The 57,671-nt window shown below is 57.0% G+C and carries 45 protein-coding genes and 1 tRNA gene (2 of these 46 running past the window's edge); 18 read left to right on the top strand and 28 right to left on the bottom strand.

Annotated features, from left to right (window positions below):
* The 9 genes from EP166_RS15235 to EP166_RS15275 form a co-directional block, all read right to left on the bottom strand.
* Window positions 1-1,176: the 5' portion of a hypothetical protein gene (locus EP166_RS15235; RefSeq protein ID WP_127558601.1), read on the bottom strand. Its footprint begins 39 nt before the window's first position; the window shows 1,176 of its 1,215 coding nt (coding positions 1-1,176); the start codon lies at window positions 1,174-1,176; its stop codon lies beyond the left edge, outside the window.
* Window positions 1,177-1,682: 506 nt separating this feature from the next.
* A complete protein-coding gene (locus tag EP166_RS15240; protein WP_127558603.1) occupies window positions 1,683-2,048 on the bottom strand; it encodes a DUF2513 domain-containing protein in 366 nt (121 codons plus the stop codon).
* A gap of 99 nt (window positions 2,049-2,147) precedes the next feature.
* A complete protein-coding gene (locus EP166_RS15245; protein WP_246026311.1) occupies window positions 2,148-2,477 on the bottom strand; it encodes a DUF2489 domain-containing protein in 330 nt (109 codons plus the stop codon).
* A gap of 702 nt (window positions 2,478-3,179) precedes the next feature.
* Entirely contained in the window at window positions 3,180-3,839 is a 660-nt protein-coding gene (locus EP166_RS15250; protein WP_127558607.1) for a fumarylacetoacetate hydrolase family protein, read from the bottom strand.
* 229 nt (window positions 3,840-4,068) lie between these two features.
* On the bottom strand, window positions 4,069-4,584 hold the full coding sequence (locus EP166_RS15255; protein WP_127558609.1) for a hypothetical protein: 516 nt from the start codon (window positions 4,582-4,584) through the stop codon (window positions 4,069-4,071).
* Window positions 4,585-4,871: 287 nt separating this feature from the next.
* Entirely contained in the window at window positions 4,872-6,101 is a 1,230-nt protein-coding gene (gene serA, locus EP166_RS15260) for a phosphoglycerate dehydrogenase (protein ID WP_127558611.1), read from the bottom strand.
* 577 nt (window positions 6,102-6,678) lie between these two features.
* Window positions 6,679-8,508 carry a protein kinase domain-containing protein gene (locus tag EP166_RS15265; protein WP_127558613.1) on the bottom strand — a complete coding sequence of 610 codons (1,830 nt, stop codon included), beginning with the start codon at window positions 8,506-8,508 and terminating at the stop codon, window positions 6,679-6,681.
* 284 nt (window positions 8,509-8,792) lie between these two features.
* A complete protein-coding gene (locus EP166_RS15270; protein WP_127558615.1) occupies window positions 8,793-9,521 on the bottom strand; it encodes a TrmH family RNA methyltransferase in 729 nt (242 codons plus the stop codon).
* Window positions 9,518-11,155: an NAD(P)/FAD-dependent oxidoreductase gene (locus tag EP166_RS15275; RefSeq protein ID WP_127558617.1), complete on the bottom strand. Its 1,638-nt coding sequence runs from the start codon at window positions 11,153-11,155 to the stop codon at window positions 9,518-9,520. The genes EP166_RS15270 and EP166_RS15275 overlap by 4 nt, the downstream gene beginning before the upstream one ends.
* A 315-nt stretch (window positions 11,156-11,470) precedes the next feature.
* On the opposite strand from EP166_RS15275, the gene rlmE reads away from it, so the two are divergent.
* The 8 genes from rlmE (at window position 11,471) to EP166_RS15315 (ending at window position 20,653) form a co-directional block, all read left to right on the top strand.
* Complete coding sequence (gene rlmE, locus EP166_RS15280; protein WP_127558619.1) at window positions 11,471-12,091, top strand: 23S rRNA (uridine(2552)-2'-O)-methyltransferase RlmE; 621 nt, start codon at window positions 11,471-11,473, stop codon at window positions 12,089-12,091.
* Between the two features lie 533 nt (window positions 12,092-12,624).
* Window positions 12,625-14,280 (top strand): energy-dependent translational throttle protein EttA, encoded by a 1,656-nt coding sequence (gene ettA / locus EP166_RS15285; protein ID WP_127558621.1) that lies wholly within the window; start codon window positions 12,625-12,627, stop codon window positions 14,278-14,280.
* 78 nt (window positions 14,281-14,358) lie between these two features.
* A complete protein-coding gene (locus EP166_RS15290) occupies window positions 14,359-16,335 on the top strand; it encodes a putative bifunctional diguanylate cyclase/phosphodiesterase (RefSeq protein WP_127558623.1) in 1,977 nt (658 codons plus the stop codon).
* A 310-nt stretch (window positions 16,336-16,645) separates the two neighbouring features.
* Window positions 16,646-16,730 (top strand) — tRNA-Leu (locus EP166_RS15295).
* Between the two features lie 282 nt (window positions 16,731-17,012).
* Window positions 17,013-18,089 carry a PfkB family carbohydrate kinase gene (locus EP166_RS15300; RefSeq protein ID WP_127558625.1) on the top strand — a complete coding sequence of 359 codons (1,077 nt, stop codon included), beginning with the start codon at window positions 17,013-17,015 and terminating at the stop codon, window positions 18,087-18,089.
* Window positions 18,086-18,997, top strand: coding sequence for a pseudouridine-5'-phosphate glycosidase (locus EP166_RS15305; RefSeq protein WP_127558627.1), 912 nt, complete (start codon window positions 18,086-18,088; stop codon window positions 18,995-18,997). The genes EP166_RS15300 and EP166_RS15305 overlap by 4 nt, the downstream gene beginning before the upstream one ends.
* A 364-nt stretch (window positions 18,998-19,361) precedes the next feature.
* Window positions 19,362-20,054, top strand: coding sequence for a substrate-binding periplasmic protein (locus EP166_RS15310; protein WP_164743964.1), 693 nt, complete (start codon window positions 19,362-19,364; stop codon window positions 20,052-20,054).
* Between the two features lie 23 nt (window positions 20,055-20,077).
* Entirely contained in the window at window positions 20,078-20,653 is a 576-nt protein-coding gene (locus EP166_RS15315) for a DUF7482 domain-containing protein (protein ID WP_127558631.1), read from the top strand.
* On the opposite strand, the gene gcvT is transcribed toward EP166_RS15315, so the two are convergent.
* Both gcvT and EP166_RS15325 read right to left on the bottom strand, forming a co-directional pair.
* A complete protein-coding gene (gcvT, locus tag EP166_RS15320; RefSeq protein ID WP_127558633.1) occupies window positions 20,641-21,768 on the bottom strand; it encodes a glycine cleavage system aminomethyltransferase GcvT in 1,128 nt (375 codons plus the stop codon). The two genes, EP166_RS15315 and gcvT, sit on opposite strands and share 13 nt — an antisense overlap.
* Window positions 21,769-22,299: 531 nt before the next feature.
* Window positions 22,300-22,893: a helix-turn-helix domain-containing protein gene (locus tag EP166_RS15325; RefSeq protein WP_246026321.1), complete on the bottom strand. Its 594-nt coding sequence runs from the start codon at window positions 22,891-22,893 to the stop codon at window positions 22,300-22,302.
* Between the two features lie 340 nt (window positions 22,894-23,233).
* On the opposite strand from EP166_RS15325, the gene gcvH reads away from it, so the two are divergent.
* The 3 genes from gcvH (at window position 23,234) to EP166_RS15340 (ending at window position 27,901) form a co-directional block, all read left to right on the top strand.
* Window positions 23,234-23,629: a glycine cleavage system protein GcvH gene (gene gcvH, locus EP166_RS15330; RefSeq protein WP_127558635.1), complete on the top strand. Its 396-nt coding sequence runs from the start codon at window positions 23,234-23,236 to the stop codon at window positions 23,627-23,629.
* Window positions 23,630-23,843: 214 nt separating this feature from the next.
* The gene (gene gcvP, locus EP166_RS15335) at window positions 23,844-26,723 is read left to right on the top strand and encodes an aminomethyl-transferring glycine dehydrogenase (RefSeq protein WP_246026312.1); all 2,880 of its coding nucleotides are present in this window, start codon (window positions 23,844-23,846) and stop codon (window positions 26,721-26,723) included.
* A gap of 95 nt (window positions 26,724-26,818) precedes the next feature.
* Complete coding sequence (locus tag EP166_RS15340) at window positions 26,819-27,901, top strand: GGDEF domain-containing protein (RefSeq protein ID WP_127558637.1); 1,083 nt, start codon at window positions 26,819-26,821, stop codon at window positions 27,899-27,901.
* 7 nt (window positions 27,902-27,908) lie between these two features.
* Here EP166_RS15340 and EP166_RS15345 read toward each other — a convergent pair whose 3' ends face one another.
* The 11 genes from EP166_RS15345 to EP166_RS15395 form a co-directional block, all read right to left on the bottom strand.
* A complete protein-coding gene (locus EP166_RS15345) occupies window positions 27,909-29,504 on the bottom strand; it encodes a methyl-accepting chemotaxis protein (protein WP_164743965.1) in 1,596 nt (531 codons plus the stop codon).
* A 175-nt stretch (window positions 29,505-29,679) separates the two neighbouring features.
* Entirely contained in the window at window positions 29,680-31,740 is a 2,061-nt protein-coding gene (locus EP166_RS15350) for a putative bifunctional diguanylate cyclase/phosphodiesterase (protein ID WP_127558640.1), read from the bottom strand.
* Between the two features lie 27 nt (window positions 31,741-31,767).
* Entirely contained in the window at window positions 31,768-33,321 is a 1,554-nt protein-coding gene (locus tag EP166_RS15355; RefSeq protein ID WP_127558642.1) for a methyl-accepting chemotaxis protein, read from the bottom strand.
* A 448-nt stretch (window positions 33,322-33,769) separates the two neighbouring features.
* Window positions 33,770-35,104 carry a DEAD/DEAH box helicase gene (locus EP166_RS15360; RefSeq protein ID WP_127558644.1) on the bottom strand — a complete coding sequence of 445 codons (1,335 nt, stop codon included), beginning with the start codon at window positions 35,102-35,104 and terminating at the stop codon, window positions 33,770-33,772.
* Window positions 35,105-35,529: 425 nt separating this feature from the next.
* The gene (locus tag EP166_RS15365) at window positions 35,530-37,188 is read right to left on the bottom strand and encodes a tannase/feruloyl esterase family alpha/beta hydrolase (protein ID WP_127558646.1); all 1,659 of its coding nucleotides are present in this window, start codon (window positions 37,186-37,188) and stop codon (window positions 35,530-35,532) included.
* 44 nt (window positions 37,189-37,232) lie between these two features.
* Window positions 37,233-37,649 carry an acyl-CoA thioesterase gene (locus EP166_RS15370; protein ID WP_127558648.1) on the bottom strand — a complete coding sequence of 139 codons (417 nt, stop codon included), beginning with the start codon at window positions 37,647-37,649 and terminating at the stop codon, window positions 37,233-37,235.
* A 10-nt stretch (window positions 37,650-37,659) separates the two neighbouring features.
* A complete protein-coding gene (locus EP166_RS15375) occupies window positions 37,660-39,504 on the bottom strand; it encodes a feruloyl-CoA synthase (RefSeq protein WP_127558650.1) in 1,845 nt (614 codons plus the stop codon).
* A 469-nt stretch (window positions 39,505-39,973) separates the two neighbouring features.
* Window positions 39,974-41,737, bottom strand: coding sequence for an acyl-CoA dehydrogenase family protein (locus EP166_RS15380; protein ID WP_164743966.1), 1,764 nt, complete (start codon window positions 41,735-41,737; stop codon window positions 39,974-39,976).
* A gap of 4 nt (window positions 41,738-41,741) precedes the next feature.
* Entirely contained in the window at window positions 41,742-42,509 is a 768-nt protein-coding gene (locus tag EP166_RS15385) for a 3-hydroxyacyl-CoA dehydrogenase (RefSeq protein WP_127558654.1), read from the bottom strand.
* Between the two features lie 8 nt (window positions 42,510-42,517).
* A complete protein-coding gene (locus EP166_RS15390; protein WP_127558656.1) occupies window positions 42,518-43,777 on the bottom strand; it encodes a thiolase family protein in 1,260 nt (419 codons plus the stop codon).
* Between the two features lie 2 nt (window positions 43,778-43,779).
* Complete coding sequence (locus EP166_RS15395) at window positions 43,780-44,538, bottom strand: crotonase/enoyl-CoA hydratase family protein (RefSeq protein WP_127558658.1); 759 nt, start codon at window positions 44,536-44,538, stop codon at window positions 43,780-43,782.
* A gap of 373 nt (window positions 44,539-44,911) precedes the next feature.
* Here EP166_RS15395 and EP166_RS15400 point away from each other — a divergent pair, with 373 nt between their 5' ends.
* From EP166_RS15400 to EP166_RS15415, 4 genes are all read left to right on the top strand, one after another.
* Window positions 44,912-46,045 carry a C4-dicarboxylate TRAP transporter substrate-binding protein gene (locus EP166_RS15400; RefSeq protein ID WP_127558660.1) on the top strand — a complete coding sequence of 378 codons (1,134 nt, stop codon included), beginning with the start codon at window positions 44,912-44,914 and terminating at the stop codon, window positions 46,043-46,045.
* 86 nt (window positions 46,046-46,131) lie between these two features.
* Complete coding sequence (locus EP166_RS15405) at window positions 46,132-46,659, top strand: TRAP transporter small permease (RefSeq protein ID WP_246026313.1); 528 nt, start codon at window positions 46,132-46,134, stop codon at window positions 46,657-46,659.
* Between the two features lie 9 nt (window positions 46,660-46,668).
* On the top strand, window positions 46,669-47,967 hold the full coding sequence (locus EP166_RS15410) for a TRAP transporter large permease (protein WP_127558662.1): 1,299 nt from the start codon (window positions 46,669-46,671) through the stop codon (window positions 47,965-47,967).
* A gap of 307 nt (window positions 47,968-48,274) precedes the next feature.
* On the top strand, window positions 48,275-48,613 hold the full coding sequence (locus EP166_RS15415; RefSeq protein ID WP_127558664.1) for a MarR family winged helix-turn-helix transcriptional regulator: 339 nt from the start codon (window positions 48,275-48,277) through the stop codon (window positions 48,611-48,613).
* Here EP166_RS15415 and EP166_RS15420 read toward each other — a convergent pair.
* Window positions 48,570-48,875 (bottom strand): AzlD domain-containing protein, encoded by a 306-nt coding sequence (locus EP166_RS15420; RefSeq protein ID WP_246026322.1) that lies wholly within the window; start codon window positions 48,873-48,875, stop codon window positions 48,570-48,572. The two genes, EP166_RS15415 and EP166_RS15420, sit on opposite strands and share 44 nt — an antisense overlap.
* A 5-nt stretch (window positions 48,876-48,880) precedes the next feature.
* A complete protein-coding gene (locus EP166_RS15425; RefSeq protein WP_220432597.1) occupies window positions 48,881-49,594 on the bottom strand; it encodes an AzlC family ABC transporter permease in 714 nt (237 codons plus the stop codon).
* Between the two features lie 198 nt (window positions 49,595-49,792).
* On the opposite strand from EP166_RS15425, the gene EP166_RS15430 reads away from it, so the two are divergent.
* A complete protein-coding gene (locus EP166_RS15430) occupies window positions 49,793-50,371 on the top strand; it encodes an NnrU family protein (RefSeq protein WP_127558668.1) in 579 nt (192 codons plus the stop codon).
* A gap of 453 nt (window positions 50,372-50,824) precedes the next feature.
* The gene (locus tag EP166_RS15435) at window positions 50,825-52,357 is read left to right on the top strand and encodes a bifunctional GNAT family N-acetyltransferase/carbon-nitrogen hydrolase family protein (RefSeq protein WP_127558873.1); all 1,533 of its coding nucleotides are present in this window, start codon (window positions 50,825-50,827) and stop codon (window positions 52,355-52,357) included.
* Between the two features lie 258 nt (window positions 52,358-52,615).
* Here the strand turns inward: EP166_RS15435 and EP166_RS15440 are convergent, their stop codons facing one another.
* A complete protein-coding gene (locus tag EP166_RS15440) occupies window positions 52,616-53,314 on the bottom strand; it encodes a putative 2OG-Fe(II) oxygenase (protein ID WP_127558670.1) in 699 nt (232 codons plus the stop codon).
* Between the two features lie 165 nt (window positions 53,315-53,479).
* On the opposite strand from EP166_RS15440, the gene nfsA reads away from it, so the two are divergent.
* On the top strand, window positions 53,480-54,214 hold the full coding sequence (nfsA, locus tag EP166_RS15445) for an oxygen-insensitive NADPH nitroreductase (RefSeq protein ID WP_127558672.1): 735 nt from the start codon (window positions 53,480-53,482) through the stop codon (window positions 54,212-54,214).
* A 302-nt stretch (window positions 54,215-54,516) separates the two neighbouring features.
* Here nfsA and EP166_RS15450 read toward each other — a convergent pair whose 3' ends face one another.
* The 3 genes in view from EP166_RS15450 to EP166_RS15460 are tightly spaced (at most 11 nt apart) and all read right to left on the bottom strand, a layout consistent with a single transcriptional unit that may run on beyond the window.
* Window positions 54,517-56,103 (bottom strand): dihydrolipoyllysine-residue acetyltransferase, encoded by a 1,587-nt coding sequence (locus tag EP166_RS15450; RefSeq protein WP_127558674.1) that lies wholly within the window; start codon window positions 56,101-56,103, stop codon window positions 54,517-54,519.
* 11 nt (window positions 56,104-56,114) lie between these two features.
* The gene (locus EP166_RS15455; protein WP_127558676.1) at window positions 56,115-57,092 is read right to left on the bottom strand and encodes an alpha-ketoacid dehydrogenase subunit beta; all 978 of its coding nucleotides are present in this window, start codon (window positions 57,090-57,092) and stop codon (window positions 56,115-56,117) included.
* A protein-coding gene (locus EP166_RS15460; protein ID WP_127558678.1) for a thiamine pyrophosphate-dependent dehydrogenase E1 component subunit alpha crosses the window boundary here: on the bottom strand, window positions 57,089-57,671 show its end. The gene runs 584 nt beyond the window's last position; only the last 583 of its 1,167 coding nucleotides appear in the window; its start codon lies beyond the right edge, outside the window; the stop codon is at window positions 57,089-57,091. Before EP166_RS15460 ends, EP166_RS15455 begins: the two co-directional genes overlap by 4 nt.

Raw genomic sequence — 57,671 nt, forward strand, 5'->3', positions numbered from 1 at the left:
AGCCATATAGCGAACAAGAGGAACAAATTCATGCACTAATTCCTCAGATTCTGTTAAGGGTATATGGCAGTCTTCTCTAGTATATCGATCACTAGAATGAACTAGCGAATTACGAATGTGCTTTATTATCTTTGCACAATTAGATAGAGCGTGACCAGCCTTGGCGTTTACCACCAAATTCTCACCGAATATCGACCTTTTATTTGTATAAATATTCCGTTCAACCTCCTCTTCTACCATTTTTATAAAATCGATTAATTCCTCTTCGTTTACATATTTCTGGAGTACGCTTCTAAGCATTTCCGTTTCATCAGATTGGTCTTTATGAGAGCCAATCGTAAAAATGAGCCTGTCTATATTCTTTTGGTTCGGCCTGAACTCCGGATTATTGATCTGCCCTCTAATTTTATTATAGAGGGATTCGTCAGAAACCTTTAAAAAGTTATATTCCAAAACATGATAAAATGCCAAGAATGCTTGACTAGGAAATTGACTGCTTCGTGCAACCTTATAGTAACGAACTAAGTTCTCATCATAAGCAGCCAAAGGAATGTTAAGGTCATCCTCACTTTCTTCTTCGTGAAAATCTACTTGTATTCTTTTCTTCGGCTTCAGTGGCTCCCAACATTCACCTTTCTCGTAGGCGAGCTTGAATAGGCAGCCAGCAATTGCCTTACTTGCTTTATCAAATAGCAAGCTCTTATCTGTATTCGAGGAGACTTCATATCTTATTGATCGAGGTTGCCATAAGAAATCAATAACGTCTTTAAACGCTCTCAATCCACGTCTTTCAAGCCTTCTTTCAACTATTACCTCAAAAAACCTTTGATATTCGTCCGAGTTCAAAAAAGCTAGACTGAATTTTTTTGTAGCCTGATCGATTATTACTTTTCCACTTCTATTTCCAGAAAACTCATAACTCTTAGTATAATTTAGAGCATTCTGATTCAACCTACCAATTGGACGCTCAAAACTCTTTGGGGACCAAAAAATACGCTCTTCATCGTCGTAATGATGGCGTCGGGAACGATAGAATCCCCTAATCGCACTTTGCCAATCATCGTCAATCGTTATTTTTTTTGAAACTCCCTCATACGATAAGTTCAGCTTATTGTTTTTAAACTCAACATCTAACCCAAACTCATTAAGTCTTTCGACGAACCTGTCCATACTCATAAAAATCTATCTCTTCCCCATAACGCCCGCCACAATGGCGAGCAACGTGTTGTGAGTCCAAGGCACGAAGTGCCTGATATTGCTGGCGATTGTTATTACTCATCATTATTCAGAAACTTTGCAAAAAGCTCGCACATTTCTTGGTTTCTCGAAAAATAATATGAGTTCCCTTTCAATTCTCCCGATGTACATTCAACGGCAGTGCCCACATTTATTTCAGAGTTAACATGACATTCGTAATCACTAACTAAGGTGTCGGGTGAAAGCCAGTAATACTCATCTTTATTTGCTACACAAACTCTCTCGGAACCGCTTAACATCCACCATTCGCCTTCTGAAATCTCATCAGCGCTAGTTCGTTGGGAAGCGCATCCAACATATGATGTAAGAACTATTGTTAAAAATATATACTTCATGATGAACCTAGAGTTATAACGTATCCAAGCAGGGGCAGATTTTGCGTTTTGAGCGCAGCGAAGAAAAATATGTCCCACTGCCTTGGTTTGTTAATTACCAATGCCAAGATTATTTTTAACTACGCTGCTAAGTACGCTTGCCCATACCGAGAATGACACATCTCCCACCTTTCCAACTGCGTCCTTGGTTTGAGACCAGATATTTTCGTTCTTAGCATTATCGATAAATTCGTGTCCTGACCAAGTTAGCCGTATCGGAATAGCTTCTGGGCTAGACGAACCCATGCTCGTAGTATCTGCAGCGTGAATTAACCCGGCTTCACTTAAGATGAAGCAATGATATCCAATTTCCTCGTCAGAATAGCCCTCGATCTCCAGGTTGCTTGGGGCATGGCCATGCTCGTGGTCATTCAAAGCGATAAGTATTTTCCGAACGAGATCCATATCACGCTTCATACTCTATCCTCTCGAGGCAATTAACGCCGGCCATAAGCGGCGCCCTGTCAAGGGCGTCCGGTGGAGGGCCCTCGGCCCGGAACAAACTTAATGGCTTGGTTAAGCAATGAACCTTGCCACGATAGATCTACATTCAGACAAGGAGATATCCTTTGCCCATTTGATAGCTTGCTGTATATCAGGCTCATGACGGTCGAGAGCTTCTTGAGACCAGTATTGCCTTGGCGCACCAACCGGCAAATGATCAACTTCTGAGGCTACCCCAGTGAAAGCCAGGAAGTCTTTGTCGTCGTCAGGTAAACCAACCTCAAACCTTAGAGACGATAGCTCAATGGCACCTTCCAAGTAATGAATGGACCCATCAATCATTCCGCTCGCCACTTCTGCGGCGCGCTTACGCTGCTTTTCTACGTATTCTTCGCGGCTCATTTTCATAAGATGCTTAACAGTTTGTTCATCGTCACTTTCGCCGCTGATCCCGCCAAACTTGTCTAAAAACAGACCATGCCAAACCGCTGATACCCCGCAATGAAGCGCTTAAGGCCATCATCCATTTATTAACCCCCCCCATATCAAAACCAGCAAAACCTTCGATTCAGACGACTATCACCGATGTCAGCGTCTCTAGCGACACATATTCCGGACAATTCCCGGGATATGCGTCGATTAAGGAGCATTAAATGCGATGAAGGTCACACCTACAGATTCAGAAAAAAGCCAATTCTGCTTAGGGCTTATCCAGTAAGCATAACGTCACATCAGAGGGAAACTGGCTAAACGGTCAATTCCTACAGGCATGTTTGCCTTGATAAAATGAGGAAAGTGCAGCCATATAGATGCGCTGTAGGCTCGCTACCGCCCGGCCGGTTACAGGGCACACCAAGGCAAAATACGTTGTGTTTTCACCATCTCACTCTGTGACGGGGTTGGCAAGTACTTATTTCCCAAAGGTGTCGGATGTGTCCGCCTTGTGCTTGGGATGGGTTCAATCTTAAGAGGCTAGGCCCCAACCGGGGCCAGATTGCGCGGCAGGTAAGGATGCCTTAGTAGGGCTTGGTGGGGCAAGGATGCCCATGCAGGCCCGGGCGAAAGCCGGTACCGGCTGGGCCTTGGTTTGGCTCAAGGAAGCCCTCACTCAACCAAACTACTCTGCTTCCACTCGGTCCCCTCAATCGCAAACTCCAGCTTATCCCCAGAAGCCAACTTACCCACACCCGCCGGGGTACCGGTCAGCACCACATCACCGGGCTCCAACCGAAAATCTTTCACAATCTCAGCCAGCAAATCCGGAATACTAAACAGCATGTTCTCAACACGCCCATGCTGTTGGGGTTTGCCATTCAGCTCAAGGGTGTAGCCCCAGTCGCTCAGGTTTTCGGGCATTTGGTTTACCGGCAGCCAGGCGCCGAGTGGCAGTGCGCCGTCGAAGGCTTTGGCGCGTTCCCAGGGGTGGCCTTTCTTTTTGAGTTCGTCTTGCTGGGTGCGGTCGGTCAGGTCCAGCGCCAGGGTTACGGCGGTTACCGCGGCCATGGGGTTTTCGGAGTGCTCGGCCGAGAGTTGTGCGCCTATCAGCAGGGCCAGTTCGGTTTCGAAATGCAGGTTGGGCCGCGGCAGGCTGATGCTCTCGCCCAGGGTGACGCATGCGCTGGCGGGTTTTATGAACAGTAAGGGGGATTCAGGGACGGCGTTGCCCAGTTCTTTGGCGTGGTCGGCGTAGTTGCGGCCTACGCACACGGCTTTGCCCATGGGCAGTAGAATCGATTCGCCGGAAACCCATTGGTGTTGATACATAGAGACTGCTCCCGTTCTGCGGTTGCGAATGAAGTTGTCTCTACTTTAGCGGGAAATGGGCCCGGTTACTAACCCGGGCCTGCCCTGCGGCCGAACGGTGCGTCCGGCGCGGGTGCATGGTGCGGCGAGCCGTTTAGCCCTGCTGAGGTTTAGGCGCTAACGGCCAGGGTCTTTGGGTCGAGGCCGCGATGCCTTGCCATACCGGCAAACCCGGTAGATTGAGGACGAATCAGCGAACGGTGGTTTCAATGCCCGCGGCGGCGAACCGGTTGCGAAGCTGCACTTGGGTATCCACTTCAGAATGGGCAATGCCGAGCAGCAGCCACATGGTTCCAGATGAACTCTCTCGGGTGCGAACGACCCGCAGCTCTTCGTTCAGCCACGTCAGTATCACCTGTTTTGCTTCGGTCTTCTGGTCGTCGACAACGTCGCTGAACCAGGTGACCAGCCATTCCAGCGCCATGGCGTGCTGAACCTCCAGGCGGGCACGTTCAATGCTGACGTCGGTTTCAACATCGGCTGACGCGGGGGCGGAGGTTAACCGGGTAATGGGGTAGCCTTCGATCTGCTGGTCGCAGATAAAGGAAGGGGCCGGTGTGCGGGTGGTGTCGGGGAAGACGCAATTGGTCAGTTCCTGTTGCATGCCACGGGACATGCAGGCAGACAGGCCAACTACCAGAATCAAAACCAGGCTGGTTTTTCCCAGAACCCGGGCATTGTTGAAGCGATGGCCTTGAACAGACACGTCGTTGAGTCTCCCTTATTTGAACAATACAGATAACAAAAAACCCGACGCATCGGGTTTATGTCGTACAGCCAGTATGCCAGTTGGGGGGTGAAACGCCAGTCACCTTAATTGCCTGGCGTTCGCGCCGGGCACCGGGTATACCTCTCCGGGGTCGGCGTAGATCCGTCCATGGCGGTCCGACGTCTCGGGCCTAGTTCGCAGCATCCATGCTGCGAACTACCCCGGAGAGGTATACCCGGCACCCGTCGCTTGGCTTGGTGTTAAGCCGGTGTTTCGAATATTTTCTAGAACAGGATGCGCGCGCGCATCGTTCCTTTTACTTCTCTCACTTTGTCGAGCGCTTTCAGAGAGCAATCCTGCGCCACGTCAATGACCACGTAGCCGATCTTATCCCGCGTTTGCAGGTATTGCCCGATGATGTTGATGTCGTTCTCGGAGAAGATCCGGTTAATTTCGGACATTACACCAGGGATGTTCTGGTGGATGTGCAACAGCCGGTGTGCGCTGGGGTGTGCGGGCAGTGCCACTTCCGGGAAGTTGACGGCAGAGGTTGAGGTGCCGTTGTCTGAGTACAGTGCCAGTTTTTCAGCGACTTCGATGCCGATGTTGAACTGGGCTTCCTGGGTAGAACCGCCCACGTGCGGCGTGAGTAAAACGTTGTCGAATTCGCGCAGGGGCGATACAAACTCGTCGTCGTTGCTGCGGGGCTCGACCGGGAAGACGTCGATGGCCGCGCCGAGGAGTTTTTTCTCCCTCAGGGCACCGGCCAGGGCGTCGATGTCGACCACGGTGCCGCGGGCAGCATTGATGAAGACCGAGCCGGGTTTCATGCGGGCGAACTGTTCGGGGCCCATCATCCACTTGGTGGAGGCGGTTTCGGGTACGTGTAGGGTAACGACGTCGCTGGTTTCGAGCAGTTCGTTCATGGAACCGACCTGGTTGGCGTTACCCAGGGGCAGTTTGGTGACGATGTCGTAGAACTGAACGTTCATGCCCAGGCCTTCGGCCAGCACACCCAATTGGGTGCCGATGCTGCCATAGCCGACGATTCCGAGTTTCTTGCCCCGTATTTCGTAGCTGTCGGCCGCGGTTTTCAACCAGCCACCGCGGTGGCAGGCGGCGTTCTTCTCGGGTATACCGCGCAGCAGCAAAATGGCTTCGGCCAGCACCAGTTCGGCCACGGAGCGGGTGTTGGAGAACGGGGCGTTGAACACGGCGACGCCATTTAGGGCGGCGGCGTCGAGGTCTACCTGGTTGGTACCAATGCAGAAGCAGCCGACGGCGACCAGTTTGTCGGCGGCCTCGAAGATTTCGGCGGTGAGCTGGGTGCGGGAGCGAATGCCGATGAAGTGGGCGTCTTTGACCTTTTCGATCAGTTCGGCTTCGGGCAGGGAACCCTTGTGGTATTCGATGTTGGTGTATCCGGCTTTGGTCAGCGTATCCAGGGCGCTTTGGTGCACACCTTCCAGCAACAGGATGCGAATCTTGCTTTTATCCAGCGAATTTTTGCTCATGCTCAGACTCTTGGTACCAATGAAATGGGTGGCGCGCGGATGATACCACAGCGTTTCGGCCTTACGAGGCGCCAATTACGCAATGAACTGTTCTATGTGTGGCAATGGTTGAGATTGTGGCTCCTTGTTGAATTCAACTAGAGCCTAGAGTGCGCGACCAGCACCCTTCATGGTCCTGGAGGGACGCTGCAAGTACTTCCCTGTAAGCTCGACGGCCCTCATCCCTGAGGGCCCACGCCCACCAGGACCATGCAGGGTGCTGGTCGCTTGGGTGTGGTTTCGATTTCATTGTGAACCCGGCGAACTGTGAACTTTTTGACGGTGGCTACTTGGCTGCGAAGGACTGTTGGGTGTGCTCACTAGAGGCCGTTAGACAACAGGGACCAAAACGCCGGGAGCGTTTTGGCATGAGCGTAGCGAGCCCGGAGGGTGAATCCCATGGATGGGATTCATATCTTGTCTCCGAGCCCCCAGGGAGGGGTTCACGGCGTGCCTCTAGTGAGCATACCCGACAGTCCGACCTGGCTACCAGGCAGCGGCAACATGAGGCCGCAGAAGTAAACGCCTGGCAACTAATCTAAGTAACCAACTGGGTGTCCCTGGGGTTGCGGGGAGCATACCGGGCCGGTAACTGGTCGATGTGGTCGAAGGTGCGGGGGTCTTTGTAGGGCAGTTTCATGAAACCGCGCAGGCCGAGGCCCTGGATGTCTTTTACGGCGGCCAGCATTCGGTTTAGGTGGTTGCGGAAGTTTTCTTCCTGGCTGGCGTCGAGCAGGCGGTAGTAGTTGTGGATTTTGAGGTTGCGCGGCAACACTTCGAAGATGATGCAGCCGGTGTGGTGAATGCGGTCGAGGGCTTCGATCTCGTCCATGATGGAAGGGGGCAGGGTCAGGTATTCGTCCGGGTCGCGGCCGTCTTCGAAGTAGGAGTGCATGCGTTCGGTGTCTTCGCCCTGGGGCGCTGGCGTCACCAGGTAGGGGATGCGCAGGCTTTTTGGGGGTATGAAGGCATCGGTTTCACGGCGGCGGTCGAGGTGGAGGGTGTCGCGGGCGTTGTACATCACCGCCTTGAAGGTGCCCTGGCGGTAGACGCCGCGCGCGAGGTTGACCATGTTGTTGACCGACTGGTGGAACGAGCGGCGCAGTTCCGGGTTGTGCAGGCTGAAGGCGGATTCGATGCGAACACCCTCGGCGTGCCATTTCACCGCCAGGCCGCCGACGATGGGGTAACGGCCGAGTCGGCTGACGGCGGCGACGAAGGCTTTTTCGGTTTCGCCCATGCCTTGCAGGTAGTTTTTGTAGTATTTGTCGAGTTGTTCGTCTTCAACATCCATCAGGGTGTCGTCGGGGTTTTCCTGACGCAGGAAGGACTTGCGCGAGCTGTAGACGGCGGTGTCGACTTCGCGGTGGCGCTCGCTAACCCACACCGGAATCATCGGTGCCAGGTCGTCGGCTGGGGCCATGGCGACGATGTGTCGCATGCGGGTCATGTGGCCGAGGAAGTAGTTGCCAGCCAGTTGGCGCTGGCCGGTGTCGTCGTCCATCATCGCCGCCAGCACCCGGGCAAATTCGATCGGCAAGCCGAGCGCCTGGGGTGTGATGACTTTGCGCCCGAAGCGGCAGCCCTGGCCTGAGGCGAGGGCATACAGGGTGGCGGCGGTGCCTTGTTCGTCGAACCGGGGGGATGAGAGGCCGCCGTTCAGTTGTTCGTCGCCAATGAAGTACACATCGCCGAGTTTGGCGTTGGTGTGTTGCAGGTCGGACGACATGAGGTCCATCACGCTGTTGGAGATGAACTGATGGTCGGCATCGAGCTGGGAGAAAACCGATGAGCCCCAGTCGATCAGTTGCACCTGTTCGGTGGCCGGGTCGAAGACGAGGTTGCTGGGTTTGATGTCGCCGTGGACGATGGGTCGCCACTGGCCCTGGGCATCGGTTCGGGTGCGCAGGTAACGCAGCAGGTCGGCTAGCTGGGCGGCGATGTTCAGAATCAGTTGCGGGGGCAGCCGCCCGGCTTTGAGGCCGTAGTCGTCGAGGTCGAGCCCCGGGGCGCGGGTCATCACCAGAATGGCCTGTTTGCCGACGCGCACGAAGTCTTTGACCCGGGGGATTTGCGGGTGGTCGAGCAGGGATTGCAGGTCACTTTCTTCTTCGAGCCGGTCTTGAACGTGCTGGGGCAGGTTGATGCGCGAGAATTTGAACACCAAATCAACCCCGGTGCGGGTTTTGCCACCAAACACGAAGCCGAAGGCGCCCTTCCCGATCAGTTCGATGTCCTGATACCCCAGCCGCTCCAGCTGACGCATGCAGAGCTTGATCCAGGCTTTGAGCTTGGCGGCGTCCTGATGCGAGAGCAAATAGATGCTTTGCTCTTCAGGGATGTAAAAGTGCTTGAGGCTGTGCTCCACCGGCGGGCTCCTGTCAGGTAAACCCAGTTTGGCTAATCATGGCTGGAGTTTCCAGCGCCGTGGTCGTGCCATGAGTCAGTAATTCGCGAGGGTAAGTTGGTTCGGTGGTTGTTTTGACTTTGGTGGCTGTCGGACTATCGGGTACTCCTACTGGAGGCACGCCGTAAATCCTTCCATGGAGGCTCGCTGCCCGCATCCCTGCGGTCAGACGACCTCCAGTAGGAGCACCCGACAGTCCTTCGATCATCTGCGGTTACATTGACGCGAATTTCTGACTCAAGGCACTAATTCTGGTGGCGTACCCGCTCATACACACAAAGATTAACTGCGGATGCAAGATTCAACGATTCTATGGCACCGGAGCCTGGGATGGTGAAAGCCATGGCGTTCAGGTCGGTTAGCGCTTCGCGGGGGACGCCTCGCGCTTCGTTACCGAAGACGTAGCAGTCGGCTGATTTAAAGCTGGGGCTTGTGAGTGGTTCGCCGCTCATATCCAGGCTGGCAATGTTTGAGTAACGCCCGGCCAGACTCTCCAGTGGCACATCCAACTCCATCGGCACATGAAAAATCGCCCCCATGCTGGCGCGCACCACTTTGGGGTTGTAGGGGTCGACGCTGCCGGGGCTGAGCAGGCAGCGGAAACCACCGAACCAGGCCAGGGTACGCAGTATGGTGCCCAGGTTGCCCGGGTCCTGAATTTCGTGGAGGTAGAGGGCGGTGTCGGTTTGGGAGGCGGCAGGCGTAGGCGCAACGGGTACGACGGCGATGATGCCCTGGGGCGTTTTGGTGTCGCTGATCTGCGCCATTTTCTTGCTGCTGATCAGTTGGGTGCGCAGCGGGCTTTGCCAGTTTTCGTACGCTTCCGTGACCAGCAGTTCGGCCTGGCGCAAGGCCGGTTGCTGTTCGGCAGCGCGTTGCAGTTCGAGCACCAGGTGTTCGCCTTCAACCAGGTAGTGACCGAATTGGTTGCGGTATTTTTTCTGGTGCAGTTTTTTGATGTCGTCGAGTTTCACGCCGGCACACCTGTTTCGGCACCCGCATCAGCCAACATGGCCAGTGCGAGGGCTTCGGCGACTTTAATGCCGTCGACCCCGGCCGAAAGAATGCCGCCCGCGTAGCCTGCCCCTTCGCCCGCCGGGTAGAGACCGCGGGTGTTGATGCTTTGCAGGGTGGCGTTGTCGCGCTTGATGCGGATCGGCGATGAGGTGCGGGTTTCGATGCCGGTGAGAATGGCGTCGTCTCGATCAAACCCTCGAATCTGTTTGCCGAAGGCAGGCAGGGCTTCGCGGATCGCGTCGATGGCGTAGGCCGGTAGCGAGGGGGCCAGGTCGCCGAGTTTGATGCCGGGTTGGTAGGAAGGTTCTACCTCGCCCAGGGTATTCGATGGGGTACTGCGAATGAAATCGCCAACCAGTTGGGCCGGGGCGCAATAATCTTTGCCACCCAGTTCGTAGGCTGTGGATTCGAGTTGCTCCTGCAGTTCCACACCGGCGAGCGGGCCACCCGGGAAGTCCTGTTCGGGGCTGATGCCGACGACAATGCCTGAGTTGGCGTTGCGTTCGTTGCGCGAATACTGGCTCATGCCGTTGGTGACCACCCGGCCGGGTTCGGAGGTGGCGGCGACTACAGTGCCGCCCGGGCACATGCAGAAGCTGTAGACGGCGCGACCGTTTTTGGCGTGGTGCACGAGTTTATAGTCGGCGGCACCGAGTTCAGGGTGGCCAGCGTATTTGCCGAGTCGGGCGGTGTCGATCAGCGATTGCGGGTGCTCTATGCGAAAGCCGATGGCGAAAGGTTTGGCTTCGACGTAAACGCCTTGTTTGTGCAGCATGCGGAAAGTATCACGCGCGCTGTGGCCGAGAGCCATGATGACGTAGCGGCTGGCGATGTGTTCGCCGTTTTCCAGGGTGACGCCGGTTGTCCGGCCATTATCCAGCGTCACCTCGGTGACTTTGCTTTCAAACCGAATCTCACCCCCCAGGGCAATGATCTCTTCACGCATTTTGGCAACCACGCCGGTCAGCCGGAAGGTGCCAATGTGGGGTTTGCTGACGAACAGAATTTCTTCCGGCGCGCCGGCCCGCACGAATTCGTGCATGACTTTGCGGCCATAGAATTTCGGGTCTTTAATCTGGCTGTACAATTTGCCATCGGAGAACAGCCCTGCCCCACCCTCGCCAAACTGGACGTTCGATTCCGGCGACAATTCATGCTTGCGCCACAGGGCCCAGGTGTCTTTGGTGCGACGGCGGACGTCTTTACCGCGTTCCAGAACGATGGGTTTGAAACCCATTTGCGCGAGGATCAGGGCGGCGAACAGGCCGCAGGGGCCGAAACCGATGACGACGGGGCGCTCAGTGATACTGTTCGGCGCTCGGGCGACCGGGTAATAGGCGGTATCGGGTGCCGGGCGAACGTGTTGGTCGTCGGTGAAGCGTTCGAGCACTGAGGCTTCGTCGCGCACTTCGAGGTCGACGATGTAGACGAATTTGATTTCCGAGTTCTTCTTGCGCGCATCGTAGCTGCGCTTGAACACGCTGAACGAGAGCAGATCGGCGTCGGTCAGTTTCAGGCGGTCGACTATGGCCGGGCGCATTGCTTCTGGCGGGTGGTCGAGTGGTAAGGCAAGTTCATTCACACGAATCATACGAATTCCTGGTCGGTGACCCCGACATGGTGGAGGTTTGGTGGCTTTGGTCCGCGTTGGCTACCGGTGGTGCTTCTGCGGGGTCGGCGTAGATCCATCCATGGAGCCTAGGCCGAAACATCCATGTTTCGGACTACCCCGCAGAAGCACCACCGGCATCCGACGCTCACACTGTGCAAACGCCGAGACTTAGGTGCCTAATAACGCAGAATTATACGCGTCGGGCTGGGTTGTGTCAGTGCTGTGGTTTTACGCCCTGCCCGGCCACAGCGTACAATGGCGGCTTATTCGATGAATCATCACGGTTAATTGGCTATGGCCCGATCCAAAAGCAGCAGTCGGTGGCTCGAAGAGCATGTAAACGACCCCTTCGTGAAACAGGCGCAGATCGACGGTTACCGCTCGCGTGCGAGCTATAAACTGCTGGAAATCAACACCAAAGACAAACTGATCCACCCGAACATGCTGGTGATGGACCTGGGCTCGGCGCCCGGGGGCTGGTCGCAGGTGTCGGCCAAGCTGGTGGGTCACAAGGGCCGGGTGATCGCGTCGGACATTCTGCCGATGGATTCCATCGCGGGCGTGGAGTTCATTCAGGGTGATTTCACTGAAGAAGCCGTGTTCGATGAGATTATGGCCACGCTGGATGGCACCCTGGCCGATGTGGTCATCTCCGACATGGCACCCAACATCAGCGGTGTGGACGTAGCCGACCAGGCGTCGTCGATGTATCTGGTCGAGCTGGCGCTCGATATGGCGCGGCAGGTACTCAAGCCGAAGGGCAGCTTTGTGGCCAAGGTTTTCCACGGCGAAGGCTACGATGAGTACGTGAAAGACCTGCGAACGTCGTTCGACAAAGTGGTGATTCGCAAACCGGATTCTTCACGGGCCCGATCTCGGGAAGTGTATGTGGTTGGCAAGGGCTTTAAGGGGTAAGTTAGTCACAAGTTCCGGAGTTCGAGGTTGTTTGGTTGCCAATAATCCGTATCAGCCACCGGGCATACCTCTCCGGGGTCGGCGTAAACCCTTCCATGGGGCCTAGATCGCAGCATCCTTGCTGCGAACTTCCCCGGAGAGGTATGCCCGGCACCTGATACTTAACGTGTCGCGAACTCCGAAACTTGAGTTTGAGGTGACAAGCGCCTCCCCAATCAAGCAGCAGACGTAACTTTCTCGCCTAGACTCCTGAATGTCTACCTTAAATATTTTCCTATTCACACGACTACAAATAACCCGACCTTTCCAAAGCGGGGCCTTTTCAATACTCTAGCGACACTCAAAATACTCACGTTGCGGTGTTGGCAACCAGCTAAGTGCCAGGTACCGGGTGTACCTGTCCGGGGAAGTCTGAGGCATGGATGCCGAAGCCTAGCCCCCAGGGACGGGTTTACGGCGACCCCGGACAGGTATACCCGGTGCCTGGCACGAACTCACAGCAACAACCAGAAACGAACCCAAAAGGTGAACCGGTGGCTCAATACGTTTTTACTATGAACCGCGTCGGCAAGGTTGTACCGCCGAAAGAACAGATTTTGAAAGACATCTCTTTGTCTTTTTTCCCGGGGGCGAAGATCGGGGTGCTCGGCCTGAATGGCTCGGGTAAGTCTACCCTGCTGCGTATTATGGCCGGGGTTGATAAGGATTACCTGGGTGAGGCGCGGCCTCAGCCAGACCTGAACATTGGTTATTTACCGCAGGAACCGGAGCTGGACGAGTCGAAGACGGTACGCGAGACCGTTGAAGAGTCGCTGGCGCATTTGAAGGATGCCCAGGTTCAGTTGGAGGCTGTGTATGCCGCCTATGCCGAGCCGGATGCGGACTTTGACAAGCTGGCGGCGGAGCAGCAGAGGCTGGAGAACATTCTGGCGGCGGCCGATGGCCATAACCTGGAAAACCGGCTGGAAATCGCGGCCGATGCGCTGCGTCTGCCGCCCTGGGATGCGCCGGTGAAGAACCTCTCCGGGGGTGAGCGTCGCCGTGTGGCCTTGTGTCGCCTGTTGCTTTCCAGCCCCGACATGCTGCTGCTCGATGAGCCAACCAACCACCTGGATGCCGAGTCGGTAGCCTGGCTGGAGCGCTTTCTGCACGAGTTTACCGGCACCGTGGTGGCCATTACCCACGACCGCTACTTCCTCGACAATGTCGCCGGCTGGATTCTCGAACTGGACCGTGGCCACGGCATTCCGTTCGAAGGCAACTACAGCCAGTGGCTGGAGAACAAGGAAAAGCGGCTGGAGATGGAATCCAAGCAGCAGCAATCTCATGAGAAGGCCGTTAAAGCCGAGCTGGAGTGGGTTCGCCAGAACGCCAAGGGGCGCCAGGCCAAGTCGAAGGCGCGTTTGCGTCAGTTTGAGGAGCTCAGCTCACGTGAGTTCCAGACGCGCAACGAGACCAACGAAATCTACATTCCACCTGGCCCGCGCCTGGGCGATAAGGTGATTGAGGTTGAGGGAGTCTCCAAAACCTACAACGGCAACCTGCTGTATGAAGACCTCAATTTCACCGTGCCACCGGGTGCCATTGTCGGCATTATCGGTGGTAACGGTGCCGGTAAGTCGACCCTGTTCCGGATGATCGCCGGGCAGGAAACGCCGGATTCGGGTGAGATTACCGTTGGCGAAACCGTCGATCTGGCGTTTGTTGGCCAGATGCGCGAGCTGGACGACAGCAAAACGGCCTGGGAAGAAATTTCCGACGGCCAGGATATGATTTCCGTAAACGGCTACGAGATTCCCTCGCGGGCCTACCTCGGCCGCTTCAACTTCAAAGGCAACAGCCAGCAGAAGTATGTGAAGCAGCTGTCGGGCGGTGAGCGTAACCGTTTGTTTTTGGCCAAACTGCTGAAGCAGGGCGGCAACGTGTTGTTGCTTGACGAACCGACCAACGATCTGGACGTTGAAACCCTGCGCGCACTGGAAGAAGCCATTCTGGCCTTCCCGGGTGCGGTAATGGTGATTTCGCACGATCGCTGGTTCCTCGACCGGGTCGCGACCCACATTCTGGCCTTTGAAGGCGATTCCAAAGCGGTGTTCTTTGAAGGCAACTTCACCGAATACGATGCCGATTACCACAAGCGGACCGGTAACCAGGGCCCGAAACGCATCAAATACAAACGCATCAAGTAAGCGTATGTTATAAAAGCCGGGCTCAGTCACGCACCGTGATCTGAGCCTGTCTGTCCCGCCCGCATTACGAGGAAGACCATGAGCTCAAAGACCGGCCCACTGACCGGCCAGAAAACCCCGCTGGCAAAAAAACTCGGCCTTTTGGTCGGCCTTGGCTTCTGTTCCGGTGTGTTACTGGCCATCGCGGTCTGGTTGCTGAGCCTGAACATTCCGATGATCAGCGGCATGATGGGGCTGCTCTGCACCATCGGTAGCCTGGCGTTACTGGTGGCTACGTTTCGGGTGTATGCGGCCATCTCGCTTTCACTGGCGCAGAACGACCAGAAACATCTGCAAAATGCGCTGATTCAGGCCAAAGACATGCTCGACACCAGCAAGCAGCTGCGCGACGACCATGTGCTGCTGCAGAGCGTGTACAACAACCTGACCTTCCCGGTCTGGCTGAAAGACCGCTTTGGGCGTTATCTGGTGGTGAACAACACTCTGACCAACCACTGGTGCGATGGTGTGGATGCCAAAGGAAAAACCGATGCCGATGTGCTGAACGCCCAACTGGCCGACGTCTTTATGGCGTCGGACGAACAGGCGCTGAACACCGGCCGCCACCAGGTGCTGGAACTGAAAATGGACCTGACCGGCCAGCCTTCTCGCTGGTACCGGATTGAGCGCCACCCATTGGTCGGCGAGAACGATGCGATTGTCGGTATTCTGGGCTTTGCCATCGACATTACCGGGTACAAGGTATCGGATGAGCGCTTGCGGGCGGATCAACTGATCGACCCGGTAACCGAATTTGCCAACCAGCAGGGCTTGCGCCATTTTATCGATGAACACGACGAAGAGATCGACGATCTCTGGTGCCTGCATGTCGATATCGATCACTTTAAAGTATTGAACGACAGCATGGGCAACGCTGCGGGTGATCAATTGCTGACGCAGTTGTCACAGCGCCTGAAACACCACAGTGACGAGGAAGACTTCCTGGCCCGCGTCGGTGCCGATGAGTTCGTGCTGTTCTGGTACGGCACCGAGGTGCATTCCGATGATGATCGCGATGAGCGCCTGAAAGACCTGCACCTGCAATTGAATCAGCCGTTTTCCATTGGCGAGAGCAGTTACAGCTTTACTGTCTCGATCGGTGCGGCGCGCGCCCCCGGCCATGGCCTGACGGCGAACGAGCTGCACCAGAACGCGGGCATTGCGCTGTTCAACGCCAAGAAAAAGGGCCGCAACCAGGTGCACTGGTACCACAGCGATTATGAAGACCAGGCTCAGCGCCGGCTGCACAAGGCGCAAATGCTGAAGAACGCGTTGAAACAACAGGACCTGGAAGTTCACCTGCAGCCGCGCATTGATTCGCGCACCGGGGAGATTCTGGCGCTGGAGTGTCTGGCACGCCTGCAGGGTGAAACCGGCGATCTGATTTACCCGGGGCATTTCATCGAGCTGGCCGAGCACAACGGTTCGATTCGGGAACTGGACCGCTGGATGCTGGAACAGGCGCTGTTGCTGATATCCCGCCAATTGAACGAGGGCGCGCACCCGGTGGTGCTGGGTGTGAACCTGAGCGTACAAAGCATTAATGAGGATACGCTGCGCTACCTGACGGCCTGGCATGCTCGCAAGCCGGATGCACTGCGTTATCTGGAAATCGAGATTACCGAACACCACCTTCCGGACCAGAACGATGACTTCCGCCAGCGCCTGGAAGCGCTGGATGCTCTCGGCATTGTGTTGGCACTGGACGACTTTGGTTCCGGCTATGCCAACCTGTCGAAACTGCCGGACTTGCCGTTCCGGATCATCAAGCTCGACCAGAGTTTTATTCGGGACCTGCCCAATTCGGAGAAACAGATGGCGGTGGTTAAGGCGATTGTCGATCTGTGCAATTCGCTGTCGATTACCGTGGTGGCCGAAGGCGTCGAGACCGAGGAAGAACTCAATGCGGTCTCCAAACTGGGCTGCCATTACATTCAGGGCTTCGTCTATTCCAAGCCGCGCGCCCTGGCCGATGCCATCGAATGGTTTGAGCAGCGCCAGATGGCTCGTCAGTAGGCTGTGGCATTGGTCCGCAACGGTTGCCGGGGGTGCCTCTGTGGGGTCGGCGTAGATCCATCCATGGAGCCTAGGCCACATGATATGAATCCCCTCCATGGGATTCACCCTTCGGGCTCGCTTCGCTCATGCTAAAACGCTCCCGGCGTTTTAGTCCATGTTGTGGACTACCCCACAGAGGCACCCCCGACAACCGCCGCTAGTCTCCGTAGCCTGGGTTCGCTGTCACTCAAAACCTTTTCAGCTATTGCGCGGCCGTGACGAATTCATTACCATGCCGCTCCCTGGCTGGGGCTCCCCGGTCAGTTTTGCGGACGTGGTGGAATTGGTAGACACGCCAGATTTAGGTTCTGGTGCCGTAAGGTGTGAGAGTTCGAGTCTCTCCGTCCGCACCATTCGAAGTCAGTTACTCCCTTTCTATTTAATCGCTCAGCGCCTAGCCTGGCTCAGCTGTGCTTTTCGTTTGTCTGTGATATCTGCGGTTCATCGTAAGAGGCCAGTCCCCTGGGCGACAGGAAGCAGAACCAACCACCGCTTCTGACCACTCCATCACTGACTCGGATACTCCCCGTCGCCCACAGAGTGGCCTCCCACAAAACCAACCCTTGCAATCTCCCTAGGCATGAAGGCACAATTCACACTTGTTATTTAATTAACATTTGTTAATCAGGCCGACAATGACCGATATTGAACAGCAACTTCTCGCCGCCATCCGCGCCACCCCTATGGCCACCCAGCAACAACTGGCCGACCAGTTGGGGCTAAGCCGTGAATCGGTGGCCGGGCATATTATGCGGTTGACACGACAGGGGGTGATTCTGGGCAAGGGGTATTTGCTGCCCGATCAGGACCGGATTGTGGTACTTGGGGGCGCCAATGTGGATCTGACCGGCCGCTGCCACTCGGCTTACCGCCCTGGAGATTCCAACCCGGGCAGTCTGTCGCAAAGCGCCGGAGGGGTTGGCCGCAACATTGCCGAGAATCTGGCGCACCTGGGCCACGATGTCACGCTGATCACGCTGCTTGGCAATGACACCAATGGCGATTGGCTGCACCAGCGCATTGCGGCCGCCGGTATTCGCACCGATGGCCTGTTGCGCCACCCCAGCTTGCCAACCAGTACCTACCTGGCGATGAACGATCACCAGGGTCAGCTTATTGGTGCCCTCGCGGATATGGGCATTGCCGAGGCACTGACGCCCGAGATACTGGCGCCGGTGCGCTCGACGCTGGTGGCGGCTGATGCCGTAGTGGTAGAAGCCAATGTACCGGAGGCGACGCTGGCCTGGCTGGCCACCCTGCCGCTGAAAGGCAGGCTCTACGCCGATGCTGTCTCTACGGCCAAGGCGCCTCGCCTGCAGCCCCTATTGCCGCACCTCAAAGTACTTAAGGTTAACCGCTCTGAAGCTTCGGCTTTGCTGGGCGAAGCCAGCTACGAGCCGGAAACACTGGCGCGCCGGTTGCTGGAACGGGGCGTTAACACCGTAGCCCTGAGCCTGGGTCGCGATGGCCTGATGCTTTGTACCGACCAGCAACACCACCGCCAGGGCATTTACCCGACCCACATCGCCAGCGATACCGGTGCCGGCGATGCCCTCGTTGCCGGGCTGATTCACGCCGACCGGGCGCACTGGGAACTGTCACACAAAGCAGCGTTTAGCCTCGGCTGTGCTGGCCTGACGCTGGAATCGAGCGGTGCCAACCACCCGCACCTTACCGAAACAACTGTTAATCAATGGATACTCGACCGATGAATAGCTACCTGGACATCAAACCTGAAGTGGCGGACGCTCTGGCCAATGGCCTGCCCGTTGTTGCACTGGAAAGCACCATAATCTCCCACGGCATGCCTTGGCCGGATAACGCCACGACCGCCAAGGAAGTGGAACAGATTATTCGCGATGCCGGTGCCGTACCAGCCACCATCGCCATCATCAACGGCCGTCTCAAGGCCGGTTTGACCAGTGACGAAATTGATACGCTGGCGAAAGCCGGGCAAAGCGTTGCAAAATGCTCCCGCCGTGATCTGCCTTATGTGGTCGCCCGCGGTGAGCACGGTGCAACGACCGTAGCAGCGACCATGATCATTGCCGATATGGCTGGCATTCGGGTGTTTGCCACCGGCGGCATCGGTGGTGTGCATCGCGGCGCCCAGCAGAGCTTTGACATCTCGGCCGACCTGCAGGAGCTGGCGCATACGTCCGTTGCCGTTGTCTGCGCCGGTGCCAAATCGATTCTCGACCTGGGGCTGACCCGTGAGTACCTGGAAACCCAGGGCGTTCCGGTGCTGGGCTACCAGACCGATTCGCTGCCCGCCTTCTACACCCGCACCAGCGAGCACAGTGTCGATTACCGGCTCGACAGCGACAGCGACATTGCAGCCTTTTTGAACGCCAAATGGGGCATGAAACTGAACGGCGGCGTGGTGATAGCGAACCCGATTCCCGAAGCCTACGCCATGGACCCAGCCAAGATTCAGCAGGCCATTGAACAGGCGCTTGCAGAATCGGTCGAACAGGGCATCAGCGGCAAAGAATCGACGCCCTTCCTGCTGGCTCGTGTAGCCGAACTGACGGGCGGCGACAGCCTGGCCAGCAACATTCAACTGGTGTTCAACAACGCCCGCCTGGCGGCCGGCATTGCGCGTGAGTTAATCGCCTGAGCGATCCCTCTTGCTGAACACCAGGCCTGTTGATGAGCCCCCGCTTTGATCACACGATCAAACCGGGGGCTTTTTTTGTCAATTCCTATCAAACTGCGCCCATATCCCGAATAGCGGTTGCACTAGGCCGCGCGGCTGGCTAGTTTATTGCTACGAACAAAGCCATCATTCATGCGACGCGGTCTTTCACCTCGTCGCTGCTCCAAAGCAGTGCACGGCCCTTTCCGGCGAGCACCCAATGGAGACCAGGGATCGGAATGTGCTGTAGCGGACGGGAAGTCGTTAACTCCAATAAACAGAAAAGGTTAACGTTTCAATGCAGACCCACCCCCTGGTTCGACGGCTCGCCCTAGTGTGCGCCTGTATGCTTCCGGCGACTTTGTTTGCCGAAGACTTTCCACGCATCAACCTCTACACTGAAAATTACGGTACTTTCAATTACAGCCTGACCGGCGCTGCCTACGAACACGATATTGAAGACATTGGCGGCACAGCCACCGAGATTGTCGAGAAGCTATTCAACGAGGCCGGTATCGACTTCAAATTGCGTCTGCGCACCTGGTCGGTTGCCTATGAACGCGCGGTTGAACGCCCCAACTACGGCGTTTTCTCTACCGGGCGCACTGAATCGCGGGAAGACCTGTTCGAATGGGTGGGCCCGGTCGGTCAGTACAGCTGGATTTTACTGGCAAGAGAAGGCAACAACCTGAACATCAATCGCCTGGAAGATATTCGCGGATTGCGCATCGGCGGCTATGAGGGCGATGCAGCGACGACCTTTCTGCAGGAACAGGGCTATGAAGTCTCCACCCTGCCGAACGAGTCACTCAACGCCCAACGCCTGGCCAATGACCTGATTGATGTATGGATCACCTCAGATATCAATGGCTACAAAGTTGCGGAAGAAAGCGGCTACCCGGAAGTCGAGGAAGCCTTTCGCATTCGTACCGTCGATTTATACCTGGCAATGAACCCGGAAACCGACCCACGCGTCATCAATGCCTTGAATTCGGCCTATGATGCACTGATTGCCCGGGGCGAAATCACCTTCGATTGAACGGCTTTCATAAGGGGGAGCGTATGCGTTGTCGTCTGATCCCGCTGGTTCTGATCACTCTGTTGACCGGTTGCAGCGCCTTGCAACCTTCGGGGTCGGCGGTACCGGCGGTTTCCTCACCATCGATTACGCTGCCACTGGTCGCCAGTTGGTACAACGGCAAGGTGTATTATTACGTCACCACCGATGTCTGGCCCAGAACCATGGCCATCGCCAAGGGCGCCAACTTTACGCCCCGCTTTCGCGATGCCATTCCACCCCGACCCAAACCACCCGGGCTGAAGACCATTCTGGAACGGATCTACGCCTTTCCGGACGGTGAGCAAATCAACATCATTCCGTCAGCCCCGGAGCCCATTGGCCCGACCAGCAACAACCGACCCTACAGCCCTGTGTGGCAGATGGTGGAAGTGCGCTGGCTGATGCCAGAACACCAGCAAGAGCTTAAGTCGGAAGCCGAACTGCTCGATGCAGAAGCAGAAGGCTGGGTAGCACTGACGGTGACCGAGGCTATTGTGAACTGCGCGGTGGTCGCCGATGCCGAGGGTAACCGGCTGCCAGGCAGCCAGTTACACGGTTTACCCGCTCAGCCGCGGTAGTAGCGCTGCTCGACAAACGGCATGCGGCTGACGGTCATCGGCAAGCGCTTGCCCCGCACCTCGGCAAACACTTCGGTATCGAGTGCGCTGTAGGCCGTCTCGACGTACCCCATGGCGATCGATGCCTCGGCGCTCGGCCCAAAGGTGCCGCTGGTCACGACGCCAATACGATCGCCTTCGGCACTGAACAGTTCCGTGCCTTCCCGCACCGGTGCCCGGCCCGTTCCGACCAGCCCTACCCGCTTGCGCTGCCAGTCTTTGTTCGCGATCTGCGCCAGAATCACCTCAGCCCCCAGAAAGCCGCCCGGGCGCTCGCCATCGGCACGGCGCGGCTTGCTGATTGCCCAGATCAGGCTGCCTTCGAGCGGTGTGGTGGTGGCATCAATATCGTGCCCATACAAGCAGAGACCACTTTCCAGACGCAGTGAATCCCGCGCGCCCAGGCCGATCAGTTCGACTTCAGGCTCGGCCAGAATGCGCCGGACCAGACGGTCGGCATCGGCCGCCGGAATGGAGATTTCATAGCCGTCTTCACCGGTATAGCCACTGCGCGAGACATAGCACTCCACGCCATCGAGCGTCAGCTGCCAGTTATCCATAAACACCATTCTGGCGACGGCCGGTTCATACCGCGCCAGCACCTCTACCGCTTTCGGCCCCTGCAAAGCGACCAGCGCCCGGTCGTCGAGCCGCTCCAGCGTGACACCGTTGCCCAGCTGGGCCTCCAGGTGAGCAATATCGGCTTCCTTGCAGGCCGCATTCACGACCAGGTACAGACAATCTTCATAGCGGGTGACCATCAGGTCATCCAGAATACCGCCGGTCTCGCTGGTAAAAATGGCATACCGCTGCTTGCCCACAGGCAAATCGACAATGTCGACCGGCACCAGTTTCTCAAGCTCGGCCGCTGCCTGTTCACCATGCAATTTCAACTGACCCATGTGCGAGACATCAAACAACCCGGCAGCAGACCGGGTATGCAGGTGCTCCTGCTTCACCCCAAGCGGGTACTGCACAGGCATGGAATACCCGGCAAACGGCACCATACGGGCACCCATTTCAATATGCAGGTCAGTCAGCGGGGTGGTGTTCAGGGAGTCTGTATTGTCAGTCATTAGTCACCTGTTAGCGTGTAAGCAGACCCGAAGTCTACTCTGAAAAAATGGCGTGACCGGCATAATGCAACAACAAAACCTTGTTTCCAATAAGAAACATGAGGGAATGGTTCAGTTTCGTGCCACGGTTCGGAGTTCGGGTTTGCTTTTGTGCCAGGAGTCCGTGGCAGGCACCGGGTATACCTATCTGGGGTCGGCGTAAACCCATCCATGGGGCCTAGACTTCGGCATCCATGCCTCAGACTTCCCCAGATAGGTATACCCGGTACCCGCCACTCATCTTGGTGCGCGAACTCTTAAACATTTGCTCAACACGTCGAGTCTTGCCCAGTAAGCCTTGAATTCCTTAACCAGACCAGCTTTGGACGGTGGGTATAGGGTTGGCGGGGCGTCGGTCCCCATGGATGGGGACCGCCGAGCTTACACGGACGTACTTGCAGCGACCCGCCAAGCCTATACCCACTGGCCAAAGCGACTTCTGCCACAGGCTTCAATTTAACCACTCTTAAAGCAACCACCAAACCAAACCCGCTAGGCCGTCACCCACAACACCTCGGCATCCTGCTCGCTGGTTGAGACCAGGGCATGCCCCATGGTGCAGTCGTAATAGGCTGAATCGCCTTCGCTGAGGGTGACGGGTTCGTAGAATTCGGTGTAGAACAGGAGGGTGCCTGAGAGGACATAAAGGAATTCTTCGCCTTCGTGGCGGATCCAGTCACTGAACTCGTCGAACGTGCGGGTGTGGACCCGGGTGCGGAACGGCACCATCTTTTTCTGGGTCAGTTGGGTGGCCAACAGTTCGTGTTCGTAGGTGGGCGTTGGGTGGGGTTTGCCCTCGCCTTTGCGGGTGATGTCGCGGCGGCCACCGGCGCTGGCGCCAGTGCGGGGCTGGGCGAACAGTTGGGGGATATCGATGCCCAGGCCGTGAACCAGCTTGTTGACGGCGCTGAACGTCGGTGAAATTTGCTCGTTTTCGATTTTCGACAATGTCGAGCGGGCCAGCCCGGTGCGCTTGCTGGCTTCTTCGAGCGTCAGGTTCTGGCTCAGACGAATGGCGCGTACGCGCTGGCCCAGTTGCAGCGGCTCGAGCGTGGCTTCGGTCGCGCTCTTGCGGGCGACGCGCATGGCCTTGGATTCACCTTCATAGGCGGTACCCTGCTTGAGGAAAAGAGGTTCGTCTGGCATGCGTATCGCGGCTCGCTGGGTGTGGGTGATCACGGGTAATGGCGTCGAGTATCGCACAGGCTTACCGGGCAGGGAACGGCCATTCCCTGATGACCGCCCCTTGTTTCCTATAAGAAATATTTGTTGTTTTCGTGAAAGGCCATTGCTACCCTTTGTGCGTATAGTAACGGCAACCCAGACTACGGTACCCGGGTTCCCAACCAGAACCGGCGCCCGCGCCGGTTTCGTGTTTCTGGGCGTGCCAAACCTGACTTTCAGATCAACTTTTAAGGACACTCCGATGACCGCCATCCCAACCGAACTGCGATACGCGAAAAGCCACGAGTGGGTGCGCGACAACGGCGATGGCACCCTGACCGTGGGCATCACCGACCATGCTCAAACACAGCTCGGTGACGTAGTGTTTGTAGAGTTGCCCGAAGTAGGCCAGGAACTGAGCGCCGGAGGCGAAGTCGCGGTGATTGAATCGGTCAAAGCCGCAAGCGACATCTACAGCCCGGTATCGGGCACTATCACCAGCGTGAACGACCAGTTGGAAGACGCACCCGAGACCATCAACGAAGACTGCTACGAAGCTGGCTGGATTTTCACGCTGACCCCCAGTGATGACACCGAACTGGATGCCCTGCTGACTGCGGATCAATACCAGGCAAGTACGACAGCTTCCGAGGCTTAATCCAGTTTAGTTCGGTTGGGTGCCGTTAGCCCGTTTCAGGTACCGGGTATACCGCTCCAGGGTCGGCGTAAACCCGTCCATGGGGCCTAGACCGCAGCATCCCTGCTGCGGACTACCCTGGATCGGTATACCCGGCACCTGACACTTAGTTCGCTGCCAATTTCAATAACCGTGTTAACAAAACCTTTTGCCAAACAACTTTTGAGGCTCCGCCATGAACGCCAAGTTGCCGCTCACTCAAAAACCCCTCGCCCAACTGGTGGGCGCCAGCTTTACCCAGCGCCATATCGGGCCGGATGCGGCTGAACAGGCTGCCATGCTGACTACTCTGGGGCTGGCCAACGTCAGTGACCTGATCGATCAAACGGTGCCGGGTGCCATTCGCCTGCAACGGCCCCTGGCCGTTGAACCGGGCTTGAGTGAAGTTGAGGCGCTGGCTGAACTGAAGCGGATCGCCAGTCAGAACCAGGTGTTTCGCTCTTACATTGGCCAGGGGTATTACGACACCCAGTTGCCGGCGGTGATTGTGCGTAACGTGCTGGAAAACCCGGCCTGGTACACCGCCTATACGCCTTACCAGCCAGAGATCTCGCAAGGCCGGTTGGAGTCGCTGCTTAACTTTCAGCAAATCATAATGGATTTAACCGGGCTGGATCTGGCCAATGCCTCCCTGCTCGATGAAGCCACGGCCGCTGCCGAAGCGATGACCCTGTGCCAGCGCGCCAACCGTCGTTGCAAGAGCAATGTCTTTTTTGTTGCCGATGATGTGCACCCGCAAACCTTGGCCGTATTGGCAACCCGGGCCGAGCACTTTGGGTTCGAGCTGGTGGTGGCGCCAGCTGAGCAAATTAGCGAACACGCCCCCTTTGGCGCTCTGTTCCAATACCCCGGTACCGATGGCCGGATTGCTGATTTGGGTACCTTGATTTCGAACGCCAAGGCCCAGGGCGCCATGGTTGCCGTTGCCAGCGATTTGCTGGCGCTGATGGTGTTGAAATCGCCGGGTGAACTGGGCGCAGACATTGTGTTGGGGTCAGCCCAGCGCTTTGGTGTGCCGATGGGCTATGGCGGCCCACATGCGGCGTTCTTTGCCGCCCGTGAAGACCTGAAACGCCAGGTGCCGGGCCGGATCATTGGGGTGTCGGTCGACAGCCGCGGCAACACCGCCCTGCGCATGGCCATGCAAACGCGCGAACAGCACATTCGCCGTGAAAAGGCGACGTCTAACATCTGTACGGCTCAGGCGCTGCTGGCCAATCTGGCGGCGTTTTATGCCGTTTATCATGGCCCCGAGGGTCTGAAGACCATCGCTGAGCGAGTGCATCGTCTGACCGGCATTCTGGCGCTGGGACTGCAGAAGCATGGCATTGAAGTGCCCACGTCTTTCTTCGATACGCTGACGCTCAGCGGTTTCGATGCCAGCGTGCATGAGCGTGCCCGCAGCAAGTCGCTCAACCTGCGTGACTTCAGCGATGGCCGCATCGGCATCAGCCTGGATGAAACCACGACCGAGGCCGATTTGCTCGACTTGTTCTCGGTGTTCCTCGGCGACGACCACGGTCTGAACATTGCGGAACTCGACGCCCAATTGCTCGCTGAAACCAAGCTGGGCATCAACCCGGCCCAGCGCCGCACCGATGCGGTACTGACCCACCCGGTATTCAACCGCTACCACAGCGAAACCGAGATGCTGCGCTACATTCGCTCGCTGGAAAACAAGGATTACTCGCTGGTGCATGGCATGATCCCGCTCGGCTCCTGCACCATGAAGCTGAACGCCACTGCTGAGATGATTCCGGTGACCTGGCCGGAGTTTGCCAAACTGCACCCCTTCGCACCGGTCGAGCAGGCCCAGGGCTATGCCCGCCTATTGGCCGATCTGGAGCGGGATTTGGCGGAGATCACCGGTTATGACGCCATTTCGCTGCAACCGAACTCCGGTGCCCAGGGTGAATACGCGGGCTTGCTGGCGATTCGTCGCTATCAGCAGGCCAATGGCGAGGGCCAGCGCACGGTCTGTCTGATTCCCGCGTCAGCGCACGGCACCAACCCGGCGTCGGCCGCGATGATGAGCATGGATGTGGTGATCGTGAACTGCGACGATGAGGGCAATGTCGATCTTGATGACCTCCGTGCCAAGGCGGAAGCGGCCGGTGACCGTCTCTCGGCCTGCATGATCACCTACCCGTCAACGCACGGGGTGTATGAGGAAGGCGTGCGCGAGCTGTGCGATATCGTTCACCAGTTCGGTGGCCAGGTGTATCTCGATGGCGCTAACCTGAACGCTCAGGTCGGCCTGACCCAGCCCGGCTTCATCGGCTCGGACGTCTCGCACCTGAACCTGCACAAGACGTTTGCCATCCCGCACGGCGGCGGTGGCCCGGGCATGGGGCCGATTGGCGTGAAAGCGCATCTGGCGCCCTATCTGCCGGGCCATTGCACGACGGAAGGCACAGGCGCGGTCTCCGCTGCGCCCTATGGTTCGGCTGGCATTCTGCCGATCACCTGGATGTACAACCGCATGCTGGGTCGCGATGGCCTGCGCGAGTCGTCAGAGATTGCCATACTGAACGCCAATTACATTGCCAAGCGCTTGGAAGACGATTACTCGGTGCTGTATCGGGGTCGTAACGGTCGTGTCGCTCACGAGTGCATTCTGGATATTCGGCCGTTAAAAGCCGAGACCGGTATCACCGAGGAAGACATCGCCAAACGTCTGATGGATTATGGTTTCCACGCCCCGACCATGAGTTTCCCGGTGCCGGGTACGCTGATGATCGAGCCGACCGAGTCGGAATCCCAGGCGGAGCTGGATCGCTTCATCGAAGCCATGCAAGGCATTCGGGCGGAAATCGAAGCGGTTAAGAGCGGCCAGTACAGCGAAGACCACAGCCCGCTGCGCCTGGCGCCTCACACCCAGCAAGACCTGGTCGGCGACTGGGACAGACCCTACAGCCGGGAGCAGGCGGTGTTCCCGACCGCGGCCACCCGCGCGGCCAAGTTCTGGCCGGCGGTCAACCGGGTCGACAACGTACATGGCGACCGCAACTTCATGTGCAGTTGCCCGGGAACCGACAGCTATCGAGTCTCGTAACGCGCATAGAAGGGCATAACCGGGCGGCTGCAGCCCGGTTCGATCGGTGCTACATTAGCCAACACACTGTCTGCTGTAGTGTTGTGTCTATTCCCATGTCTGAACACTGGTCTACCCCCTGCAATGGGCCTTTGAAGCCCAACCCCGACTCTTCAGGTTTGTTTCTGGCCGTCTCACGCGCTGCCGGGTATTTAAACCATGATCGGGGTTGGCGACACGGGATTGAGAGTTTTCTGGCCGCGCTGGGAAGGGCAACATCGTCAAACCGGGCCTGGATGTTCGAGGTGGTGGATCAGGGGCCTGACCACTACACCACCAAGTTCGTTTATGAGTGGGCGTCATCGCCCGAATACTCTGAAATCAACAAACCGCGATACGATCATCACCGGGTGAACATCAACACCGATGACCGGCGCGCCTTTTATGAATCACGCCTGAACGGTGACGTCCTCAGGCATCACCGCAACTCAGTGGGCGCCTTTTTACGCCTCGAGTTTGAACTCCAGAACATTCAGTCGATGCTCACCATCCCGATCATGGTCGATGGCACTTGGTGGGGCATTCTGGGGTTTGATGATTGCGACGCTCCGCGTGATTACTCCGACAGCATGGTGGCCGCCCTGGAAATTGCTGCAACACTGATTACCAATGGCATCTTACGTGACCGTCTGGAATGGGAAGTTAATCACGACCACCTGACCGGCCTGCACAACCGCCGGGCTCTGATTCAACGCATTGAGCGTTCACTGCTAACCTCACCCGACCTCGGTTCACTGATTATTATTGATCTCGACGACTTCAAACACATCAATGACACCCTCGGTCATCAGGCCGGGGATGCCGCTTTGAAGGCCGTGGCCAACTTGCTGAGCTCAGCGTTGCCCAAAGGAGCAACGCTTTCCCGCTTTGGGGGTGAGGAGTTTGCGCTATGGCTACCGGCAGACGGCAACGCCGCCTGTGCGCTGGCTGAAAACATGCGCGAGAAACTCGAGCACCTCGACATTCACTGGCAGAACTCAGACATGGCCATTCGTGCCAGCTTCGGAGTGGCGCAAATGCGCCCTTGCCCGCACCCTGAGCCAACGCAGGTTCTGTTCGACAAGGTTTTCGCCCGGGCCGACCGGGCGCTGTTCGAGGCCAAAACCGGCGGACGAAATCAGGTGGTTTATACCGACTGACGGCTGATCACGCCGACTTCAACTTGAACTGCCCAGCCAATTCCTGCAGCTCCACACTCAGGCGACTGAGCTCCTGATTCGATTGCAGCGTTTCTTCACTGGCGGTTGCTGTCTGATCGGCCGACTCTGAGATGCTGAGAATATTACGGCTGATGTCTTCCGCGACGGCACTCTGCTGGGTTACTGCGGCTGCAATTTGCTGGTTCATGTCCTGAATTTGGGTAACGGCTTCGGTGATCGACTTGAACGCTTCCCGGGCCTGAGTAGCCGGCCCTTTGGTCGCATCGGCCCGCTCGGAGCTGAGTTTCATTTTTTCGGCCGTGCTTTGGGCTTTCTTCTGCAACTTGGTGATCAGCGCTTCGATTTTTTCGGTCGATTCCTGAGTGCGTTTCGACAGGCCGCGCACTTCATCGGCCACCACAGCGAAGCCGCGCCCTGCGTCACCCGCACGTGCTGCTTCAATCGCTGCGTTCAAGGCCAGCAGGTTGGTTTGCTCGGCGATACCGGCAATGACATCGAGCACGGTGCCAATCTTATCGCTGTCTTCCTTCAGTTCCACAATCGTCTGAGTGGCTTCTTCCACTTCGTCGGCCAGCTCTTCAGTCTGTTTGATGTTATTGCGCACCAGACCACCGCCTTCACGGGTGAGCCGTTCGCACTCCTGCGCTGAACTCGACGCTTCTTCAGCATTTTGCGCAACTTCCCGCACTGTTGCCGTCATCTCATTCATGGCCGTCGCAACCTGGTCGGTTTCATTCTTTTGTTCCGTAATAACCCGGGTACTCTCCTGAGCAACAGACGACATTTGCTCGCTGGCTGACGCCAGTTGCGTAATGCCGTTACCCAGCCGGCCGATCAAGTCTTGCAAGCTGTGAATCATGGTGTTGGTGGTCTTCATCAACACGCCCATTTCATCGGTGCGCCGAGTCACCAGTTCCTGGTCGAGATCGCCCTCGGCCAGGTTCGACATTACGTCAACCAGCCGCGACAACGGCTGACTGATCATAGCGGTAATGACGACCGCGATGAGTATACCCAGCGCCAGCGCCAGAGCAGTGACAAGCACAATGGTTTGAATGGATTGGGTGACCGTTCCATCAACTTCGCTGTCTTTGCTCATGATATAGTCATCGATGATCGCCTGCATGGCCAGGGCGCTGCTAACCAGCGAGTCGTTATACTCCCCCATCTGTGCTTCACTTACGCCAGCCTCAAAACCACTGACCAGCAAGGTAAAGTTGTTTGCGTACTGGTCCAGCTCTTCCAGCACATTTTGCATCACCGGAGCAGTGCGCGGATCAACCGCTGTTTCCATCAGTGAGTTCGCGTCGGTTCGCAACCCGGCGAGCTGGGCTTCTACCTCTTCACGGTACCGTGCTTCCTGGGTCAGCTCGTAATCTTTCCCCGCGATGCGGGTGTTAGCGATACGTTCGCCCATAGCATCAAACAATCTGAGACGCTGATACTCTTCAGTCACGAGATTGAGATTCTGATAGCCGGTTAAAGCAATGCCGGCGGTCAAAAAAAGAACCAGACCGAAACCACCAAACAATTTAATTCGGGTAGACAGGTTGTAAAAAGGTTGAGTAATGCGATCGAACATAGCCATCATCCTTCGGTCTATTTGTCTGACAAAAAGTCTTATGACAGTAAAACGTAGCAGATGGCATAGCTTAAGGTAGGGTTGATGCCGACATTCTCATTCAAATAATTTGAATCGAAGAAACATAAACCACTTTTCCATGGTGGGTGAAGGAGTCGGGCAGTGTGATGTCTGCTTAGGAAGATCCTCCCATTAGGTCGGCCATAGGAAACGGTCGATCAAACCAAAAGCCCTGACCATAGTTGCATCCCAATCGCAATAGAGCCTCAACTTGCTCAGGTTGCTCAATACCTTCAGCGATCACTGACAGGGACAAGGAACGGGCAATGGACATGATTCCCTCAATCATCTGATAGCCGGAGTCGGTCAGTATCTCGTCGACAAATACCTTATCGATCTTGATACCGGTCACCGGCAGATTTTTCAGATAGCCGAGCGATGAATAGCCAGTCCCAAAATCATCGATGTCGATTTTGACGCCTCGCTCTTTGAACTGACGCAAATGACTGAGAACGTCGCCACCCGGCTTGACCAGACTGCCTTCCGTAATTTCAAGCACCAGATTGGCCGGTGACAGTTGCCACAGGTCGAGGCTCTGGTTAACCAGCGATAGCAGTGATACATCTGAGAAATGATCGGCAGTGATGTTGACCGCGATTGGCAACACCGATTTGCCCTCCTGATTCCGCTGCGCCAGGTGATGCACGACCTGATTGATCATGAAGCGGTCAAGTTCTTTACCCAGCCCGATAGCCTCGGCGATGGGAATAAATTCGGCGGGTGAAACGAAGCTGCTGTCCGACCGAGGCCATCGAACCAGGGCTTCAAAGCCAACCCGCTGGCCTGTTTTCAGCGCCACCTTGGGTTGCAGGTAGACCTCCAACTGGTCGTTTTGCAAGGCTGACCGCAATGCCTGTTCGATGTCCATGCTTCTGGTCAGGCGGGCGTGATTATCCGGGTTGTAGAAACCGATGTTGATGTCGGTACCAGCCTCCATCATTGCTGCTTCGGACCACTGAATCAGTTCGGATATTTTGTCGGTGTCCTGCGGACAGAGGCAGATGCCTGCCCGGCCTGAAAGGCGCACGGTTTCGGAGTGCATGGCGTACGGTTCCTCCATCAACGCCACAATACTGCGCACGATCCGTGTCACTTCCTCATGATCTGACCCCGGTACAACAGCAATCAGATGGCTACCACTCATTCGCGCGCAAAGACTGTCCACAGGCAGTGCCGACTCGAGACGGCGCGCTAACCAGGTCAGTATCCGGTCACCTTCTTCATAACCGTAACGCTGATTAACAATGCCAAAACGGGAATAGGAAATAGCCGCGACCGCACAGGTCGAATGGGCATTGATCCAGGCAGGGAACTGCTTGATCAGGGCTTCTTTGGTCAGGAAGCCCGTGAGTGCATCATGTGTCTCCAGGTACTCGGCTTCCTGGCGGGCTTCGTGAACCTCATCCATCAACTTATGCCGGGCACTGAGGTCATGACAGATGCCAATAAACGTACGGGCTCCTTCGACCATGGCCTCACCAACCGATAGATGCATCGGAAAGGTGGTTCCGTCTTTCCTAAGACCCGAGACCTCACGACCTACGCCGATGATCCGTGCAGGGCCACCTTCCAGATAATGTCTGATGTACTGGTCGTGCCTGTGCCCGTATTCGGCCGGCATCAACACAGAGACATTGCGCCCAACCACCTCGGCAGAAGACCAGCCAAACAAGGATTGGGCCGCGGCATTAAACGCCTGAATCAACCCGCCTTCATCAATTGTCACGATGCCATCAGCTGCGGCATCGAACAATGCGTTTTGCACCAGTTGGAGCCGGTACAAATCCTGTTCGATCTTCTGCTGCGCTCTCAGGTCACGGCAAAAGGCGAGATACCAGGTTCCGTCGGTCAAAGCTGCTTCAGCGACGGTCAAGTGGATCGGGAATTCCTGTGCTTCGGAGTCTACCGCTGTCACAATTCGGCTCTGCCCAATGATGCCGGGCCGGCCCGTCGTCTGGTACCGGGTCAGGAATCCATCGTGCAGATCGGCCATCGCGTGAGGCATCAGGTGCCTGACGTTAGTGCCGTTTAAATAACCCGGCGAGTAGAGAAACAACCGCTCGGCGGACTGGCTGGCACGAATGATGTTGCCCTGAGTGTCTGAAATAATAACGGCGTCAGGTGAAGCCGCCATTATCGACTCGAACAAGGTGTTAGCCTGGTCGATTCGTATCATGCATACTCAAATTTCATGTGTCGGTGGCTATCGTTTAAACCGGTTGACCAGCTCATCCAGGTCCTGGGCGACTCTGTGAACCTGACCGATTCGCTCAGCCGCGTGCGTTGATAAATCGGTATTGCTCGATGCCAGGTTTGAAATGGTTACAATTTGCTGATTGATTTGTTCCGACACCTGCGCCTGCTCCTCAACCGCTGCCGCCATTTCCTGAGACATACTGGCAATGCCGTCGACTGAGGCGGCAATACCATCGAGTTTATCGGATGAAATCGCGACCTGTTTCAACCCCTCTTCGGCATCTTTCTGTCCCTCACTCGCCACGGTAATCGCCTGCTTGGCGCGGTTTTTCAGTTCGGCAATGATTGAATGAATTTCCTGTGTCGACCCCTGGGTGCGTTGCGCCAGTTGACGCACCTCATCGGCCACCACCGCAAAGCCCCGGCCGGACTCGCCAGCCCGTGCTGCTTCGATGGCGGCGTTCAATGCCAACAGGTTAGTCTGCTCTGCAATTTGTTCAATGATCTGGGCCGCACCCATGATGGTTTCCGTTTGTTTCGACAAATCGCCAACCGCTTTGCTGATGCCATCCACCTTGGTTTTTAATTGTTCAATCACCTGGTGGGTTTTGCGGGAAACCGAAGCGCCCTCTGTGGCCAGTCCGCTGGCTTCCTCGGCTTTGTGGGCGGTTTGCTGAACGTGATTGGACACTTCGTTGATGGTGGCGGTCATCTGATTCATCGCCGCCGCCACCTGATCGGATTCGTCCTGTTGCTTGCGCATCTCAGACTGCGCTTCCGTGGCCATGCTCAGTGCATCGGAGGCATCGCGGCTGGCCCGTACCGACGCATCCTGAATGCGGGTCAGCACGGTATCCAGATGCGCTTGCTCGCTCATAATGGCGACTTTCAATCGACCCAGATCGCGGGCATCGTCGGTGTAGCTCCTGACCGCCAGATCGTGTTTAAACGACTTGCCCAGCAGCTTATTAAGCCCTGCCATCAGCGAACGGCGAGACAGCAGCCACCAGCAAGACAAGGCAATGAGCGAGAGCAGCACGACGCCGTACGCCAAAGCAAGCTGATTGGATGCAAAGAGTGCCAGCGACACCAAGGCCACAACGGCAGTTGCCATGGTTTGCCGGGGTGGCAACGCAGGGCCGGTTTTAAAACCCGACTTCTTGATGTTGCGATAGAGCTTTTCGGCGCGTTCAACATCGCTGCGCTTGGGGACACGACGAACCGATTCATAGCCGATGACGGTGCCGTTATCGGTCACCGGGGTAACATAAGCATTCACCCAATAATAATCACCGTTTTTGCAGCGGTTCTTAACCAGACCCATCCAGGGCTGGTTGGCCTTCAGATGCGACCACATGACTTCATAGGCTTCTGACGGCATGTCCGGATGACGGATGATGTTATGGGGCTGACCGATAAGCTCTTCCCGAGTAAAGCCGCTGACGCGTTCAAAGGCATCGTTGCAGTGTTTGATTCGGCCTTTCAAATCAGTGGACGAAATCAGCTTTTCGTCTGTTGAAAACGAAATTTCCTTATCGGTAACCGGTTGATTATTTCTCACTACTTCCTCCAATGCCTGCTAACAGGCAATCACTCCTGCCATATCCGGGTATCAGCCAACTGGTTTCCGTGAACGGAACTCAGCAAACCCTCGCATTCAGTCGGAAACGTATCCGGGTGAAACACGTTGGGCACTCTGATTCCAATTACCACTGTAGCGCATACTATCGGCTTGGTTATCAGCCTCTTTAGTACAGTTTTTTAACTGAGTCGGCAGAGTCATAAATCGTCAGGATAGGGAGAGACAGCCGATCTCATTATCGAGATGCGCGATGCTGGTAGGTATAGACCAGCGTTTGGCATTGAGCAAAAACCAACCTGAAATAGGTTCGAGTGACTTAACACTAGCAGACGTTTACGGTTTTTTTAAGGAGTTGGCGGATGGACCACGAAAACAAAAAAAAACGGGTTACCGGGCGAGTGGCTCGCACCGGTAACCCGAACAGACATCAGGCCGTGGCAGAATTGCGCGGGCGTGCAGGTCTTGGCTTGCGACGTACGGTGGGCTTGTTGGCCGGGGTGTCTGAACGGCGATCGTTGCGATCACCGGTCGAACGGCCCTGGCTGTTGCCATTACGTGCCGACTGCGGGCGGTTTGGCCGTGAACTGCTGGCCGGGCGCTTGCTGCTGGCACGACCTTCCGGTACCCGCTGATCCGGCTCGAAACCTTCAATTTCAGTACGTTCGATGCGCTGACTGGTCAGCTTCTCGATACCGGCCAGAAAATCGGCTTCATCGGCGCTAACCAGTGAAATCGCTTTGCCCGAGGCGCCAGCACGACCGGTACGGCCAATGCGGTGTACGTAATCTTCAGCGATGTTCGGCAGATCGAAATTCACCACTTGTGGCAGCTGGTCAATGTCCAGACCCCGGGCGGCAATGTCGGTTGCAACCAGAATGCTGACTTTTCCGGCCTTGAAGTTGGCCAGTGCCTTGGTCCGGGCACCCTGGCTTTTATTGCCGTGAATGGCCGCGGCCCGAATGTCGTTTTTCTCCAGAAATTCGGTCAGCTTGTTGGCGCCGTGCTTGGTGCGGGTGAACACCAGCGCCTGTTTCCAGCCGCCGTCGTGAATCAGCTTGGCCAGCAGCGCAGGCTTGCGCTTTTTATCAACCGGATGCACTTCCTGGGTCACCGTGGCCGCCGTGGTGTTGCGCGGCGTTACCGAGATTTCGACCGGGTCGTTCACCAGGCCTTTGGCCAGGGTGCGAATTTCCGGTGAGAAAGTTGCCGAGAATAAGAGGTTCTGGCGTTCTTTGGGCAGTACGGCCAGAATTTTCTTGATGTCGTTAATGAAGCCCATGTCGAGCATGCGGTCGGCTTCGTCGAGCACCAGGACTTCGAGTTGTTTGAAGTTAACCGCACGCTGGTTGAACAGGTCGAGCAGACGACCCGGTGTGGCCACCAGAATGTCGGCGCCTTTGCGCAGAGCCATCATTTGCGGGTTAATCTTCACACCGCCGAAAACAACGGTGGAGCTCAGGTTCAGGTGGCGGCCGTAAGTCACGACGCTTTCCTGAATCTGGGCAGCCAGCTCCCGGGTTGGGGTCAGAATCAAGGCGCGGGTGCTGTTGCTGCGGGCACGTTCGCCGTCAGCAAGGCGTTGCAACAGGGGCAGGGTAAAACCTGCGGTTTTGCCGGTGCCGGTCTGGGCAGCGGCCATCACATCACGGCCGGACAGTACGGCGGGAATCGCCTGGGCCTGAATGGGTGACGGTGTATCATAGCCTTGGTCGGCCACGGCTTTTTGCAGTGGCAATGACAGGCCGAGAGAGGCAAAGCTCATAGTTCGGAGGTTCTCTATTTAAAAGACAAAGATGGGTGACCCATCCTTTTAACAGGCAGGTCGCGGCGCCCGTTTTTGAGCGGCGGTGCAGCTTACAGGAAGGGGCTGCAGAACGCCATGTTTGGAGAGGGAATAGACGGTGGCGCCATGGGTTAGAAATTCGGTGACTAACTTTCGACTGCACCACCCTTAGCTCTGGTGCCAAGCGGACCACCAGGTACGCCTGCTGAAGGTACGCCGTAAACCCATCCATGGGGGCTCGCAGACAACATCCATGCTGTCTCACGACCTTCAGCAGGCGTACCTGGCGGTCCTTGGGTAGCCAGTGGTTGAATTACCTCGAATTTCTAACCCATGACGGTTGAATCCGAGGTTACACATTAGCACCTACTCTGTTTCGGGGATTATCACGATTATTCAGTCGATCACTCTTCGCACGCAAAGCTAGCAGCCGAAGCTTCATCACCTCCTGTGTATCTGGCTACTTGTGGGTAGGGGCAAAGTTTACGCTCTACCTGACCCAGTTGCGCCATGGCATCGTCATTACCGGGCATTACGCCTGCAACCACGGCTTCAGGCGCCTTACCCTGTTCGACCCAGTCGACCAGTGCGGTGAAGAAGTCGAAATCATCCACCGTAGGGCCGCCGGCGCCGTGTGGCATGCCGGGTACGCGGTAGTACCGGGCGAAGACTTCGGCCTCGTCGTTGTTGTTGGCGTCGAGTTTCCGGTACCAGTTGGTGGTGTCGTTGACGGAGAACACCGGGTCGCTCACGCCGTGGAAAATCAGCATTTTGCCGCCCTGGTCGTTAAAGTCGGCCAGGGTTGGGTTTTCCGAGTCGGGTGGGGTCATGTAGTCCATCGCCGATTCGGGGTAGCGGTCGGTGGTTGCGTAGATTTTAGGGGCGTCGCTGTCGAAGTCAAAACCAAGCAGGTACTGTTCGAGCGCCTGGGGGGTACCGGCCACTTCGGTAGGCGGCGTGGTAAACAGCTGCGCCAGTGAGGCGGAACCCATTACGCCGATCAGGGGCTGGTTGTTCCAGGGTGGAATCGGGGTTTCCAGTTTCCAGAAACGCCAGTCGCCGGAGCCGATGCCGATGTCCCAGGGCCAGTCACTGTACAGCGGCACACCCTGGGAGTTGACCGGGCCGTTGTGAATCGCGGTGAGGGCGGCTACCTGGGCTTTGCTCAGGCAATGGCCGGTTATGGCGGCATCACACTGCAGGGCTTCTATGTCGAAGGCTGACTGGCAAGCATCGGTATCGGCGATGTAGCCGTCTTCGAGCCCGTCCAGTGAATCGCAGGCCTGGGCGATGCCGTCAGCCACGGCTTTTAATTGCTCACGGCTGAAGGCGGTTCTTACGTCGCCATTAATGGCTTTGAAAGCCTGAATATCCCAGGCGTGTTGCACCGCGGCCCGGGGCAGGTTGAAGCCGGGGTAGCCAACCAGCAAGCCATCGAAGGCTTCGGGCATGCGCGAGGCGGCGACCATGGCATGACGCCCGCCGTTGGACCCGCCAACACCATAGGTGTAATCGATGCCGTCGTCGTAATAGGTTTCTACCAGGGTGGTTGCCAACGGGTGCAGTTTGCTGACGGCGGTGTAGCCGTAATCGCGCCGGGCTTCGGGGTCGAAACCAAAACGGGCGCCACCGGCTAGGCCGGCTTCAGGGTTGGCATCACCGGCATGGCCGGCGTCACTGGACACCACGGCATAGCCGCGGTTCAGGGCGGTGTCGGATTCATCGCCGCCTTTCAGTTCGCCCACCGCTGGGACGACCGAGCCATCGTTGCCACCATTGAACTGGTGGACAAAGCGCTGGTTCCAGTCGTTGGGCAAGCGCAGTTCAAAGCTGATCTGGTAGTCTTTGCCATCGGCCCCGGTACGAGCGTGGGCAGCCCCCAGAATGCGGCAGTGGTCGACGGCAAAGTCTTCACCAGCGGCGACGGTTTCGATTTGGCTGATCGACAAGTCGGCGCGTTCCAGAACGCCAATACTGTCATTCGTGCAAGCCAGGCCTGCGGCGAAAGCGGGTGCGGTGCCAGCGGCAAGCAGGCTGGCGACCAGGGTGCGTTTTACGTTCATAGAAATCTCCTTATTGTTTTTATAGAGACGACAATGCTGAGCATTTAGACGTTGAAAGCTTGCAGCACCTCCTGAGGAATGGGTTGGGATTTGATCTTGTCAGGGTCTTCCGGGTCTTTACCAACCCAAACGCGGGTTTCGAACCCTTCGACCGCCAGGGCATCGCCTTTCAGAATGCGGTGATGCACGTCGAAACTGCTGCGCCGAAATTCGGTGATGGTCGATTCGATCACCACCTCTTCGCCAAAGTGCGACGGAATGTAGAATTTCGAACGCGTATCGACCATGGGAATACCGACCATATTAAACTGCTTCAACATGTCGAATTTCGGGAAGCCCGCCTTGGCAAAGAGCTTGCCGGTACAGGCATCGAAATAGGCAAAATAACGCGGGTAAAACACGATGCCGGCCGGGTCGCAATCACCCCATTCGATGGTTTGTGTGTGTCGGTTAATGAGCATGGAGTGATCCTTAGTCGGTGAGTTTGATAACAGCGTCGGATGGCGTTGACTGATACATATCATCCACCACGGCAGCGCGGTTTTCCAACACGGCGCGCTGGTTGATCGAGCCTTTGTCGGTAATTTCATGAGCATCGAGACGCGGCATTTCAGTGAGCAGCACCAGCCGTTCAACGCGGTTTGAACTGCCTGTGCTGCTGGCTTTCAGGTCACGCAGCAATTGCTTGAATCGTTCTGTCACGGCCGGATGTTTCACGACGTCTTCGATGTCGGCCTCTGCACCCAACCCCGCCAGCAAACGACACTGCTCCCGCTCGGGAAACACCAGCGCGGACACAAAGGCCCGGTCAAGCCCGGCGATCACAACGTCCTGTACCACAGGCGCACCGGCGTCGATGATTCGGGCGCGTAGCGGCCCGACACTGACCCAGGTACCGGTATCGAGTTTGAAATCTTCCGAGATGCGGCCATCGAATTTCATGCCGCGTTGCGGGTTCTCCGGGTCGATGAATTTGGCGGCATCGCCCAGGCAATAGAAGCCTTCGTCATCAAAGACTTTGGCGGTCACCTCCGGCTGACGCCAGTAACCCGGCATCACATTCGGGCCTTTAACCCGGCACTCCAGCTTGCCGCCGTTCGGCACCAGCTTCACTGACACGCCCAGTGCCGGCAACCCGATCACGCCCGACTGTGATTCCTCCAGCGAGGCAAACATTGCCGACGGCGCCGTCTCGGTCGCCCCCAGGCCGGTCAGCATGCCAACTTTTGCGCCAATGGATTTAACAGCCAGGTTATCCAGCTTGTCCCACACATGCTGAGCAAGGCCGGCACCGGCAAAAAACATCAGCTTCAGATCACCGAAGAAGCGATCGCGCAGGGCATCGTCCTGCTCAAGTCGATCGGCCAGCAGTTCAAACCCCTTGGGCACGTTGAAATAAACCGTTGGCGAAATGTCCTGAAGGTTACGAATGGTGCGCTCGAACAAAGCCGGCGTCGGCTTGCCATCATCAATGTACAGGGTGCCACCGTTGTACAACACAATGCCGACATTGTGATTACCACCAAAGGTGTGATTCCAGGGTAACCAGTCGAGCAAAACCGGTGGCTCTTTTTTCAGAAACGGCATGACACCCGCCAGCATTTCCTGGTTTGATGCCAGCATCCGGTTGGTGTTGATCACACCCTTGGGCATACCGGTAGAACCCGACGTAAACAGGAACTTGGCAATGGTATCGGGTGAAAGCAGCGCGTGCGCCTTGTCGACAGCATCAGTAACAGGTGTCGCCAACAAGCTTTCAAACGCAAGCGCGTCACCGCTATAACCCGTGGAATCAATGGCAATGACTTCAGCGTCATCAGCGGCAATTGCACTCAGCGCATCGCCATAATCAGCCGCTTTGTCGACCAGGTAAGCACCCGGTGTCAGCAGGTCACAAATGTATTTGGCTTTGCCGAAATCCTTACTAACCAGACAATAAGCCGGTGATAGAGGCGCATAGGGAATACCCACATACATGGCCGCCAGTGCCAATAATAAATGCTCGGTGCTATTGCCACTCAAGATCGCCAGCGGCCGCTCAGATGTCAGCCCCTTATCCAACAGCGCCTGCGCCAGTGACCGGACCCGTTTCAGCGTTTCACCATAACTGACCGGCACCCACTCGCCTTCTTTATTGCGCTCAGCCACAAACACCCGGTCTGGCGCCACACTGGCCCAGTGATCTAGCCGCTCGATCAGCGTATCGGGATAGGCCGGCAGTTGCTCTTCGGTTTCCAGTAACTGAGTGCCATCGGAACGCTTCGTCAACCGGGCTGTCGCCCGACCAATCTCAATATCGCGGTAATCGGTTGCCATGTCCTCACCTTCTTGTTTTAAGTCACCCGGCTCTTTATGTTTTTGAGCCATCGTGGTTACTGTGGTTAACGTTGAACTTTACTCGGGGCAGTCGTTCGGGTTGCAGGTCCGCTTCACTCCGTACCGCTTGCAGGCACATCCCTGTGCCACCAAACGGCACGCGGGCGTCCTGCCCGCTACTGCGTGAAACGCCCCTGCAACCCTGTATCAATTGCCAACCTAAAATTTTCTAAACTGTCGTAGAAACGATTCGATCTTTCGGATGAAATATTGCCACCAATCCAAGTGACAGCTGCCGGGTTGGTCTATCCGGGGTAGTCCGCAACATGGATGTTGCGGTCTAGGCTCCATGGACGGATTCACGCCGACCCCGGATAGACCAACCCGGTAGTTGGCACGAACTCCTGGCTACAAGGCCGAACCCAGCAGAGGTCTACCCGGTTGCTGTAATAAACTCATGGCAAAAAGCTCACCCGAACTGATACTTAAGAAGCCCCCGATCCGCATTTTGAACCCGGTCCAGGTGTACTCGAATTTCTGGTAAATGGTGCGCGCAGTAGAACGCCAGTAATGCCTGAATGTTGTTTCGTTCTTTGGCTGTTACGCCGTCGTTTTCGGCGGCTAGGACTGACAAAGCCAGTTGCCAGCCGAGAGCCAGAATGCCGGTGGCTTCCAGCAGTGCTACTGAGGCTGCGTGCAGTTGGGTGGCATTGTTGGCCTGGTGTTCCAGCAGGTCGCGAACCGTGTTGCGCAGGGCATCGATTTTTCTTGTCAGCAGTGCCCAGTCTGATGAGCACTGCGGGTGTTCACTGAGCGGCTGCAGGTTGGTTTTCATTCGGTTCAGCCAATCGTAGAATATTTCGCCATGGTCGCGTTGGATTTTTCTGAACAGAAAATCCTGCGCCTGAATGCCGGTAGTGCCCTCATAAATGGTGCTGATGCGCAGGTCGCGATAGAACTGGGCAACGCCGGTTTCTTCGATAAAGCCCATGCCGCCGAAGATTTGAATCGCATCGCCGGTCAGGCGGTTGGCCATTTCCGTGACGTGTGCTTTGAAGATGGGCGTCAGTAAATCGAGTTCCTGTTGCGCTTGTTGCGACTCGGGGTGCGTTTTCTCGCGGGCGCAATCGACCTGATGGCCCAGGTGCAGGCCTAGCATACGGGCTGCAAATAGTCGGCTGCGCATGCCGAGCAGCAGTCGTTGAATGTCGGGGTGCTCGACCAGAGCGACCGGGCCTTTGCCGGTTTCGACATGGTGGCCTTGTTTTCGCTCCTGCGCCCAGGCCAGTGCAGCCTGGTAGGCGCGTTCGCCGACGGCTACGCCTTGCAAGCCAACGCTTAAGCGGGCCTCGTTCATCATTACAAACATGACCGCCAATCCACGGTTCGGTTCGCCAACCAGCTGACCCCAGGCGCCCTGGTTGCCACCCAATTGCAGTGAACAGGTCGGGCTGCCGTGCAGACCCAGTTTGTGTTCGATGCCGGTGCAAACTATCTCGTTTGGCTGGAGCTGGCCGCTCTGATCTTCGATGTGACTCGGCACGGCAAACAGGGAAATGCCTTTGCTGCCGGCTGGTGCATCCGGCAGTCGTGCCAGCACCAGGTGAAGGGTGCGTTCAGTAAAATCGTGCGCGCCGTAAGTAATGTAGAGTTTGTCGCCGGTTAGCCGATAGCCGCCCTGCTCATCCGGGGTCGCCCGGGTTTTCATCAGCCCCAGGTCCGAACCGGCCGCCGGTTCGGTCAGCGCCATGGTCGCGGTCCAGTCGCCGCTGACCAGACGTTCGCCGTACTGTTCGATCAGGTTGGTATCACCACTGGCCAGCAGCGCTTCGACCGCCCCTTCGGTCAGCGGTTGAATCAGGCTGAACGCCAGGTTGGCGCCCTGCCAGCCTTCGGTCACAGCCATCGCCAACACCTTCGGCAGCGCCTGGCCGCCGAGTGCTTCCGGCAGGCACAAACCGGTCCAGCCGGCTTCACGGAATTGTGCGTAGGCGTCCGCCCAGCCATCCGGTGTCGTTACCTTCCCCTGATCGAGCCGGCAGCCTTGCTGATCGCCGGTCGCATTCAGCGGTGCCAGTACTTGCTCGGCAAAGCGGGCTGCTTCGTCGATGACGGCGCTCATCAGTTCGTCGTCGAGTGCTTCACAGGCGGGCAAGCTGTTCAGCCGCTCGCGACCGATCAGATGCTGCAGCCCGAAACGGATGTCTTCAACCGGAACGCGATAGGCCGTCATGACATTACCTCGCCGCCATGCGCAGGGCGCCATCGAGGCGAATGACTTCGCCGTTGAGCATGGGGTTTTCCAGAATGTGGGCGGCGAGGGCGGCAAATTCGTCAGGTTCCCCCAGGCGGGCCGGGAAGGGTACGGAATCCCCCAGTGATTGCTGCACCTCCTCGGGCAACACCGACATCATCGGCGTTTTGAACAATCCGGGGGCGATGGTCATCACCCGAATGCCAAACGCCGAGAGCTCCCGTGCCAGTGGCAATGTCATGCTGACGATGCCGCCTTTGGAGGCTGAGTAAGCCGCCTGGCCAATCTGGCCATCGTAGGCGGCAACCGAGGCGGTATTGATGATAACGCCCTGCTCCAGCCCGTCGTTCGGCGGGGTGTGCTGCATTGCCTCGGCCGCGAGCCGAATCACGTTAAAAGTTCCGATCAGGTTGACCTGAATGGCGCGCGAGAAGGTGTCCAGGCGATGCACGCCTTTGCGGCCGAGCACCCGTTCAGCACCGGGAATACCGGCGCAATTGATCAGGGCGTTTAACGGCCCCCAGCGTTCCTGCAGCGCTGCCAGAGTGGCGCTGACGTTGGCTTCATCGGTGATGTCGGTATGGGCAAATACGGCATTGTCGCCGAGCTCTTTAGCAAGTCGGCGTCCGGCTTCATCGTTAACATCAGCCAGGGTGACCCGGGCACCTGCGGCGACCAGATGGCGCGCCACGGCTTCGCCGAGGCCGGAACTGGCGCCGGTAACCAGGGCGTTGAGTTCAGACAATTTCATGATGCCCCCTACCCTACGTTTTCCAGCAGCACACTGATGCCCTGCCCACCGCCGGCGCAGGCCGAGGAAATACCGAACTGCTCGCCGGTTTCTTTCAACTGACGGGCCACGGTGTGGGTAAGCCGCACACCCGTCACGCCCAGTGGGTGACCAATGGCGATGGCGCCACCGTTCACGTTCACTTTGTCGCGATCGAGGCCGAGCTCGCGTTCAACGGCAATGTACTGGGCGCCGAAGGCTTCGTTGATTTCGATGCGACCGATATCGCCCAGCTTCATCTTCTGGCTGGCGAGCACGCTGCTGATCGCCGGCGCTGGGCCAATGCCCATGATTTCCGGTGGCACACCGACCACAGAACCGCCAACAATTCTGGCCAGAGGTTTCAGGCCGTGGGCGCGAACGTAGTCACCGGAAGCGACCAGTACCGCCGCCGCGCCGTCGACAATGGCCGAGGAATTACCGCCCGTCTGCACACCGCCAAAGGCCGGGCGCAGTTTGCTTAAAATTTCCAGCGGGCTGGGGCGAACGTGGCCATCGCGGTCAAAACTGGCTGCCCGGTCGGAGAGTTTGAAGCCCCGTGTTTTATAGCCTTCGAGTGGGAATTCAGTGCTGCTGACGGATACCACTTCGTCGTCGTAAAAGCCTCTGTCCCAGGCATCGATGGCCGTGGCAAAACTGCGGGCGGCGTAGTCGTCGACTTCGGCGCGGCTGATGTCGTAGCGTTTGGCCAGTTCTTCTGCGGTGTGGCCCATGGCCATGTCCGGTGCGGTGTCGATCATCGCTTCCCAGAGAAAGTCACCGAATTCGACCTGGCCGAGTTTGAAGCCCGCCCGCTGGGTATAGGAGGCCACCGGGTTCCGCGACATCGATTCGGCACCGGCGCACAATACCAGTTTCGCCTTGCCGAGCTTGATCTGGTCAGCCGCAGTCAGAATGGCCTCGAAACCCGTGGCGCACAGCCGGTGCACCAGCAGTGATGGTGCGGTTTGTTTGACGCCGGAATACAAGCCGATGTGACGCGGCAACATAAAGGCATCGAAACTCGCCTGGGCAACGCTGCCGGCAATGACGGCATCAACATCACTGGCCGGAATACCGCTGTGTTCAAAGGTGGCGCGGGCGGCGTAGATGCCCAGATCGATCGGTGAGATTTCACGCATCACGCCGCAGTAATCGGCGAAGGGCGTGCGCCGACCGTCGACCAGATAGATATCATCGTACTCGGATAAGAGCGCATCGCGCTCGGACGCCTGGTAAGTGTTGCTCATGATCATTTCTTCCTGTTCAGAAATTGGCCGATGCGGGCCTGAACTTCGGGGCTGGTCTGGGTCATGCCGGCGACCAGCGATTCGGTAAACAAGCCGTCGTCCATCGACATGCTGTCGATGCGGCTCATGGCACTGACCATAGCCCAGTTCGACAATGGCGAATTCTGCGCAATGCTGGCCGCCAGTTCGTGCGCTTTGGCTTCGCCCTCGCCCTCGGCCACGCGGTAGTGCGCCAGACCGACCCGTTCGCCTTCATCGGCACTCAAGGTTCGGCCGGTGAGCATCATTTCCGTCATCCGGCCCGCACCGATCACCCCGGCGACCCGCACCGAGGCACCACCGCCGACGAAGATGCCGTGGCGGCCTTCCGGCAAGCGGAAAAAGGCGGAGTCTTCAGCAATGCGTACGTGGGCGGTCGCGGCCAGTTCGAGCCCGCCGCCAATCACGGCGCCTTTTAACACCGCCACAATGGGAATGCCGGCATTGGTCATCTTGCCGAATACCCGGTGCCACATCTGGGAGTGGCGTACCACCTCAAACGGCTCCCGGGCCTGATGTTCAGCCAGGTCGAGACCGGCGCAAAAGTTGTCGCCAGAACCGGTGAGCACCACTACGCGAATGGCGTCGTCCAGCGGGTTGAACAGTGCTTCCAATTCAAGCAGCAGGGCATCGTTAATGGCATTGTGTTTGGCAGGGCGATTCAGACGAACGTGGGCAATGCCGTCGTTGATGTCCATCGTTACCAGTGCAGTATCGGTCATTGCGGTTCCCATCCTGATCGGGTTGGTGGCTACCGGTTGGTTAAGGTTGATACCCGGAGGCCACCGATGAATTCATTGAGGCAAAGACTACCGATTAATTGTTGTGCTTGTAAACAATTTATTTTTAATCATATTTCGCGATAAGCAACAACCGCCTTGGAACAAATCGCTCTATAAAGGGCTCTAACCTAGGTTTATTCGGGCCCACACTGCTACTCAGAGTGAATAAGGCCTTCCAAGATTTACGCTATTTATGTTGATAAGCACAACAATATATGACATAAACAACACAGACTTTACTCGGTGCCTGACGGCGCCGATGGAACACCGGCACGACCCACAAATACAACAAGATACAAAAGAGGTTACCAAGATGCGTACTACCGGATTTCTTGCCACCCTGACCCTCAGCGCCGCGGCGCTGGCGTTTGCCACTCAGGCCACTCACGCCGAAAACCTGCGCCTGGCTCCGGGCACGCCACCGGCTCACCCGGGCCACACCCCCTTGTTTACCAGCTTCCAGGACCAACTGGCTGAAAAAACCGGCAACCGAATGACCGGCAACATTCTGGGCACCGAAGTGGCCAACCTGGGCAACATGCGCAATGCCGTAACCAGTGGCCTGGCCGATGCCGGCATGTTCCTGCCCGCTTACTTCCCGTCAGACTTGCCGGAAATCAATCTGGTCGGTGACCTGTCTTTCCAGGGCACCAACTCCCAGGCGATGGGCGCCGCCATGACCGACTACATCGTCAATTGCGCCGACTGCCAGGAAAACCTGAAAAGCCTGGGCATTGTGTACACCAGCAGCCACGCTTCCGACCTCTACCAGTTGCTGACCACCGAACCGGTCAGCGACCTCGACGACATGCGCGGCCTGCGCTTGCGTGCAGGTAACCCGCAGTATGCTCGCTGGGCCAGCGCCATGGGTGCTTCGCCTTCCAACACCTCGGTTGGTGAAACGTTCGAAGCCATTTCCCAGGGCATTCTCGATGGCACCATCGCGTCGTCGGCCGATTTGATTTCGTTCCGGCTCGACGATGTGATCACCCACATCACCACCATTCGCCTGGGCACTTACCATTCCACCATTTCTCATGCCTTCGGTCGCAACAGCTGGGCCCGCCTGAGCGAGGCGGACCGCAAAATGCTGGCCGAGTCATCCAGTCTGTCGAGCGCACTGGCAACGCAGCGCTGGGCGCATGAAATGCCTGCAGAAGCCGAAGCACTGGCGCGCAGTGAAGGCATCGAGTTTGTTGAACCCAGCCAGGAGCTGCTGGATGCAACCGCCACCTTTGTGGTCGACGACATGGCTCAGGTGATCGCCGATGCCGAATCCCGCTATAACCTGAACAACGTGCCAGCCAAGCTGGAACAATTCACCACCCTGGTCGATAAATGGACGGCCATTGCCAACGAACTCGACAACGACCCGGAAGCCATCGCCGAGCGAGTGAATGAAGAAGTTTGGGCCAAGGTCGACTTCTCCACTTATGGTGTTCAATAAGGTTCCCCTGTTCTAACCTTGTCTTAAGCAGTTGGCGGCGCACCCTCAGGTCGTCGCCTTTTTTTTCACTTTCTATCAGGACGTGAGTGACTTACACGATGTCGATCACCGGATTAAATCGCCTGGCCGATCAGTTGTCCCGGGCGTTGGCGTTACTGGGCACCCTCGGCATTGCTGCCATGCTGATCCATGTTACGGCGGATGTGGTATTGCGCAGCACCTTGTCGTATTCCATTCCTGCCACGCTGGAAATTGTCACCCGCTATTACATGATCACGCTCGCCCTACTGCCGCTGGCCTGGGTGGAACATCAGCGCAATATGATCGCGGTTGAAGCCGTCAGCGATATGCTGGGTGACCGCTTCAAAGCCTGGACGGATGTGCTGGTCGCGGTTATTTCATTGCTCATTTATTGTATTTTCATGGTGGCGACCTGGACCAAGGCCGTCGAACAATTTGAACGCGGTGCCTATATTATGTCGCTCGATTTCCCGATGCCGGTCTGGCCAACCTATTTCGTTATTCCCACATCATTCGCCCTAGCCTGTCTGGTCTGTCTGATTCGACTGGTGACGACGCTCTCGGCCAACTCATCCCCCAACGCTCCGGAGTAAGGACTCACCATGTCGGTTGAAATCGGTTTTTACGGTCTGGTTGCTCTGTTGGTGTTGCTGGCCTTGCGGGTGCCGGTGGCACTGGCGTTAATGGCGGTCTCGCTTGGCGGTGTGACCTGGATGATTAACTGGGATGTGGCCATCGGCATGCTCGCCGGCACACCCTATGATTTTGTGGCCAAGTGGACGCTGAGCGCCGTGCCCATGTTTTTGCTGATGGGCTTCGTCAGTTACCACGCGGGCCTGACTGCCGGGCTGTTCAATGCGGCCAAGGTGGTGTTTCGCTGGCTACCGGGAGGCCTGGCGATTTCCAGTATTTTTGCCAGCTCGGGGTTTGCAGCGGTATCCGGTTCGAGCCTGGCCTGCGCAGCGGCCATGGGCCGTATTGCGATTCCGGAGATGGTCAACAGCGGCTACAAGCCGAGCTTTGCCTGCGGCACCATCGCCGCCGGTGGCACCATTGGCGCGCTGATTCCGCCCAGCATTCTGATGATCGTCTACGGCGTGTTTGCGCAGGTATCCATTACTCAGGTTTTTCTCGGTGGCATCACCATCGGCCTGCTGACTGCTCTCAGTTACACCATTGTTATTTTGCTGGTCAGCTGGCGCCGGCCCGACATCGTGCCGCGCAAGGCTGAGGGTGCTTACGATTACAGCCCGGCCCAGGCCATTCGCGAGATATGGCCGGTGTTGTTGCTGGGGTTGATGGTCTTCGGCGGCCTGTTCAGTGGCTTTTTCACGGCGACTGAGGCCGGTGCCATCGGCGCGGCTGGCGCGATCATTATTTCTGCGGTATTGGGCAAGCTAAGCTGGGGGCTGATTCGGACGTCATTACTGGAAACTCTGTCGACCACGGCGTCGTTACTGATCATTGGGGTGGGCGCCAGTATGTTTACGGTCTTCCTCAGTCTGAGTGGTTTAGCAGGGTTCATTTCCCAGGCGGTCTCGGGCTGGGACCCGACCTATCTGCAACTGATGCTGGTGGTGGTGCTGATCTATCTGTTCCTCGGACTTTTTATGGAACCCTTCGGCGCCATGCTGGTCACGCTGCCGATTCTGATGCCGATTTTCGAGCAATACGACATCAGCCTGATCTGGTTTGGCGTGTTGCTGGTAAAACTGCTGGAGATCGGGATGATCACGCCGCCGGTAGGCATGAACATCTTTGTGATACGAGGTGTAGCCAGCCAATACGCAAGCCTGGTCGATATTTTCAAGGGCGTCAGTACCTTTTTGGTGGCCGACCTGGTGGTGGTAGCACTGGTTATTTTTTTCCCGGCGATTGTGTTAGTGCTGACGGGCAGTTGAGGCTAGTGCCAAGAGCTTGCACCGGACGCTGGTTTTGCCCTTTCTGGGTCTACTACGGTGCAAATCGCTCGTGCTGGCCACCGGGTATCCCGATCCGGGGTCGGCGTTAACCCATCCATGGGGCCTAGACCACAACATCCATGTTGTGGACTTCCCCGGATCGGGATACCCGGCAGCCAGCACTTAGTATTGCGTGCTCGGTGGAGTGCGCAATATGAACTGTGAAACGTGAAATGGTAATATGGATGCTTTGTTCCCTGGCGGGAACGAATTTACCCCCGACGCTGGCATACCAACAGGAGCCCCGATGACCCAGGACACCCAAAAAATAGATGCCACACTGCTCAACAGCCTGGTGGGTTACCGGTTACGCCGGGCGCAGCTTGCCTATTTCGAGAATTTCACGGCAACCTGCACCGAACAGGGCGTTACACCGGGTCTGTTTGGTATTTTGTGTGTGGTTCGGGATAACCCGGGGCTGACGCAAACCGCCGTGGCCAATGCCATTGATACCGATCGTTCGGCCATGGTGTCGGCGGTCGATAAATTGGAAAAGCAGGGGTTGATCGAACGCCGCNCCACCCCGAGGGCTGAACACCGCCCTACCACCCGGTCAGCCCATACACGACCGCACCTACCAGCGTAGCCAGCCCCACATGGCCACTGAACCGCAACGCGGCCAGCACCGACACACTCCCCGCGAGCATACGCAGCGTTGATCCGAAGGGTTGTTCAGGCTGCCAGAGCCCGACCAGCGACAGCACGATCAGGGCGGTAATTGCGGTCACTCCCAGGGCGCTGAGCATCAGCCTCAATCGCGATGGGTGTTGAGACAGGCCAGACCCAGTAACCAGTGGCAGAAAGCGCATCAGAAAGGTACCCGCTCCGGCCAGCAGAATCAGCGTCATAAAATTCAAGACTGCGCCTCCCGATTCAGCCCAACCCAGGGGCGGATCAGCGCACCGCCGACCATACCGATAATCATCGCCACATGTCCGGGCAACCAGAGCAGTGACAAGCCGGTTAACACGGCACTGATGGCGATCACCGGCCAAAGGGCACGCTGAAAGGCCTGCCCGAGCAAGGCAATGAACAGGGCTGGCAGCACAAAGCTGAGCGCCTGACCTATTACGCCCTCATCGCCCTCCAGTCCCGCGCCCAGCATAACGCCGAGCACGGTACCTAAAACCCAGGAGCCATAAGCACCCAGCCCCACGCCCACGCACCAGACCGGCGGCAGTTTGCGCCGCGTGGCTTCAGACATCGCCGTGGCGAAGGCTTCATCGGTCAGGCCAAATGCCAGCAACGGCGACCATCGCCCCGGTTTGCAAGCCAGCTGCGCCACCAGGGCCGGGCCATAGAAGACATGCCGCACATTCAACAGCAGAACGGCTGTCAGTGCCGTCAGCCCGCCGGTGCCAGCCGCGAGCAGGCTGACCAGAATGAACTGGGCGGCACCGGCAAACACGATGATCGAAATGGCCATGGCCTGCCAGGGCGCGAGGTTCGCCTGCAACGCGACCACGCCAAAGGAGAACGCCATGGGCACGTAACCGATGGCCAGCGAAGCGCTGGCACGCAGGCCAGCCAGGAAGTGCGACAGTTGTGAGGCTGAATGGTCAGACACGGTCGTTTCCGGGGGTAAAGTCAGATCGCTTTGTATCGAAGGTATCGCCGACACTCAAGCATAAAGTGACGGTGGGCTGTAACTGACAGCTTCCGGAAGAAGTTCACACGGGTGACTATCAGCCAGTGTACAGCCCGCCTGCGCTCCGCTAATCTGTACGGCAATTCCCTTCCCAAACCGTGTCAAAAAGGATTTAACATGATCGCACTGGTCATCGGCCTGGTTATATTTCTCGGCATGCATTCCACCCACATTTTGGCTCCGCGATGGCGCGAATCGATGATTCGCCAGATGGGTCTGATGCCCTGGAAAGGCTTGTACAGTTTGCTCTCGTTGCTGGGCTTTGGCCTGATCATCTGGGGCTATGGCATGGCCCGGCTCGAACCAGTCTGGGTCTGGTTCGCCCCCGGCTGGACGCGCCACCTCTCGGCACTGCTGATGATACCCGCCTTTGTTTTTCTTGCCGCCGCCTATGTGCCGGGCAATCGCATCAAAGCCCGGTTTGGCCACCCCATGATACTGGCGGTAAAAACCTGGGCCATTGCCCATTTAATCGCCAACGGTACGCTGGCTGACATTCTGCTGTTCGGCAGCTTCCTGGCCTGGGGCGTGGTGTATTTCATTCATGCCCGCCGTAAAGATCGGGCAAACAATACCCAATACCCGGTCAAAAGCGCCAAATGCGACGTTTTCGCCGTAGCCGGGGGCCTCATCGCCTATGTTCTGTTCGCCTTCTGGGCTCACCAATGGCTAATCGGCGTTCCGCCCTTCGGTTGAGTTTTCTACAGCGCCAGTTTCGGAGTTCGATTTGATTCTGCGGTATTGGCCCGCACCGGATACCGGGTATACCTCTGTGGGGTCGGCGTAAATCCGTCCATGGAGCCTAGGCCGCAGCATCCCTGCTGCGGACTACCCCACAGAGGTATACCCGGCACCCGGTGCTAGTCTCCTCGGCGAACACCGAAACTTGAGTTCTACAAGCCCCAGCTTCTCAGCAGACCCCCAGACAAACTGGTAAACTAACCGTCTAATTCTTTAAAGCTCACATTCAAAGGCAGGCACCATACTAAGTGGCGGTGACCGGGCTGACCTTTCCGGGGAAGTCCGCAGCAAGGATGCTGCGGTCTAGGCCCCAGGGATGGGTTTATGCCGACCCCGGAAAGGTTAGCCCGGTTGCCGACACGAACGATTGCCTCCGTAGCGAGCGACACCCTCAGGACATAGCCGATGATGCAATCTGACGATCTCCACCTTCACCTGCGTAATTTGGTGGTGGGCGACTACCCCCAACTCCAGAAACTGATGGACCGGGTATACGACGATATTGGCGGTGCCTGGCCGGAAGACACGATTAACCGGCTGATAACGGATTTTCCGGACGGCCAGATCGCCATTGATGACGATGGTGAACTGGTCGGCGTGGCGTTGAGTGTGCTGGTGGACTACACCACCTTCTCCAACCCGCACAAATACGACGACCTGATCGGCCAGCGCGAGATCATTCTGAACAACACCAGCGGCGATGCCATGTACGGGCTCGATGTACTGATCGACCCGGATTACCGGGGGCACCGCCTGGGCCGTCGGCTTTACGACTCGCGCAAGGAGTTGTGCCGGCAATTGAACCTGCGTGCCATTTTGGCCGGTGGGCGCATTCCCAATTACCACGAACATGCCGACGAGCTGAAGCCGACGGAATACATTGAACAGGTCGCCCGCAAGGAAATACACGACCCGATTCTGTCGTTCCAGCTGGCCAACGATTTTCAGGTAAAACGCCTGATGCGGCGTTATTTGCCGGAAGACGAGAAATCCCTGGGCTTCGCTACCCTGCTGGAGTGGAACAACATTCTCTATGAGCCGGCCGACCGGGTGCTCGATAACACCCGAAATCATGCCCGGGTTGGCGCCGTTCAGTGGCAAATGCGGGAGTTTGCGTCCGTTGAAGACGTATTGCAGCAAGTTGAATACTTCGTGGATGCGCTGTCGGGCTACCAGAGTGATTTTGCCGTCTTCCCAGAATTGTTTAACGCCCCGCTGATGGGCCTGACGGATCAGACCGATCAGGTCGAGGCGATTCGCTTTCTGGGTACCTTTACGGAACGCTTCAAGACCGAAATGAGCCGGATGGCGGTCAGCTACAACATCAACATCATCGGTGGCTCCATGATTGAGGCCGATGAAGATGGCTACCTGTACAACATTGCCTACCTGTTCCGGCGCGATGGTACCCAGGAGCGACAGGCCAAGCTGCACATTACGCCTCAGGAACGGCGCGACTGGATCATTGAAGGTGGCAATGAACTGGCGGTGTTCGACACCGATGCCGGGCGCATTGGCATGCAGGTCTGTTACGACGTTGAGTTCCCGGAGCTGAGCCGGCTGCTGGCCGATGATGATATGGACATCCTGTTCGTGCCGTTCTGGACCGATACCAAAAACGGTTACCTGCGCGTGCGCCATTGCGCCCAGGCCCGGGCGATTGAAAACGAGTGCTATGTGGTCTTGTGCGGCAGCGTGGGCAACTTGCCATCGATCGAGAACCTCGACATTCAGTACGCCCAGAGCGCGGTCTTCAGCCCGTCGGATTTCGCCTTCCCGCACGATGCGGTGCTGAACGAAACCACGCCCAACACCGAGATGATTTTCTTCTCGGATCTCGATTTCAACAAACTGAAGCTGGTGCGCAGTGAAGGCTCGGTTACTAACCTGAAAGACCGGCGCAAAGACCTGTTCAGCTTGACGCGGCGGAATCCAACTTAAACCTCAAGATTCGGAGTTCGAATTGGTTACATAGCATGGAACCCGCGACGGCCACCTGGGATGCTCCTGCGGGGGCGCCGTGAATACTTCCATGTAGGCTTAACTTCGGGATATGAATCCCTTCCATGGGATTCACCCTTCGGGCTCGCTGCGCTCATGCTAAAACGCTCCTGGCGTTTTAGTCCATGCCTCAGATACCCCCGCAGGAGCATCCCAGGCAGCCGTCGCTAGCCTGGAGCGCGAACTCCGAATCTTGAGTTAGACAAAGTCGACTCTTGCATTAAACGCCACAACAACCCGGTCTTTGCTGCCGAAATAAGGCAGGGCAGAGTGCTTTAAATAAGATGGAAAAATCACCACCTGCCCGGCGACAGGCTGAATGTCGTAAATACCCTGCCCGTTCAGATAGAGACTGCCCGCATCCAGAAAATGATCGGCATTGACCCTTGGGTCGTAAAATCGGTTTACGCCGCTGCGCCGGTCGAAGTCGGTATCGCCCGCATCGAGGTAGTAGATACCGCACCAGGAGCAGTTGGGGTGGGAGTGGGCATCGTGGTAGCCGCCCGTCTGGGTAAGGTGGTACCAGCTTTCGGTGATGGTGGCTTCGGCGCTGGCATCCTCAGGCCAGTGGCCTTCGTTTACATAGGCGGCGATGTCCAGAACCAGTGACGATAACGCCTGGTTGAGTACCTGCACGTCGAGGTCGTCGCTATCGAGAAAGTCCAGCTCGCTCTCGAATAGGTGTTGCTTGGCGCCTACCGCGACCTCACTGGCGACGGCCGTTTTGTGCTGGGCGTGATGGCGGTAGATGTGTGAAATCAGATGGCTGGCAATCAGTGAATGCTCGGCCAGGGTTGCGATGAACAGTTCGCTGCCCCATAGAGGAATCGGTTCGATCGTCGCGGCATCATCTGAACTGGCAACGGTAGTGGTACTTGGTTGGGAGTCTTGGCTCATGACAAACAGGCCCGATAGTAACGTCTGGTTGGCACCAGTGTACGGCCAGGGCCCCGGCCAGACAAACGTTGCAGGCTGTTGCGTTGCGGGAACGAAGCGGTCGACCCTGATCGGCCCGCCCGTGTTACTCTGAACCTATTGTAAAACCCCAATCCGGAGATTTGAATGAACGCTGTTACCCAGTTGCTCCAGTCCCACCGCTCTATTCGCGCCTTTACCGACAAACCAGTTCCGCAGGAACTGGTTGAAGATCTGATCCGTTGTGGCCAGGGTGCTGCGACCTCGAGTTTTATTCAGACGACGACGGTCATTCAGGTCACCGACCCGGAAAAGCGCGCCAAGCTGGCTGAATTGGGTAATAACCAGAAATACATTAACGAAGCGCCGGTCTTTTTCGTGTTCTGTGCTGATATGAACCGCCACAAGCAAGCTTGCGAAATGCACGATGCTCCCATGCTGAGCGGTTTTACAGAGCAATTCCTAACCGCGTCGGTCGATGCCGCTCTGTTTGCCCAGAATCTGGTCGTCGCAGCCGAATCCCAGGATCTCGGCATCTGCTACATCGGCGCGTTGCGCAATAACCCGGAAGGCGTCAGTGAAGTCCTCGGCCTGCCCGATCTGGTCTACCCGGTGTTCGGCCTCTGCATCGGCTACCCGGACCAGAACCCGGAGGTCAAACCCCGGCTGCCGGTCTCGGTTGTGCTGAAGCAGAATGGTTATGAGCCAGACGATGTGGCCACGGTAAAAGACTACGACGAACACGTCCGCCATTATTACGCGACCCGCAGTGGCAATCCGAAGAGCCAGAGCTGGAGCGAACAGATCTCAGGCATGCTACAAAAAGAAGCGCGACCACACATGTTGCCGTTCTTGCAGAAACGTGGGTTTTTGTTGAAGTAAGATGCTTAACCAACCTTGGCCCGGCTTGCTGTCGGGTTTGGGGCTGCTAGTGCCATGAATCAGAAATTCTCGGGATAATAGGCGACGGTAACAACGCTTACTTTTGTGCCAATCGGACTGCCGGGTACGTCTACTGGGGGCACGCTGTAAATACATCCCTGTAAGCTCGCAGCCCGCGTCCATGCGGTCTGACGACCCCCAGTAGACGCACCCGACAGTCCTTAGATCATCCGTGGTTGAACTAGCTAGAATGTCTGATTCATGGCACTAGCGATCAGACTCCGAGCCTTACCTACACGTATCTACACCATCCACAACACCATTTCTTGCGGCTGCTCCAAAAGCGCTTTCCAGTCATTGCAGAAACGAGCAATGGTACCGCCGTCCAACACACGGTGATCACCAGACCAACTAACCTGGATAATGTCCCGAATTTCGAGTTCATCATCGTTGTTGGGTCTTGGCAGGCGTTGCAGGCGACCGATACCCACAATCGCCACTTCGGGCGCATTGACGATGGGTGTGGTGACGGTACCGCCAATGGAACCGATGTTGGAAACGGTGATGGTGCCGCCTTTCAAATCATCCGGGCTCAATCGACCCGATCGACCAGCCTCGGTCAGGCGTTTTATTTCATCGGCCAGTTCCAGCAGGCTCAGGTTTTGAACGCCTTTGATGTTTGGCACCAGCAGGCCCATGGGTGAGTCTACCGCCATGCCGATGTTGTGATCGGCAAACTGGTGAATCTCATCGCCAGCATCGCTCATGTGACTGTTTACGATTGGGTGGCGCTTCAGTGCAACCGAGAGGCTTTTGATGAACAGGCTCATTACGGTGAGCTTAACGCCCTGGCTTTCCAGTCGCTGGTTCAGCGAACGGCGCAGCCGGGTCAGTTCGGTGACGTCGATTTCTTCGGAATAGGTGAAGTGCGGAATGGTCTGGGCCGAGTGCGTCATCTGCCGGGCCATGGCCGCGCGCATGCCCTTGACCGGGATGACTTCGACGTCGCCCTTGCCTGCCGGTCTCGCTTTGGGTTTGGCTGAGTCCGCCGGTTTGGCTTTGGGTGCCGGTTCGCCTTCCAGTTCGCCCAGAAAACGCAGCATGTCCTCTTTCAAAACCCGGCCATTCTTGCCGGATGCCGGTACATTGCCCAGTTCAATATCATGCTCCCGGGCGATGCGCCGTACCGCAGGAGTTGCCAGTACCTTGCGCCGGTTTTCATCGGTGCTGCTGATGCTCTGGCGTGTTTGCGTCACCGCTTCCGGTGCCTTGGGTTGGGCGACCGCCGGGGCGGTGGGTGCATGACCTTCGTAGTCGCTCAGTGCAAGCCGGAACAGGGGTGAGTGCACTTTGGCGATCTCGCCTTGTTCGACGTAGCGTTTTACGACGCGGCCTGCGTGTTTGGCAGGAATCTGCACCAGGGCTTTGTCGGTTTGCACATCGGCTACCGGCTGATCTTCGGTGACGATATCGCCCTCTTCGACCAGCCATTCAACCAGTTCGCATTCGACAATTCCTTCGCCGATATCCGGCAGAATGAAATCTTCTTCGTAATCGTTTTGCGTTACGGGTTGAGCTGTCGGTTGTTCGGCCCCGGGGGTTTCCGGCTTTGCCTTTTCATCCATCTTATTCGTTGAAACGGACGCTTCGTCTGCGATCTCGAGCGCGAACAAGGGCGCATGTACTTTCGCTATCTCGCCCTGCTCAACGTACCGTTTCAACACCCGGCCCGCGTGCTTGGCGGGAATTTGCACCAGTGCCTTGTCGGTTTGAACGTCGGCCACCGGCTGGTCTTCGACCACGGTGTCGCCTTCTTCAACCAGCCACTCCACCAGTTCACACTCAACAATGCCTTCGCCGATGTCCGGCAGGATAAAATCTTCTTTCATGGTCCTGCTCCTTAATAATTCATCGTGGCGACAATGGCTTCGAAGACCTTGGTCTCGTCCGGCATGTATTCAGCCTCGTGAGACAAGGGATACGGCACATCGAGCCCGCAGACACGACTCACCGGAGCTTCGAGAGACAAGAACGCCTGTTCCTGAACGGTGGCGGCGATCTCGGCACCAAAGCCATTGGTCAGCGGGGCTTCGTGGGTAACAACGAGACGGCCGGTTTTTTTCACCGAGGCGACCACGGCGTCTACATCCCAGGGCAGAATACTGCGCAGATCGATGACTTCGCAGTCGATGCCTTCTTTCTCGGCTCGCTCGGCAGCCTTGCTGGCCACTTCCATCTGGGCGCCCCAGGCGAGCAGCGTGCAATCCTGCCCTTCGCGAACCGTTTCAGCGACGCCAATGGGCAGCTCGTAATCCTCTTCGGGAACATCACCCACCGCCGCGCGATACAAGCGCTTCGGTTCAAAGAAGATCACCGGATTGTCGTCACGAATCGACGCCAGCAACAACCCTTTGGCCTGATGCGGGTTGCGCGGCACGACGATTTTCAAGCCGGGGGTATGCGCAAAATAGGCTTCCGGGCTTTGCGAGTGATAGTGCCCACCACGAATTCCACCGCCATAAGGCGTGCGTATAGTCAGCCCACCGACGTTAAATTCATTACCGCTGCGGTAACGGAACTTGGCAGTTTCGTTAACGATCTGGTCAAATGCCGGAAAAATATAATCTCCGAACTGAATTTCAGCGATGGCCTTGTGCCCCTGCGAGGCCAGGCCATTGGCGAACCCAATAATCCCCTGCTCGGTCAGCGGCGTATTGAAACAGCGCGCCCGGCCGAACTTTTCCTGCAAGTGACTGGTCGCCCGAAACACCCCGCCGAAATGACCGACGTCTTCGCCAAAGCAGACGACCTTGTCGTCTTTTTCCATGGCGGTGATCAGGGCGTTGTTGATCGCCTGCAACAGATTCATCTGACTCATGCGTCCAACCTCCCTGATGTTTTTGGATACTGATCCGGGTATTTGCGCATGTGCGCTTTCAGCTGTTTCAGTTGCTGACGCAAATGCGGTGTGGGTTCGTCGTAAACGTCGGTAATCAGATGATCGATCGTCGGCACCGGCCGCTTCTCGGCGGCTTTCATCGCAGCCAGAATGTTGGACCGGTGTTCGGCGTAGAGGGTTTTCTCCTGCTCATCGCTCCACCAGCCCTTGTTCGTTAGCCAGTGTTTGTAACGCAGAATCGGGTCTTTTTTGGCCCACTGGGCTTCTTCGTCTTTGGAGCGATAACCGGTCGGGTCATCGGACGTGGAATGCGCGCCGAGCCGGTAGGACATGGCTTCGATCAACACCGGTGCATTGTGCTCCAAGGCATAGGCCCGCGCTGCAACCGTCGCCGCATACACAGCCAGCAAGTCGTTACCATCAACACGCAACGTGGCAATGCCATACCCAATACCGCGCGATGCGACGCCATCGCCACTGAACTGTTCGGCCGAGGGCGTTGAAATTGCATAACCGTTATTTCGACACAAGAAGATCGTCGGGCATTTCAGCACGGCC

Origin of the sequence: Saccharospirillum alexandrii (assembly GCF_004000275.1) — a bacterium.
Lineage (GTDB): Bacteria > Pseudomonadota > Gammaproteobacteria > Pseudomonadales > Natronospirillaceae > Saccharospirillum > Saccharospirillum alexandrii.

What these genes read in the sequence shown, in the direction of transcription:
- EP166_RS15240 (WP_127558603.1), bottom strand. Translation starts at nt 2,048, where the DNA reads ATGAAGCGTGATATGGATCTCGTTCGGAAAATACTTATCGCTTTGAAT.
- EP166_RS15245 (WP_246026311.1), bottom strand. Translation starts at nt 2,477, where the DNA reads ATGAGCCGCGAAGAATACGTAGAAAAGCAGCGTAAGCGCGCCGCAGAA.
- EP166_RS15250 (WP_127558607.1), bottom strand. Translation starts at nt 3,839, where the DNA reads ATGTATCAACACCAATGGGTTTCCGGCGAATCGATTCTACTGCCCATG.
- serA (WP_127558611.1), bottom strand. Translation starts at nt 6,101, where the DNA reads ATGAGCAAAAATTCGCTGGATAAAAGCAAGATTCGCATCCTGTTGCTG.
- EP166_RS15275 (WP_127558617.1), bottom strand. Translation starts at nt 11,155, where the DNA reads ATGATTCGTGTGAATGAACTTGCCTTACCACTCGACCACCCGCCAGAA.
- rlmE (WP_127558619.1), top strand. Translation starts at nt 11,471, where the DNA reads ATGGCCCGATCCAAAAGCAGCAGTCGGTGGCTCGAAGAGCATGTAAAC.
- EP166_RS15290 (WP_127558623.1), top strand. Translation starts at nt 14,359, where the DNA reads ATGAGCTCAAAGACCGGCCCACTGACCGGCCAGAAAACCCCGCTGGCA.
- EP166_RS15300 (WP_127558625.1), top strand. Translation starts at nt 17,013, where the DNA reads ATGACCGATATTGAACAGCAACTTCTCGCCGCCATCCGCGCCACCCCT.
- EP166_RS15305 (WP_127558627.1), top strand. Translation starts at nt 18,086, where the DNA reads ATGAATAGCTACCTGGACATCAAACCTGAAGTGGCGGACGCTCTGGCC.
- EP166_RS15310 (WP_164743964.1), top strand. Translation starts at nt 19,362, where the DNA reads ATGCTTCCGGCGACTTTGTTTGCCGAAGACTTTCCACGCATCAACCTC.
- EP166_RS15315 (WP_127558631.1), top strand. Translation starts at nt 20,078, where the DNA reads ATGCGTTGTCGTCTGATCCCGCTGGTTCTGATCACTCTGTTGACCGGT.
- gcvT (WP_127558633.1), bottom strand. Translation starts at nt 21,768, where the DNA reads ATGACTGACAATACAGACTCCCTGAACACCACCCCGCTGACTGACCTG.
- EP166_RS15325 (WP_246026321.1), bottom strand. Translation starts at nt 22,893, where the DNA reads ATGCGCGTCGCCCGCAAGAGCGCGACCGAAGCCACGCTCGAGCCGCTG.
- gcvH (WP_127558635.1), top strand. Translation starts at nt 23,234, where the DNA reads ATGACCGCCATCCCAACCGAACTGCGATACGCGAAAAGCCACGAGTGG.
- gcvP (WP_246026312.1), top strand. Translation starts at nt 23,844, where the DNA reads ATGAACGCCAAGTTGCCGCTCACTCAAAAACCCCTCGCCCAACTGGTG.
- EP166_RS15340 (WP_127558637.1), top strand. Translation starts at nt 26,819, where the DNA reads ATGTCTGAACACTGGTCTACCCCCTGCAATGGGCCTTTGAAGCCCAAC.
- EP166_RS15345 (WP_164743965.1), bottom strand. Translation starts at nt 29,504, where the DNA reads ATGTTCGATCGCATTACTCAACCTTTTTACAACCTGTCTACCCGAATT.
- EP166_RS15350 (WP_127558640.1), bottom strand. Translation starts at nt 31,740, where the DNA reads ATGATACGAATCGACCAGGCTAACACCTTGTTCGAGTCGATAATGGCG.
- EP166_RS15360 (WP_127558644.1), bottom strand. Translation starts at nt 35,104, where the DNA reads ATGAGCTTTGCCTCTCTCGGCCTGTCATTGCCACTGCAAAAAGCCGTG.
- EP166_RS15365 (WP_127558646.1), bottom strand. Translation starts at nt 37,188, where the DNA reads ATGAACGTAAAACGCACCCTGGTCGCCAGCCTGCTTGCCGCTGGCACC.
- EP166_RS15370 (WP_127558648.1), bottom strand. Translation starts at nt 37,649, where the DNA reads ATGCTCATTAACCGACACACACAAACCATCGAATGGGGTGATTGCGAC.
- EP166_RS15375 (WP_127558650.1), bottom strand. Translation starts at nt 39,504, where the DNA reads ATGGCAACCGATTACCGCGATATTGAGATTGGTCGGGCGACAGCCCGG.
- EP166_RS15380 (WP_164743966.1), bottom strand. Translation starts at nt 41,737, where the DNA reads ATGACGGCCTATCGCGTTCCGGTTGAAGACATCCGTTTCGGGCTGCAG.
- EP166_RS15385 (WP_127558654.1), bottom strand. Translation starts at nt 42,509, where the DNA reads ATGAAATTGTCTGAACTCAACGCCCTGGTTACCGGCGCCAGTTCCGGC.
- EP166_RS15390 (WP_127558656.1), bottom strand. Translation starts at nt 43,777, where the DNA reads ATGAGCAACACTTACCAGGCGTCCGAGCGCGATGCGCTCTTATCCGAG.
- EP166_RS15395 (WP_127558658.1), bottom strand. Translation starts at nt 44,538, where the DNA reads ATGACCGATACTGCACTGGTAACGATGGACATCAACGACGGCATTGCC.
- EP166_RS15400 (WP_127558660.1), top strand. Translation starts at nt 44,912, where the DNA reads ATGCGTACTACCGGATTTCTTGCCACCCTGACCCTCAGCGCCGCGGCG.
- EP166_RS15410 (WP_127558662.1), top strand. Translation starts at nt 46,669, where the DNA reads ATGTCGGTTGAAATCGGTTTTTACGGTCTGGTTGCTCTGTTGGTGTTG.
- EP166_RS15420 (WP_246026322.1), bottom strand. Translation starts at nt 48,875, where the DNA reads ATGACGCTGATTCTGCTGGCCGGAGCGGGTACCTTTCTGATGCGCTTT.
- EP166_RS15430 (WP_127558668.1), top strand. Translation starts at nt 49,793, where the DNA reads ATGATCGCACTGGTCATCGGCCTGGTTATATTTCTCGGCATGCATTCC.
- EP166_RS15435 (WP_127558873.1), top strand. Translation starts at nt 50,825, where the DNA reads ATGCAATCTGACGATCTCCACCTTCACCTGCGTAATTTGGTGGTGGGC.
- EP166_RS15440 (WP_127558670.1), bottom strand. Translation starts at nt 53,314, where the DNA reads ATGAGCCAAGACTCCCAACCAAGTACCACTACCGTTGCCAGTTCAGAT.
- nfsA (WP_127558672.1), top strand. Translation starts at nt 53,480, where the DNA reads ATGAACGCTGTTACCCAGTTGCTCCAGTCCCACCGCTCTATTCGCGCC.
- EP166_RS15450 (WP_127558674.1), bottom strand. Translation starts at nt 56,103, where the DNA reads ATGAAAGAAGATTTTATCCTGCCGGACATCGGCGAAGGCATTGTTGAG.
- EP166_RS15455 (WP_127558676.1), bottom strand. Translation starts at nt 57,092, where the DNA reads ATGAGTCAGATGAATCTGTTGCAGGCGATCAACAACGCCCTGATCACC.